This is a genomic window from Corynebacterium sp. HMSC063G05 (assembly GCF_001810555.1).
Classification (GTDB): Bacteria; Actinomycetota; Actinomycetes; order Mycobacteriales; family Mycobacteriaceae; genus Corynebacterium; species Corynebacterium jeikeium_D.
Map to the genome: position 1 here is coordinate 1 of NZ_KV801857.1, position 57203 is coordinate 57203.

57 protein-coding genes (1 of these 57 running past the window's edge) are annotated in these 57203 nt (G+C 58.2%); 25 read left to right on the plus strand and 32 right to left on the minus strand.

Annotation, left to right across the window (positions count from 1 at the left end):
• Positions 1-247: 247 nt before the first annotated feature.
• Both HMPREF2751_RS07215 and HMPREF2751_RS07220 read left to right on the plus strand, forming a co-directional pair.
• Entirely contained in the window at positions 248-1744 is a 1497-nt protein-coding gene (locus tag HMPREF2751_RS07215; RefSeq protein WP_070595765.1) for an MFS transporter, read from the plus strand.
• Positions 1731-2276 carry a TetR/AcrR family transcriptional regulator gene (locus HMPREF2751_RS07220; RefSeq protein WP_070439472.1) on the plus strand — a complete coding sequence of 182 codons (546 nt, stop codon included), beginning with the start codon at positions 1731-1733 and terminating at the stop codon, positions 2274-2276. Before HMPREF2751_RS07215 ends, HMPREF2751_RS07220 begins: the two co-directional genes overlap by 14 nt.
• 6 nt (positions 2277-2282) lie before the next feature.
• Here HMPREF2751_RS07220 and HMPREF2751_RS07225 read toward each other — a convergent pair whose 3' ends face one another.
• On the minus strand, positions 2283-3485 hold the full coding sequence (locus tag HMPREF2751_RS07225) for an alpha/beta hydrolase (protein WP_070439467.1): 1203 nt from the start codon (positions 3483-3485) through the stop codon (positions 2283-2285).
• Positions 3486-3873: 388 nt separating this feature from the next.
• Here HMPREF2751_RS07225 and HMPREF2751_RS07230 point away from each other — a divergent pair, with 388 nt between their 5' ends.
• Together HMPREF2751_RS07230 and HMPREF2751_RS07235 are read left to right on the plus strand one after the other, a co-directional pair.
• Complete coding sequence (locus tag HMPREF2751_RS07230) at positions 3874-5463, plus strand: Re/Si-specific NAD(P)(+) transhydrogenase subunit alpha (RefSeq protein WP_070595766.1); 1590 nt, start codon at positions 3874-3876, stop codon at positions 5461-5463.
• A 6-nt stretch (positions 5464-5469) separates the two neighbouring features.
• Positions 5470-6945, plus strand: a complete 1476-nt coding sequence (locus tag HMPREF2751_RS07235; protein ID WP_070595767.1) for an NAD(P)(+) transhydrogenase (Re/Si-specific) subunit beta — start codon at positions 5470-5472, stop codon at positions 6943-6945.
• A gap of 49 nt (positions 6946-6994) precedes the next feature.
• Here HMPREF2751_RS07235 and HMPREF2751_RS07240 read toward each other — a convergent pair whose 3' ends face one another.
• From HMPREF2751_RS07240 to HMPREF2751_RS07260, 5 genes are all read right to left on the minus strand, one after another.
• Positions 6995-7462, minus strand: coding sequence for a GNAT family N-acetyltransferase (locus tag HMPREF2751_RS07240; protein ID WP_070595768.1), 468 nt, complete (start codon positions 7460-7462; stop codon positions 6995-6997).
• An 87-nt stretch (positions 7463-7549) separates the two neighbouring features.
• The gene (locus HMPREF2751_RS07245) at positions 7550-8434 is read right to left on the minus strand and encodes a 5-oxoprolinase subunit C family protein (protein ID WP_070595769.1); all 885 of its coding nucleotides are present in this window, start codon (positions 8432-8434) and stop codon (positions 7550-7552) included.
• Between the two features lie 17 nt (positions 8435-8451).
• Complete coding sequence (locus HMPREF2751_RS07250) at positions 8452-9087, minus strand: 5-oxoprolinase subunit B family protein (protein ID WP_246823187.1); 636 nt, start codon at positions 9085-9087, stop codon at positions 8452-8454.
• Between the two features lie 89 nt (positions 9088-9176).
• The gene (locus tag HMPREF2751_RS07255) at positions 9177-9950 is read right to left on the minus strand and encodes a LamB/YcsF family protein (RefSeq protein ID WP_070595771.1); all 774 of its coding nucleotides are present in this window, start codon (positions 9948-9950) and stop codon (positions 9177-9179) included.
• A gap of 94 nt (positions 9951-10044) precedes the next feature.
• Positions 10045-11256 carry an NRAMP family divalent metal transporter gene (locus tag HMPREF2751_RS07260; RefSeq protein WP_070595772.1) on the minus strand — a complete coding sequence of 404 codons (1212 nt, stop codon included), beginning with the start codon at positions 11254-11256 and terminating at the stop codon, positions 10045-10047.
• Between the two features lie 148 nt (positions 11257-11404).
• Here HMPREF2751_RS07260 and HMPREF2751_RS07265 point away from each other — a divergent pair, with 148 nt between their 5' ends.
• Positions 11405-12091, plus strand: coding sequence for a GntR family transcriptional regulator (locus HMPREF2751_RS07265; RefSeq protein WP_070595773.1), 687 nt, complete (start codon positions 11405-11407; stop codon positions 12089-12091).
• Positions 12092-12121: 30 nt separating this feature from the next.
• Positions 12122-13087 (plus strand): quinone oxidoreductase family protein, encoded by a 966-nt coding sequence (locus HMPREF2751_RS07270; protein ID WP_246823188.1) that lies wholly within the window; start codon positions 12122-12124, stop codon positions 13085-13087.
• A gap of 13 nt (positions 13088-13100) precedes the next feature.
• On the opposite strand, the gene HMPREF2751_RS07275 is transcribed toward HMPREF2751_RS07270, so the two are convergent.
• The 7 genes from HMPREF2751_RS07275 to HMPREF2751_RS07305 form a co-directional block, all read right to left on the minus strand.
• Complete coding sequence (locus tag HMPREF2751_RS07275; RefSeq protein ID WP_070595775.1) at positions 13101-13622, minus strand: hypothetical protein; 522 nt, start codon at positions 13620-13622, stop codon at positions 13101-13103.
• A complete protein-coding gene (locus tag HMPREF2751_RS07280) occupies positions 13619-13936 on the minus strand; it encodes a hypothetical protein (RefSeq protein ID WP_141747452.1) in 318 nt (105 codons plus the stop codon). The genes HMPREF2751_RS07275 and HMPREF2751_RS07280 overlap by 4 nt, the downstream gene beginning before the upstream one ends.
• A 92-nt stretch (positions 13937-14028) precedes the next feature.
• The gene (locus HMPREF2751_RS07285; protein WP_038628213.1) at positions 14029-14721 is read right to left on the minus strand and encodes a metal-dependent transcriptional regulator; all 693 of its coding nucleotides are present in this window, start codon (positions 14719-14721) and stop codon (positions 14029-14031) included.
• Between the two features lie 3 nt (positions 14722-14724).
• Positions 14725-15543 carry a metal ABC transporter permease gene (locus HMPREF2751_RS07290; RefSeq protein ID WP_049189328.1) on the minus strand — a complete coding sequence of 273 codons (819 nt, stop codon included), beginning with the start codon at positions 15541-15543 and terminating at the stop codon, positions 14725-14727.
• Positions 15536-16366, minus strand: a complete 831-nt coding sequence (locus tag HMPREF2751_RS07295) for a metal ABC transporter permease (RefSeq protein WP_049189327.1) — start codon at positions 16364-16366, stop codon at positions 15536-15538. The genes HMPREF2751_RS07290 and HMPREF2751_RS07295 overlap by 8 nt, the downstream gene beginning before the upstream one ends.
• Positions 16356-17024 (minus strand): metal ABC transporter ATP-binding protein, encoded by a 669-nt coding sequence (locus HMPREF2751_RS07300; RefSeq protein WP_222865490.1) that lies wholly within the window; start codon positions 17022-17024, stop codon positions 16356-16358. Before HMPREF2751_RS07300 ends, HMPREF2751_RS07295 begins: the two co-directional genes overlap by 11 nt.
• 23 nt (positions 17025-17047) lie before the next feature.
• Entirely contained in the window at positions 17048-18178 is a 1131-nt protein-coding gene (locus HMPREF2751_RS07305) for a metal ABC transporter substrate-binding protein (RefSeq protein WP_070439438.1), read from the minus strand.
• Positions 18179-18453: 275 nt separating this feature from the next.
• Between HMPREF2751_RS07305 and arsC the strand changes: the two genes are divergently transcribed.
• The 8 genes from arsC to HMPREF2751_RS07345 all read left to right on the plus strand — a co-directional run bounded on the left by arsC (position 18454) and on the right by HMPREF2751_RS07345 (position 27601).
• Positions 18454-18798, plus strand: coding sequence for an arsenate reductase (glutaredoxin) (gene arsC, locus HMPREF2751_RS07310; RefSeq protein WP_070439434.1), 345 nt, complete (start codon positions 18454-18456; stop codon positions 18796-18798).
• A 197-nt stretch (positions 18799-18995) separates the two neighbouring features.
• Positions 18996-20393, plus strand: a complete 1398-nt coding sequence (locus HMPREF2751_RS07315; RefSeq protein ID WP_070439431.1) for an MFS transporter — start codon at positions 18996-18998, stop codon at positions 20391-20393.
• Positions 20394-20535: 142 nt separating this feature from the next.
• Positions 20536-20703, plus strand: coding sequence for an antitoxin (locus HMPREF2751_RS07320; RefSeq protein WP_016422348.1), 168 nt, complete (start codon positions 20536-20538; stop codon positions 20701-20703).
• A 250-nt stretch (positions 20704-20953) separates the two neighbouring features.
• Positions 20954-21943, plus strand: coding sequence for a FecCD family ABC transporter permease (locus tag HMPREF2751_RS07325; protein WP_231367182.1), 990 nt, complete (start codon positions 20954-20956; stop codon positions 21941-21943).
• Positions 21940-22800 carry an ABC transporter ATP-binding protein gene (locus HMPREF2751_RS07330; protein WP_016422346.1) on the plus strand — a complete coding sequence of 287 codons (861 nt, stop codon included), beginning with the start codon at positions 21940-21942 and terminating at the stop codon, positions 22798-22800. The genes HMPREF2751_RS07325 and HMPREF2751_RS07330 overlap by 4 nt, the downstream gene beginning before the upstream one ends.
• Positions 22801-22911: 111 nt before the next feature.
• Positions 22912-23937: an ABC transporter substrate-binding protein gene (locus HMPREF2751_RS07335; RefSeq protein WP_070439421.1), complete on the plus strand. Its 1026-nt coding sequence runs from the start codon at positions 22912-22914 to the stop codon at positions 23935-23937.
• A 117-nt stretch (positions 23938-24054) separates the two neighbouring features.
• Positions 24055-25773, plus strand: a complete 1719-nt coding sequence (locus HMPREF2751_RS07340; protein WP_246818337.1) for an ATP-binding cassette domain-containing protein — start codon at positions 24055-24057, stop codon at positions 25771-25773.
• A 1-nt stretch (position 25774) separates the two neighbouring features.
• Positions 25775-27601, plus strand: coding sequence for an amino acid ABC transporter ATP-binding/permease protein (locus HMPREF2751_RS07345; protein WP_070429479.1), 1827 nt, complete (start codon positions 25775-25777; stop codon positions 27599-27601).
• A 46-nt stretch (positions 27602-27647) separates the two neighbouring features.
• On the opposite strand, the gene HMPREF2751_RS07350 is transcribed toward HMPREF2751_RS07345, so the two are convergent.
• Entirely contained in the window at positions 27648-28943 is a 1296-nt protein-coding gene (locus tag HMPREF2751_RS07350; RefSeq protein ID WP_049193610.1) for an alpha/beta fold hydrolase, read from the minus strand.
• A gap of 15 nt (positions 28944-28958) precedes the next feature.
• Positions 28959-30053: a trimeric intracellular cation channel family protein gene (locus HMPREF2751_RS07355; RefSeq protein WP_016422340.1), complete on the minus strand. Its 1095-nt coding sequence runs from the start codon at positions 30051-30053 to the stop codon at positions 28959-28961.
• Positions 30054-30110: 57 nt separating this feature from the next.
• Between HMPREF2751_RS07355 and HMPREF2751_RS07360 the strand changes: the two genes are divergently transcribed.
• Both HMPREF2751_RS07360 and HMPREF2751_RS07365 read left to right on the plus strand, forming a co-directional pair.
• A complete protein-coding gene (locus tag HMPREF2751_RS07360; RefSeq protein ID WP_049172644.1) occupies positions 30111-30707 on the plus strand; it encodes an HD domain-containing protein in 597 nt (198 codons plus the stop codon).
• A 59-nt stretch (positions 30708-30766) separates the two neighbouring features.
• A complete protein-coding gene (locus tag HMPREF2751_RS07365; protein WP_168164779.1) occupies positions 30767-31801 on the plus strand; it encodes an NADP-dependent oxidoreductase in 1035 nt (344 codons plus the stop codon).
• On the opposite strand, the gene HMPREF2751_RS07370 is transcribed toward HMPREF2751_RS07365, so the two are convergent.
• A complete protein-coding gene (locus HMPREF2751_RS07370; protein WP_070595777.1) occupies positions 31798-33117 on the minus strand; it encodes an MFS transporter in 1320 nt (439 codons plus the stop codon). The two genes, HMPREF2751_RS07365 and HMPREF2751_RS07370, sit on opposite strands and share 4 nt — an antisense overlap.
• 142 nt (positions 33118-33259) lie before the next feature.
• Between HMPREF2751_RS07370 and HMPREF2751_RS07375 the strand changes: the two genes are divergently transcribed.
• The 5 genes from HMPREF2751_RS07375 to nagB all read left to right on the plus strand — a co-directional run bounded on the left by HMPREF2751_RS07375 (position 33260) and on the right by nagB (position 37623).
• Positions 33260-34999, plus strand: coding sequence for an ABC-ATPase domain-containing protein (locus HMPREF2751_RS07375; protein WP_070595778.1), 1740 nt, complete (start codon positions 33260-33262; stop codon positions 34997-34999).
• A 115-nt stretch (positions 35000-35114) separates the two neighbouring features.
• Positions 35115-35903, plus strand: coding sequence for a MerR family transcriptional regulator (locus HMPREF2751_RS07380; protein WP_070595779.1), 789 nt, complete (start codon positions 35115-35117; stop codon positions 35901-35903).
• Positions 35904-35968: 65 nt separating this feature from the next.
• Complete coding sequence (locus HMPREF2751_RS07385) at positions 35969-36283, plus strand: cupin domain-containing protein (protein WP_049193606.1); 315 nt, start codon at positions 35969-35971, stop codon at positions 36281-36283.
• Between the two features lie 81 nt (positions 36284-36364).
• Positions 36365-36676 (plus strand): hypothetical protein, encoded by a 312-nt coding sequence (locus HMPREF2751_RS07390; RefSeq protein WP_070595780.1) that lies wholly within the window; start codon positions 36365-36367, stop codon positions 36674-36676.
• Positions 36677-36837: 161 nt separating this feature from the next.
• Positions 36838-37623, plus strand: coding sequence for a glucosamine-6-phosphate deaminase (nagB, locus tag HMPREF2751_RS07395; RefSeq protein ID WP_070595781.1), 786 nt, complete (start codon positions 36838-36840; stop codon positions 37621-37623).
• Between the two features lie 43 nt (positions 37624-37666).
• On the opposite strand, the gene HMPREF2751_RS07400 is transcribed toward nagB, so the two are convergent.
• The gene (locus tag HMPREF2751_RS07400; RefSeq protein ID WP_070595782.1) at positions 37667-38311 is read right to left on the minus strand and encodes a cation efflux transmembrane domain-containing protein; all 645 of its coding nucleotides are present in this window, start codon (positions 38309-38311) and stop codon (positions 37667-37669) included.
• An 8-nt stretch (positions 38312-38319) separates the two neighbouring features.
• On the opposite strand from HMPREF2751_RS07400, the gene HMPREF2751_RS07405 reads away from it, so the two are divergent.
• On the plus strand, positions 38320-39405 hold the full coding sequence (locus HMPREF2751_RS07405; protein ID WP_070595783.1) for a lipoate--protein ligase family protein: 1086 nt from the start codon (positions 38320-38322) through the stop codon (positions 39403-39405).
• Positions 39406-39684: 279 nt separating this feature from the next.
• Here HMPREF2751_RS07405 and HMPREF2751_RS07410 read toward each other — a convergent pair whose 3' ends face one another.
• The 5 genes from HMPREF2751_RS07410 to lepA all read right to left on the minus strand — a co-directional run bounded on the left by HMPREF2751_RS07410 (position 39685) and on the right by lepA (position 45909).
• A complete protein-coding gene (locus tag HMPREF2751_RS07410; RefSeq protein WP_049172631.1) occupies positions 39685-40257 on the minus strand; it encodes a histidine phosphatase family protein in 573 nt (190 codons plus the stop codon).
• Between the two features lie 77 nt (positions 40258-40334).
• Positions 40335-41918, minus strand: coding sequence for a cation:proton antiporter family protein (locus HMPREF2751_RS07415; RefSeq protein WP_070595784.1), 1584 nt, complete (start codon positions 41916-41918; stop codon positions 40335-40337).
• Positions 41919-42009: 91 nt separating this feature from the next.
• A complete protein-coding gene (locus HMPREF2751_RS07420) occupies positions 42010-43026 on the minus strand; it encodes an ankyrin repeat domain-containing protein (protein WP_070595785.1) in 1017 nt (338 codons plus the stop codon).
• Positions 43027-43330: 304 nt separating this feature from the next.
• The gene (locus HMPREF2751_RS10760) at positions 43331-44038 is read right to left on the minus strand and encodes a hypothetical protein (RefSeq protein ID WP_141747454.1); all 708 of its coding nucleotides are present in this window, start codon (positions 44036-44038) and stop codon (positions 43331-43333) included.
• 23 nt (positions 44039-44061) lie between these two features.
• Positions 44062-45909: a translation elongation factor 4 gene (gene lepA / locus HMPREF2751_RS07425; protein WP_070595786.1), complete on the minus strand. Its 1848-nt coding sequence runs from the start codon at positions 45907-45909 to the stop codon at positions 44062-44064.
• A gap of 162 nt (positions 45910-46071) precedes the next feature.
• On the opposite strand from lepA, the gene HMPREF2751_RS07430 reads away from it, so the two are divergent.
• From HMPREF2751_RS07430 to HMPREF2751_RS07440, 3 genes are all read left to right on the plus strand, one after another.
• A complete protein-coding gene (locus HMPREF2751_RS07430) occupies positions 46072-46686 on the plus strand; it encodes a type II toxin-antitoxin system PemK/MazF family toxin (protein WP_069359618.1) in 615 nt (204 codons plus the stop codon).
• A gap of 272 nt (positions 46687-46958) precedes the next feature.
• Entirely contained in the window at positions 46959-47225 is a 267-nt protein-coding gene (rpsT, locus tag HMPREF2751_RS07435) for a 30S ribosomal protein S20 (protein WP_016422323.1), read from the plus strand.
• Positions 47226-47803: 578 nt separating this feature from the next.
• The gene (locus HMPREF2751_RS07440; RefSeq protein ID WP_049190829.1) at positions 47804-48238 is read left to right on the plus strand and encodes an OsmC family protein; all 435 of its coding nucleotides are present in this window, start codon (positions 47804-47806) and stop codon (positions 48236-48238) included.
• Positions 48239-48275: 37 nt separating this feature from the next.
• On the opposite strand, the gene holA is transcribed toward HMPREF2751_RS07440, so the two are convergent.
• The 10 genes from holA to HMPREF2751_RS07485 all read right to left on the minus strand — a co-directional run.
• Positions 48276-49334 carry a DNA polymerase III subunit delta gene (holA, locus tag HMPREF2751_RS07445; RefSeq protein WP_083304425.1) on the minus strand — a complete coding sequence of 353 codons (1059 nt, stop codon included), beginning with the start codon at positions 49332-49334 and terminating at the stop codon, positions 48276-48278.
• Positions 49331-51307: a ComEC/Rec2 family competence protein gene (locus HMPREF2751_RS07450; RefSeq protein WP_070595787.1), complete on the minus strand. Its 1977-nt coding sequence runs from the start codon at positions 51305-51307 to the stop codon at positions 49331-49333. The genes holA and HMPREF2751_RS07450 overlap by 4 nt, the downstream gene beginning before the upstream one ends.
• Positions 51291-52061, minus strand: a complete 771-nt coding sequence (locus HMPREF2751_RS07455; protein ID WP_246823190.1) for a ComEA family DNA-binding protein — start codon at positions 52059-52061, stop codon at positions 51291-51293. Before HMPREF2751_RS07455 ends, HMPREF2751_RS07450 begins: the two co-directional genes overlap by 17 nt.
• 126 nt (positions 52062-52187) lie before the next feature.
• Complete coding sequence (locus HMPREF2751_RS07460) at positions 52188-53531, minus strand: DegV family protein (RefSeq protein ID WP_070595789.1); 1344 nt, start codon at positions 53529-53531, stop codon at positions 52188-52190.
• The gene (locus HMPREF2751_RS07465; RefSeq protein ID WP_070595790.1) at positions 53521-54228 is read right to left on the minus strand and encodes a histidine phosphatase family protein; all 708 of its coding nucleotides are present in this window, start codon (positions 54226-54228) and stop codon (positions 53521-53523) included. Before HMPREF2751_RS07465 ends, HMPREF2751_RS07460 begins: the two co-directional genes overlap by 11 nt.
• Positions 54229-54230: 2 nt before the next feature.
• Positions 54231-54689 (minus strand): ribosome silencing factor, encoded by a 459-nt coding sequence (rsfS, locus tag HMPREF2751_RS07470; protein WP_005511538.1) that lies wholly within the window; start codon positions 54687-54689, stop codon positions 54231-54233.
• Between the two features lie 87 nt (positions 54690-54776).
• Positions 54777-55532, minus strand: a complete 756-nt coding sequence (gene nadD / locus HMPREF2751_RS07475) for a nicotinate-nucleotide adenylyltransferase (protein ID WP_070595791.1) — start codon at positions 55530-55532, stop codon at positions 54777-54779.
• Positions 55533-55553: 21 nt separating this feature from the next.
• Complete coding sequence (locus HMPREF2751_RS07480; protein WP_246823191.1) at positions 55554-56897, minus strand: glutamate-5-semialdehyde dehydrogenase; 1344 nt, start codon at positions 56895-56897, stop codon at positions 55554-55556.
• A 14-nt stretch (positions 56898-56911) separates the two neighbouring features.
• Complete coding sequence (locus HMPREF2751_RS10810; protein WP_016422316.1) at positions 56912-57064, minus strand: hypothetical protein; 153 nt, start codon at positions 57062-57064, stop codon at positions 56912-56914.
• Positions 57065-57203: the 3' end of a class E sortase gene (locus tag HMPREF2751_RS07485; RefSeq protein ID WP_070595793.1), read on the minus strand. The gene runs 575 nt beyond the window's last position; the window shows 139 of its 714 coding nt (coding positions 576-714); the start codon falls outside the window, past its right edge; it ends in the stop codon at positions 57065-57067. It lies immediately after the preceding gene.

Consider the following 57203-nt stretch of genomic DNA (forward strand, 5'->3'; position numbering starts at 1 on the left):
CCGGATTATGGAAATGTTCACGCAGATAAGCCATACCGGGCCCGGTGACCGCGCCCCGTGAGGGGGACACCATCACGGTAACGGATCGAACGGCGGTCGTGAATTCGCACCTCAACAACGCCTGCAACTTAGACACTTTTTCACCGGCTCCTTGGGCGGGATTGGCTTACTTTTCTTGAAGTTTTAGGCCTACATCGGCACTCTCCAGAAGTTGTAACTAAACCGAACGTTCGTTACAGTTACTGGAATGACAAGTACCGACCACGCCGCTTCCACGAGGGCTAATCCGTCCACTCCAGTCACCCACAGGTGGGTCTTCCTCGCTATCATCAGCGCCGGCCTACTACTCATCGGCATAGATAACTCGGTGCTCTACACTGCCCTGCCAGTTCTGCGCGAGCAGCTCCACACAACCGAGCTGGAGGGCCTGTGGATCATCAACGCCTACCCACTGGTGATCTCCGCACTCCTCCTCGGCACAGGCACTCTGGGCGACCGCATCGGTCACCGCAAGATGTTTCTTGTGGGCCTGACGATTTTTGGCTTATCTTCCCTGGCCGCGGCCTTTGCGCCGCACGCCTGGGCGCTGGTCATCGCCCGCGGCTGTCTAGGACTGGGCGCCGCGACCATGATGCCGGCGACCCTCGCACTGCTACGTGAGACCTTCCGCCACCCTCGTGAACTTGCCACAGCTATTGGCATTTGGTCTGCCACGGCAACACTGGGTGCCGCCGCTGGCCCCGTCGTTGGCGGTTTCCTATTGGAGCACTTCTGGTGGGGCTCAATCTTCCTTATCAACATCCCTGTAGTAATTTTCGCAATCATTGGCACGCTGATTTTTGCTCCGCCGAATCAGCCCAACCCAGCCAAGCGCTGGGATTTCCTCACCAGCCTCTACGCGATGCTGTCCATGCTGGGCCTGGTTTCGCTCATTAAGGAACTCGCTGGTCATCGCTCCTCCACCGTCATCGTCGCAGCTATCGCCTGCGGGCTAGTGGGCGCGGTACTGTTTCAGCGTCGTCAGGCACGTCTCACTGAACCCCTCATCGACTTCTCCGTCTTCCGTTCGCGGATGTTTTCCGGTGGCGTGCTGGCAGCCGCGCTTGCCATGTTTGTCCTGGCAGGCGCCGAATTGATGACGACGCAGCGCTTCCAGATTTCCGTCGGATACACACCACTCGACGCGGGCTTGCTAGTTGCCACCGCGGCACTGGCGTCCTTGCCAGTTGGTGTCATCGGCGGCATGGTGCTGCATCGAGTGGGTTTCCGCACACTCATCACCGGCGGATTCCTCCTCAACGCCATCGGCCTGGCAGGCATGTACTACGGTGTTTCCTCGGGCAATTTCCCGCTCATGATCGCAGGATTGATACTGCTCGGCGCGGGCGCAGGTTCTGTGATGTCGGTGTCGTCGACCGCGATTATCGGCTCAGCCCCGAGGTCAAAGGCCGGTATGGCGGCGGCGATGGAATCCGTGTCCTACGAATTTGGCACACTGATCACCGTCGCAATCACAGGCTGCCTCCTACCCATGTTCTACGCCTTGTTCACGCCTGTCGACGCCAGCATCTCACTCACCGATGCACTTCACACGCCAGCGCTTAACGACGGCGCCCGCGCCGGCCTCGACAGTTCCTACCTGGCCATTTTGATTATCCTGGCTGTCGTTGCTGTCATTGCAGCGATTGCGACTGCGGTGGCATTCCGCGGCAACCCGAAGGAGACTGAATATGCGCACGAGTAAGCGCACTGCCATTCTCGACACAATCGTTGAGATTATCGAGACAAATGGCTTTTCCGAGGTCACCTACGAAAATGTCGCAACTCAATGCGGAATGAGTAAATCAGGGTTGATTTACCACTTCCCCTCCCGCGAAGACATGATTCGCAGCGTCCATGAGCACATGGCGCAGTTATGGGAAGAGGAGCTTATCGAAGCCGCGGGTGGGCCCGCAGAGGAGGTATCCCCCGCCAACCGCCTACGCGCAAACCTCCAGGTCTCGCTGGATACAGCAACGAGGGCCGAGCTACTCATGTCCATCGACTCTGCCGCCGACCCGGAGCTGCGCGAGATCTGGACGCGCCTTTTGCGCCGGTGGAATCCGCCGGTAGAACAGATTGCCACCGATGAGGAAGCCTGCATGGCCTACGTTGTCCAAATGATTTCCGATGGACTCTGGGCCAACGACTACCTCAACGGCAATCAGCTCACGAAAGCACAGCGTAAGGCAATCGCCGAGGCCGCGGCAAAGCTGATTCCAGAGTCGATGGAGTAGCCAGCTCTAAACGCCCTTGCGCTGAACGTCCTTGAGCTCGGAGTCAGTAGCCAGGCCGTAGTTAGCACCCTCATAGACGGCCTTTGCTCGACTCGTTCCGCCGAGCACATACTCACTAAAAGACAGCACCAGCGAGCCAAGCACATTCTTGGACGGATCATCCAGGTAGGTACCGTGGTAGGAACCGGTGACTACCGCTTCCCAGGCGGGCCCTTCAGCGTCGCGGTAGCCACGTCGATCCGCATCAAAAGGAACGATGTCCTCGTGCTCCGCAATGGCCACCAGGCTTGGAATCTCCGGCGGTGTGGAGATTAGTCCAGCGTCGGAAGGCCCTGGGGTGATGGCGACCAGACCACGGGTGACCATATCGATACCCGCAGCCTGGAAGGCTTTATCCATCCTGTTGTTCAGGAAGATTGCGGAGCCACCACCCGCAGAGTGCCCGACCAACATCGTGCGGGAGAAATCGATCTTGCCTGCAAGTGGTGTGGACTCATCCCCATTGGCCGCTGCGGCAACTGAAGCTGCCAGCACCATCTGTGGCGCGAACCAGTTGGTGAAGTTGTAGCCAAGAGCCACGACGTATCCGTGGCTTGCATAGAGTCGCGCTTGCGCGTCGTACATACCCGGCTCAGTACCAATGCCAGGGCTGAGAACCATCAGTGGCGCAGACTCCATCGAGTCAATATCCGCCGGGTAGATAAGCTGCGCGCCAACTGGGGAGGCGTTGGCCGATTCAGGCAGTACGTCATAGCAGCCGGTGGTGCCGTGGAGACCGTGGAGGTCCCGCAGTACGCGGTTATAGATGGTGTAGACGACACCATCACATGGCATTGCTTCGCGGGTTGCGGCAACTGGATGGGAGCCCATCGCTCCGAACTCCTTGCGCAGCTGCCCCGCCTCTGGGGCGAACGGCTCGGTGATATGGCCACTTTCGCCACCGGAAATGACACGGTTCACGCCACCCATGACATCCACCAGACCACCGCCAATTTTGTCCACGGTTTCCGAGTTCTGGTAGTCAATAGTGCTTTCGCGTGCAGTGATATCCGGCAGCTGACCAATGCGCGGTGCCGCCTGCGCTGGCACCTGTCCGCCGAGAACTACACCAGCTGCGAGCGAGAGAGCAGCCACCTTCGAGAACGTACGCCCCTGCCCTCGGCGGGATGCCGACACGGCCTTTCCGGCGGCACTTAGTGAACCAATCATCGTTTTTCCTTAACTCTTGCCAAAAGCCTTGGAATACGAATCTACCTAATGCGTAAAGACGTACGTAAAGACAGAATCATCCTCCCCCATACTTCACCCCTCAAACAATCATTCAGGGCGCTACAAATGTTCACTCTCGCCCAAAATTAACACCACCACCCCCATTTCCTACCCCCTTTCCACGAGTGCACAAATTCAGAAAACCCACCTCACCACCGTTACCCACATATTTTTATTACCTTTTTCCACAAACGCCTCCGCTGCCTCCCCACCAGCGCATACCTTATTGACACCAAGGACAAAGTGGCCACGCCCACACTCACTGTTAACCGACAACCGAGTGCGCATGGCCCTTAATAAAACCCCCGAACAGAAAAGAACTCCCACAATGAGAATCGGCATCCCTTTAGAACCCGATCCCCAGCAAACAATTGTGGCTGCGACCCCGGAGACCGTCGGCAAACTCGTCAAGCTTGGCTACGAGGTCGCCGTGCAGGCTGACGCCGGCCTGGCTGCTAAGTTCACCGACGCGGACTACGAATCCGCCGGTGCCACCATTGTCGACGAGTCTGTCTGGCACAGCGATATCGTCGTAACGCTCGACACTCCGCCGGAGCAGTTCCGTGCACTGCTTAACGACGGTGCCATGCTGATTAGCCGACTTGCGCCAGGCCGAAACGAAGAACTGGTCGAAGAGCTCGCGCAACGCAACATCACTGCCCTTGCTATGGATGCAGTTCCCCGCATTTCCAGGGCACAGTCGATGGACGTGCTGTCGTCGATGGCAAACATCGGCGGCTACCGCGCAGTAGTCGAAGCGGCTTCTGCATATGGTCGCCTCTTCACTGGTCAGGTGACTGCTGCAGGCAAGATGCCACCAGCTACCGTTTACGTCATCGGCGCTGGTGTCGGCGGACTTGCGGCGATCGGTACGGCCAACTCGATGGGCGCGATTGTCAAGGCAACAGACCTGCGCCCTGAAGCCGGTGAGCAGGTCGAATCGATGGGTGCAGAGTTCATCCCGATTCCGGCCGCCGCCGAGAAGTCCGAGGATGGCTACGCCAAGGAAATGACCAATGATCAGGCTGCCGCTGCCGCGAAGCTCTACTCCGAGCAGTCCGCGCAGGCTGACATTGTCATTACCACCGCGAATATCCCTGGCCGTCGCTCTCCACTGCTGCTGACTGCTGCCGATGTTGCAGCTATGAAACCAGGCAGCGTCATCGTCGACATGGCTGCCGCCGGTGGCGGCAACTGCGAGATGACCGTTCCAGGCAAGACCATTGTCACTGACAACGGTGTGACCATCATCGGTTACACCGACCTTGCAGGGCGTCTGCCTGCGCAGGCATCGTCGCTGTACGGTCAGAACATTTTCAACCTGTTCAAGCTGATTACGCCAGAAAAGGATGGCTCTCCAGTTCTCAATCTCGAGGACGAGATTATCCGTGGCATCACGGTGACAAAGGCTCGCCCACAGAATGGCGGCGGCGCTACCGGAGCTGAGATTCTCTGGCCACCACCGCCCATCAAGGTCGCTGTCACCCCTGCTGCCCCACTGCAGGAGCAGCAGGCTCAGCAGGCTGCGTTTGAAGAAAACGCTCCGGAGAAGGTTTCCTTCATGGGATCGGGCATGGGCTCGAAGATTGCTCTGGGCCTGACGGCACTGCTGGCAATTGTGGTTATGCTCAGCGCACCGCACAGCGTGAGCGCCAACTTCATGGTTCTCACCTTGGCTATCGTGCTTGGCTTCTACGTGATCTCTGCGGTCACGCCGCGCCTGCACACACCGCTGATGTCTGAGACCAACGCGATTTCCGGCATTGTTCTGGTGGGTGCGATTCTCCAGGTGGGAAGCTCCAACCTGTTAGTTTCCGGTCTCGCGTTCGCGGCCATCGTAGTCAGCTCCATCAATATCTTCGGCGGTTTCGCCGTCACCGACCGCATGCTTGGCATGTTTGTGAAAGAGGAGGCATAAAGTCTAATGGCTAGCATTGATACTGCTTCGCTTCTGGACTGGACCTACCGTCTGTCCAACGTCGGCTACATTGTCGCCGCCGTCCTGTTCCTCGCTGCACTCTCGGGCCTGTCCAAGCCGGAGACCGCTCGCCGCGGAAACGCCTTCGGTATTGCCGGCATGGCCGTCGCCGTTGTCATCGCCATCTTCCAGGCACTCGTCACCGCTGACACCAAGCCGGATTCTCACTTCTCCCCGCTGATTACCCTGATTCTCATCGCTGTCGCTATCGGCATCGGTGGTGTCATCGGTATCAGTCGCGCACGCAGCGTTGCCATGACTGGTATGCCGCAGCTGATTGCACTGTTCAACGGTCTGGTTGGACTCGGCGCTATCTTCATCGGCTTCAACTCCTACATCTTCGCCGAAGATGTCGCCCCCGATGCCCTGAAGTTCCACTTCGGCGAGGTTTACATTGGCGTCTTCATCGGCGCTGTGACTTTCACTGGCTCCATCGTCGCAGGCCTGAAGCTGTCTGAGAAGATCAAGGGCTCGCCGCTACTGCTGCCGGGCCGCAACGCTCTGAACATTGCCATTCTGGTGGTCACTCTGGTTCTCCTGGCTGTCTTCATCGCAACCGGCACCGAGGGCGGCGCCATCGCATGGGCATGCATGGTTGCAGTCACTGCTTTGGGCCTGTTCTTGGGCTGGCACCTGGTCATCGCCATCGGTGGCGGCGATATGCCGGTTGTCGTGTCCATCATGAACTCGTACTCCGGCTGGGCTGCCGCTTTCACCGGTCTCATGCTTGGCAACCCGCTGCTCATCATCACTGGTGCGCTGGTTGGTTCCTCCGGCGCCTACCTGTCGTACATCATGTGTGAGGCCATGAACCGCTCCTTTGCCAACGTTATTCTGGGTGGCTTTGGCTCCGAGGCTTCGTCGGGAAGCGCCGTGGAAGGCTCCCACACCGAGGTCAGCCACGAGGACACCTCCGAGATTCTGCGTGATGCAGACAAGATCCTCATCGCTCCGGGTTACGGTATGGCTGTGGCACAGGCTCAGTACGCTGTTGCTGACCTAGTCCGTAACCTGCGTGAGGCCGGCAAGGAAGTGGTCTTCGGTATCCACCCAGTCGCTGGCCGCCTGCCGGGTCACATGAACGTGCTGCTGGCTGAGGCCAAGGTTCCCTACGACATCGTGCTGGAGCTGGACGAGGTCAACGATGACTTCGCTGATGTGGATGTCACCCTGGTCATCGGTGCAAATGACACCGTCAACCCGATGGCAGAGCAGCCGGGCTCCCCGATTGCGGGTATGCCGGTGCTGAAGGTGTGGGAATCTGAGCGCGTGATTGTTCTCAAGCGTTCGATGGGTTCGGGTTACTCGGGCGTGCAGAACCCGTTGTTCTTCAACGAAAACACCGACATGCTTATCGGCGATGCGAAGGCCAGCGTCGACTCTCTGAACCGCATCCTGGCGAGTTCGAAGGTCAACGCTTAAAACTTCAGGCAAGCAACGCCGTACAAATCGGAGCCTAGGCGATTAATTCCTAGGCTTCGCCACAGGCTGCATCACGAACCATCGTGATGTGCTCAATGCCGGCTTCCATGAAGGTCTCCCCGATCTCATGGAAGCCGGCTTTTGCGTACACAGCCTTCGCCTGCGTCTGGGCATGCAGAATCAGCCCCTTATCCGGGTGGTCAGCGATGACCTGCTGCAGCAGTTTCGAGGACAACCCCCTACCCCGGCTCGCAGCATCGACGACAACTCGGCCGATGGTGCGCGGGTAGCTCGACGAGTACTCATCGAGCGTGTCAATCACACGCAAGTACGCAATAATCTTGCGGGAGTCATTGTCGTCGCGGATGAAATAGTGCTCTGCGGTATCTTCCAGGTCGCGCCAATCCATTTCCGGCTCGGCACAGGCCTGCTCGAGGTAGAACACATCGGTACGCAACGCCGAGATGGCATAAACATCCGTCGCGCTGAGTTGAGAAAAGGAGGCGTGTTCAATCATGGTGGCTGATTTTACTGCGAAGAACGGTGTGACGCTGATAGCTGGCAAACGTAGTGGCGCACCATCGCGCAGAATGAAGCCGCAGACCTATACCGCCCGCACCCGGCGGAATTGTACCTTCGCGCCGGGCACCAATTGCCCGGCCCTCGACAATGACGGCTCCGTCAACACACCAATGACCGGATATCCACCCGTCGCCGGATGATCAGGACCGAAAATAATCGGCTGCCCCGATGCGGGCACTTGTATCGCACCGGGGACCATTCCCTCGCTTGCCAACTCATGGGTGACCTGGCGCTCAAGAGTAGTCCCACTCAGTCGAAGTCCGACGCGGTTGGCCTCTTGCGTCACGGTCCATGTCTCGTGAAAGAAATCACTGACGCTTTCCCGCGTAAACCAGTCCGCCCGAGGGCCAGGAACAACATCTAAGCGCGCAGCCTCGCTCGACCAATGAGGCGCGGGATAAATTGCGATTGACGACCCCGTCGAATACTCCGGGTCGCCGACCTGCAAGACCTGACCGGCCTGCAAAGGCGCTGGGCCGAGCTTGCCGAGCGTATCGTATGACCTCGAGCCCAGCACTTCCGCGACATCGATGCCCCCTCGAATCGCGACGTACCCGCGAAGACCTGCATCGAAGGTACCAAGCCGCACAATTGCCTTCGCCCCGACCACAATTCGACTATTCATCGAGGTCTTGATGACCTTGCCATCCTGCTCGACAGTCACCTCACCGTGGGCTCCTGCAAAGGAGATGATTGCTCCCTCCGCTACTTGGAACTCCAACCCACCGACGACGCATTCGAGCACCGCCAGGCTTTCTTCGTTGACAACCATCCTGTTAGCAGCTGCCGCGGACTCGCGGTCGAACGCACCGGAGGTACTCACGCCCAGGCTGCCTTGCCCTGCACGGCCCATATCCTGAATCGTCGTCAAAATACCGGGTCGAATAATCTGGATAGAATTCTTCATCTCTTCCGCACCCTTTTCTACGCCGCACTCACCGTAGAAGTCGCTTCAAACTGCACCTCAACCCCGGGCTCAAGCAGCGCCGGAGTAGGCCGATTTAAGTCCCACATCTCCACATCTGTATGCCCCAAGAGCTGCCAGCCACCGGGCGAATCGATGGGATACACACCTGCGAATTGGCCTGCAAGTCCGACAGAGCCCTTGGGAACTCGAGTGCGCGGCGTCGTAAGGCGGGGAATATCAAGCGGCTCTGGCCACCCCTGGCCGCTCCCCCGCACCATGTAATAAAAGCCAGGCGCGAATCCACCGAACGCGGCCGTCCAAGGGCGCTCGCAGTGCCAATCAATCAACGCTTGGGGGCTCATCCCAAGGCTTTGTGCCAAGGACTCAAGGTCCGCGCCGTCATAGTGAACGGGAATCGTCATTGTTTTTCGCTTGTCGACGGTCTGCTTCTGCGTATTGTTGCCCCGCAGCGCGGTTTCTACTGCGCCGAGGTAACGGCGAGCCGGTCCGCGAAAGCGAAGGAGGAGCGTTTGGGCTGCAGGTACCCTGTCAACGAGTCCCTCAATCTCAGCCGCAGCAGAGTGTGCACGAAGTACCTTCGCCAACGGATTGGCCGATGATGAATAGTCGATAAGCAGCGCATTTGTTCCCATAGGGCGAATCTCGGCCATGGCGGTGCTGATCCTTTCTTTCTTGCGGGGTTGAAAAACTGCGGTTGATAAGACCGGTGTGCGAGTCCGCGCTATACGTGGGCAGCGACGGTGACTCCGGCGTCGACGAGCCCTTGGCGAATCATACGGGAGAGTTCGACCGCACCAGGGGTGTCTCCGTGCAAACAAATAGAGTCAGCCTGCACGGTCAACGGTGAACCGTCGTAGGCGACGATTGGTTCCCCGCTAGCCATTGCAATGACGCGTTTGACGACGGCATCGGGTTCTACAATGACCGACCCCTCGAGTACTCGGGACACCAGAGTTCCATCGGAGTTGTAAGCGCGATCTGCAAAAGCTTCCCTAATCACAGGGAGGTCCGCGTCGAGGCTGAGCCGTTCGATGACCGACCCCGGCTGCGCCATAATGGCAAGCTCATCTCCGCAGGTGGAGCGAGCGAGCAGGAGCGCCTCCACCACTGCAGCGGCCTGATTTTCATCCACTGCGATGCGGTTGTAGAGGGCACCGTGGGGCTTGACGTAGGAAACTTCGGTACCCACCGCCCGTGCACATGCCGAAAGTGCACCAATCTGGTAGACGGTTTCGGCTCGCAATTCTCGATGTGCGTAATCCATGCGACGTCGTCCGAATCCGGCGAGATCGCGGTAGGCGACGTGCGCGCCGATGCGAATTCCGCGCGCAGCAGCTGCCTCACAGGTCTCCATCATGACGCTAGCGTCACCCGCGTGATACCCGCAGGCAATATTGGCACTGGTCACAATGTTCAGCAGAGCGATATCATCACCCATCTTCCACGAGCCGAACGCTTCCCCAAGGTCAGAGTTGAGATCGATAGTGGCGCCCATAAACGTCACCGCTCCTTCCAAGTAATAATGCTGGTCTTTGTACCGTTGTTATGTTGGTTCTCATCTGAGCTGTGCGAGAAACCGGGGGGGGGGATTAGCCGAGCATTTCAAACACACCGCCGAATGAGCGCCACGCCAAGAACCAGGCGACTGCGACACCCAAGATTCCGATAGCCGCCAACCACTTCGGGTACTTGTAACCATTCATGAGATCCGCACGGAACAGCGCGATGTAAATCAGCACAGTAACGCCAATTGGAAGAACCAAACCATTGAAGGCTCCGGCGAAAACCAACAGCGTCGCTGGAGCCGTACCGATGAGACCGAAGAGCAGCGTGGAGATTGCAATTAGGACAATGGTGATCGTGTTTTGAGTCTTGGCTCCAGCACCCGAGGAACGAGTCAGAAATGTTGCTGAGGTGTAGCTGGCACCCACAATCGACGAGATTCCCGCAGCCCACAGGACAACGCCAAAGAAGCGCATACCCCAATCTCCTGCCGCAGCTTGGAATGCCTCTGCAGCGGGGTTTCCATCCGTATTGAGGACCACGCCACCAGCGACCACTCCCAAAACAGCTAGGAAAAGCAGAAAGCGCATGATGGCCGTGACGATGATGCTCGTCACAGATGAGCGAGTGGTCTGCGCGAGATTCTCTACACCGCCGGCACCAGCGTCAAGCATGCGGTGAGCGCCAGCGTATGTAATATAACCGCCAACAGTGCCTCCGACCAGCGTGATGATTGCCAGCAAGTCAATCGTGTCGGGCATGACCGTGTTTTTCAGCGCTTCCCCTACTGGCGGATTAGAGCTGAACGCCACAATTCCAGTGACCAGAATCATCACTACACCGAGCACAACGAGCGCCTTGTCCAGCGCCATACCCGCCCGCCGGGAGAGAAAGAAGCCAATGGCGAGGATTGCAGTAACAATGCCACCGATCTTTGCGTCCACCCCCAACATCGCGTTCGCACCAAGTCCAGCTCCGCCGACGTTGCCAATATTGAAGACCACACCACCGATGACAATGAGAATTGACATAAGCCAGCCCAACCCCGGAATCACGGCGTTGCCGAGCTCCTGCGCTCGGCGTCCAGAGACAGCGATCACTCGCCACACGTTGAGCTGAATCGCAATATCAAGTAGCACCGAGATCAAAATGGCAAAGGCGAAAGCCGCGCCAAGCTTGGCCGTAAAGGTTGCGGTCTGGGTGAGGAAGCCCGGCCCGATAGCGCTGGTCGCCATCAGGAATATAGCGCCGAGGAGTGCCGTTCGACGCGCCTTGTGGGCAGATGTTGCAGCGTCCATAGCGTAAGGCCTTTCCCTATAAGTCAGACGATTCCTACGTTGAAGGATTCCTACGTTGAAGATCGCCTGCACCGAGATTGTTGAACAATGTCTCGTATGTTAATTGGTGATGGCCGCCACACAAAAGTGATTTAGTAGTCTGTATTACATGACTACCCCCGGAAGCATCCTCGACGATCAGACCCACACGTCCTCTGGGGAAAAACAACATGACGTTTCAGTAGCGGATGTCACCGCAACTGTCCTGCGCCGAGAGATTCTCGCCGGAAAGCACTACAGCGGCGAGCAGCTCCGTGAAACCCAACTTGCTGCTCGACTGCAGGTCAGTCGCAACACCATCCGACAGGCGTACCGGAAGCTGGAATCTGAGGGGCTTCTTACTCATATCCCTCATCACGGCGTGTTTATCGCTTCCTTCGACAAACAACGCATCCGCGAACTGTATGCCTTTCGCCATGTCGTCGAATGCGGAACACTGCGATCGCTAAGCAAGAGCCAAGCAAAGCTCCTCGGCGAGGAGATTCTTTCTATTTGTGGTTCGCAGTCATCATTGAACCTTCCCGAACGGAATAATGCCTTTCACCTCGCCATCGTCAGAGCTTCCGGGTCTCCCGACCTGTTAGCAACCGCCGAATCCATTCAGGCCCAACTCCGTCTTTGCTTTCTCTCCTACCCCCAAAGCATCGAGCTCCATGCCCGATACGCCGATCGCCACATCAGTATCGCCAAGGTTCTCATCGAGGACACCCCACACCACGCCGCCGACCTCCTCAGCGCCTACCTCAACGAGTCGTTCGGTGCCGTCACCGCTGCCCTCCCGCTTGCCGACCGTTGATAATTAGCTACTAGGACTACAGTGATGGACATGGCAGCAAATTCAGGCAACGCATACGCAATGACCATTACGGAGTTCGGCCCCGCTGACATTTTCACCAGGACACCTATCGAGCCTGCGGAGCCCGGTCCCGGCGAAATCCTGGTCAAGACCACAGCCATCGGCGCGAATCCGCTGGACTACAAGATGCGCGATGGCTCTTCCGGTCTGTGCGCAAAGTTCGCCCCTCCCGCAGTGCTCGGACGCGAAGCTGCTGGCGAAGTCGTTGCCGTCGGCGAAGGTGTGGACAGCTTCGCCCCCGGCGACCGTGTCTTCGGTATGCGCAGCTTCGACGACTTCCGCGGCACCTACGCAACGCACAACGTCTTCCCCGCCGACGGTGTGGTCCGAACGCCCGATTCGCTTGACGACGTTACCGCTGCGGGCCTTGCCCTAGTGGGAATCACGGCGACCGTGGCTGTCGAGCAGCTTGCAAAGGTGAAAGGCGGTGACACTGTACTCATTCATGGTGCCGGTGGTGGCGTGGGCCAGCTGATGACGCAGCTGGCGGTTGCCCGTGGCGCAACTGTGTTGGCCAGTGCGTCGTCACGCCATCATGAAAAACTAGTGGGCTTTGGCGCCCAGCATATTGATTACACAGCGGAAGATGTATTCGAGGCTGTGCGCCGGCGGTTCCCCGAGGGCGTAGATGTTGTGCTCGATGGCGTGTACTTCGACACTTTCCTACCCTCGCTGGATGTGTTGGCATCGGATGGTCGGATTGTGGCGCTGCCTTCACTGGCCGACCTGACACCGGCGAAGGAACGTGGCATTGAGGCACACATTCCGACTATTTCGAATGACACGACTATTTACGCCGACCTGGCCGACCGCGTGGTTGCCGGTGAGATTTCACTTCCTATCGGACTGACTAAGAATCTCACCGAAGTCGCCGAGGTCCACCGAGTATTGGAAGACGGGCACGCTGACGGCAAAATTGTGATGACCGTCGAGTAATTCAAGTGCGTTACTACAGCTCGCGACGAGCGTTCTGATACGTCTTCGTCAGCGAGCACCACAACTCGTCGGCATCAGAGATGGCTTCCACCAGCTCCCGGTTGGTCATAGTTTCTCGCTGCTCGCGCAGGCGGTTGCTCAGCTCCCGGGCACGCGAGAGCTCGCCGCGCAGCTCAATGAGCTCCGGCGTAGCCTCTCCGGAGGCAAATACATCCTTGTAAATGGTGCCGACGCCCATTGTGGTGTTCACGTTGTCCCAGGCAGCGAGAATTGCAGTCAGCTGGTACTCCGTGTCCATGGCAATCTGCTGCAGCTCAGCGTGATTGCGCTCGGCGAGCTCCTGCGCCTCAGCGCTGCGCCTCACACCAGCCCAAGCCTGGTATGCAATGAGGATCGCAAGCACCAAACCCGCCACTGGCAATGCATATTGCAGAATCCACAGCGTGACACCGAAGAGCTGAATAATCAGGCCGAAGAAGAAAAATACGACAATGACCGTCACGCACCCGTTGTCGGAGCCTGAACGTTTACTCACCGCGGCGTCACCTCCGCCGCAGCATTCAAAATCGCATCGGCCCCCAGGTGGCTGGCGTAGCCAAGTCCGATGGCTGCTGCCAGAAGGAGTATTGCCAGCAGCGTATAGACGATTGCCTCTTTGACGGTGCTAGTGACCGCAATGCGCTGCTCTTCGTAGTCAACCAGGGCACGCATGTCTTTGGTCGAGGCATTCAAGCGACGTTCGAGGTCAACCATGTGTTCCTGCTGCTCAGCAGGCGAGATAGCGATGGCATTGAGTGGCACATCGACGCTCTCGACACTGGCATATGCCTGTCGACGAGCACTTTTCACGCTGTCGAACGAAACTGACGGTGCGGGTGGCACTTTAGTTGGCCCAGTGAGATTCCGCGACACCTTATAGTAAGAGCGCGCTGCGGCCCTCGTCAGTTCGTTGTTGGAGTCGCCTTGATTGCCCATAGTGCCGAGTCTGCCACATGAATTTTCTTTGGCTCGGTATCGTCCACCTCATCGAGGATGGCAAAGACATGCATACCTGCATATGGTGCGGCTTCGGCTCGGAGCACGGTCCCCGGGCCTACCCCTGATGTAGCCAAATAGCGCAGCAATTCAGGATCGGAGTCGTTAATACGATCGACTACCACCATCGCGCCAGCTTCGATATCCGTCAGGTCAGTGCGCACTGCGCTGGCGATGGTACCGCTGGCGCTGGGAATTGGATCGCCATGCGGATCGCGCTCAGGGAATCCCAGCATTGCATCAATGCGACTAATGAAATCATCCGAGACCGCATGCTCAAGCTTTTCAGCTTCCTCGTGAACCTCATCCCAGGTGTATCCCAGAGTCGAGACCAAGAAGCTTTCAATAAGCCGGTGGCGACGCACCATAATCAGCGCAATGTCTCGCCCACGGTCCGACAGGCTAATACCCCGGTACGGCTCGTGGTTGACAAGGCCACGTGCAGCTAGCTTCTTCACAGCCTCGCTGGCGGTGGGCTTCTTTTCGCCCATCCGCTCAGCGACGTCGCCAAGTGCCACTTTTTCACCGGTGCGCTCGTGCAAATCCCAAATGACCTTGAGGTAGTCCTGGGTCTTCGCTGGTAAATCCTCCACGTGCATTCTTTAGACTTTAGCGTTATTGCGTGTTGCCGCAATCTTGAGGGGGACATAGAAACAACCGGCGCACACGCCAATGCAGCCACCAACTGACAGATTCGCCGCCACCGCAATGAATAGCCCCACCAGGCCAATCGCGATACCCATCAATGGCGCCAACACGAATAGCAAACGGGTATCGTTCACTACCCCAACGAGCGCAGCTGCCGGGGCAGCTAGCAGCGCGATGGATAGAATCGTGCCGACAGCCGGAATCAGCGCCACCAGAGTCAGAACGATTAGCCCGCTGATGACCAGCTGTGCTTTTCTCCGCGAATGCGCGACCCCGAAAGACTCCGGGTCGAACGTGAAGTAAATCAGCTGACGCCACCGAGCAAGCAGCACCAACGCCACCAGCAGCAAGAGGCCACCCGACAGCGCAATATCAATCTTGTTCACGTTGAGTACGCTGCCGACCAGGAAACTCTCGACCTTCACCGGCAACGGGGCGAACCACTTGTTCAGGAAGTAGCCCAGCGCGAACCCGAATGTCAGCACAATTCCCGCCGCCGAGGACGTCGTCCCCACCTTCGACAGACCGAACAGGGCCCCAATCGGAATGCACATCAGAAATGCCCCGATAAAGAGGAACACCGAAATCCACGAGTGGCTCAGGCCGAGCGCTGCCGCGATAACAACGCCCACAACCGCGCCGGGAAAAGTCGCATGTGTAATCGCTTCTGCGAAGAACACTTGTTTTCCCAGCACCGCGAGCACCCCAACTACTCCAGCCAGGGCTCCTACCAGTATCAGTTCGATAATTGGCAAAATCAGGATGCTAGACACGGTCTCCTCCCAGCACGACGCGCAGCCCCAGTGCCATGAAATACAGTCCCACCGAGGTCAGCGCGACGACTGCCTGAGGCGACACCGGCCCCAAAGGCACCAGTGCCAAACCAACGATTCCGCTGAGGCAGCCCACTGCAATCGCAATCGGCACCATCACATGAACTCGGCGAGTCAGCAGTCTCGCCGCCGCTCCCGGCACGACCAGATATCCGACTACCAGCAGCACGCCCACAGCGCTTGCCGACGACACCACGACCGCAGCAATCGCCGCGTTAATGGTGAGGTCGATGCCCCACACATTGACGCCTGCGGCTTTGGCACCGAAGCGATCAAAGGCAACAAACACCTGCCGGCGCCAGGTCACTGCGATAAGAACCAAGGCGATGGCACAGACAATCAGGGCGCTGGTGAGACGGGAGTCAGTGACTTCCAGCAGTCGCCCGAACATGAGCGCTTCCAGCTGTCCTGACTGGTCACCTTTCTTCAGCGAGAGAATCACACCGATGGAAAAGAAGCTGGTCAGTACAACTGCAACTCCAGCTTCCGACATGTGCGAGCGCGATACTAAGGTCAGTGCTACTGCCACTACCACCGCACATGCTGCAGCCACCGGGATAATCATGTCGATGCCACCGAATACGGCACCGGCCACAATTCCGGGAAAAATCGAATGCACCATGGCCTCGGCATTGAACTCGAGGCCACGCAGGTTCACGATGACACCGACCAGGCCAGAGACCGCCCCGAGGGCAATCAGCAGCACTAGTGGCCTGAACATGAAAGGCGCTACCCCAAGCTCATTCGCAAGCTCAGTCCACATAGGCTGGCACCAACTTCGAGGTCGCACCAAAAGCTGGCTGCTCTGCCACGATTAATGTGTTTTCGCAGGTGTCCTCGGCAAGCACGAGATCATGGGTGGCCGCGATAATTGCCGTGCCATTTTCCTTCAGTTCGTTGAGGAGATTCAGCAGCATCGCCCGATTTTCAGTGTCGAGGCCGTTGAACGGCTCGTCGAGAAGCACGAGTTGCGGACGTGCGACGATGGCGCGCGCCAACAGGACGCGTTGCTGCTGACCACCGGAGAGGTTGCCGAAACGTTCACTGGTGCGGTCGGCAAGCCCGACTTTGGCTAGCGCTGCGTGGATGCGTTCTTTGCGGTGTCCAAGCGGTTGGAAGGGGCGCAGTTCGTGCAGCACCCCCATGGCGACGACATCGAACGCCGTGACAGGAAAAGTGCGATCGAGGTCTGCCGACTGCGGGACGTAGGACACAATCTTCGCGTTGTTGTGCATCTCACCAGAGAGAAGACGAGTCCCACCCAGGATTCCGCGCAGCACGGTCGTTTTTCCAGAGCCATTGGCGCCGATGAGTGCAAGCCCGGTACCCGGCGCGACATTGGCGGTGATGTGATTGACGATGGGTACCGCCGTGTAGCCGAATGAGGCATCGCGGAGCGTGACTATGGGCTCGGCAGACATGGGGTTGGCTAAGTGGTTACCGCTCACTTGATGCCCTCTGGCAGCGGCGCGACAGTTCCGTCCCATGCCGTCACAACCTGAGTGACGTTGTGGATGATGGAACCGATGTAGGTCTCGCCATCACTGCCAGCCGGACCAAGGGAGTCGCCGTAGAGTGCGTCCTCACCAACGATGGCCTTGACACCTGCGGCCTTGGCGATCGCCTCAATTGATTTCGAGTTGTTCGAGTTCTCCGCAAACAGCGCGGTTGCACCCGCGTCCTTCACGGTCTTTGCCGCCTCGGCGATATGCGCGGCCGTGGCATCCTGCTGCTCGTTGAAATCAGACAGCGCTGCGCCGATGAAGTTGATATTGAACTCGTGGGAGAAGTATCCAAAGGCATCGTGGCTGGTAAACAGCACAGGGTCCGACACGGTGGCGATGGACTTATTTGCCCACTCATCCAGCTGATTCAGCTTGTCCTGGTAGGCCGCAACGTGGTCGGCGATGGTGGACTTCAGCTCATTGTCGCCACGTTCCTCAGCGACCTGTTCCAGGGCGTAGCCGATATTGGCAACCTGGATCTTGGCGTTCTTCGGCGAGGTCCATACATGCGGATCGAAGCGGAATTCCGCCTCCTCACCGGGTTCTTCCGGCGGGAATGGCCATGGGGCGACATCAATCTTTTCCACCCCTCGGTCAATGGTGTAGTTACCATTCTTCGCCTTCTCTGGTGGCAGCGGCTTTGTTTTGTCCGTGTCCTTGGCTGCCTTCATGGCATCTACGTCACCTGCAGTGAGAACGCCACTGGTTACTGCCATCGTTCCGGAAAAGCCCGAGGACTCAATCGCCTGGTCCAGGAAGTGCTCCAAATCGACTCCGTTGACGAACAAGAGATCGGCGTTACCAGTCTTGGTCAGCTGCTCATGGGTCATTTCCAGCTCATGTGCTGTTGCATTCGGCGCCAACAGGCAGGTCAAATCAACTTCATCGATGTCCAGCTGCTTCACGTAATCACAAATCTGCGTCGTGGAAGCCACGACGTTGATTGGGTTCTCGCCGCTGGCTCCCTCACTGCCATCGCCACACGCTGCAAGGCCAGCGCCCGCTAGCAAGATCGAAAGGCCCGCACACATGGACTTAGCTGATCGCGAAAGTTTTCCGGAAATTGTCATGTTGGTGTCCGCTCTTGATTGTTTGTTATTGCTTTACGACGGCTACGCTGACCGGCCGCTTCAGTAAATCTGGTCACCTTAGGGGCGGTTGGAGCGCACTTCGCCGTTCATCTATCACGTGTGAGAGTAAACCTAACGACAACTTTTTTCAACCTATTGAACTTAAGTGTTGTTGGCTTTACAGCCTTTCAGGATAAATAATGAACAAGGTCTCACCCCTTACAGTTACACCGCTCCATCAACCGCCACACCACAACATCAGCCATGATGGAGGCATGGAAGCGAAGATTTATCACAACCCCCGCTGCTCAAAGTCCCGCCAGACCCTCGCCGTACTGCGCGAAGCCGGAATCGAGCCGGAGATCATCAAGTACCTAGACACTCCTCCAACCAAGACCGAGCTGCGCTCGCTAATCGAGGCGGCCGGCCTGAACGTCATCGATGCCGTGCGCACCAAGGAAGCAGAGTTCAAGGAACTGAGACTCTCCAAGGACTCCAGCGACGAGGAACTTCTGGACGCAATGGTCGCGCACCCACGCCTGATTGAGCGCCCATTTGTCGTCACCAATAAGGGGGTAAGGATGGCACGCCCCACCGAAGCCATTAATGACATTCTCTAGGCAGTGACAAGCGTTAATCGCTTTTACACCACCCCCCTTCAAAAGCCTCCAAGGCCGGGAAGTTAACAACCCGTTAATAGAGGATAAAGCCGCTGTAAACTCACTGCTGAAACGATAAAGCTATCCGCCTGCCGCCCTAGCCACCCGCACAGGTTGCACCAGAGGCAACGGCGGCCTTCAGCGAAAGGACTCTCATTATGAGCAGTCAGAGACTCGGCTGGCTCAGCGCCCCCGGTCCAGCAGCTCCCCTTCCCGAGGAAAAGATTGCCCCGACCTACCGGACCTGGCGGTTCAACGTATTCATGGGCATCTTCATCGGCTACGCGGGCTTCTACCTCATCAGAAATAACATCCCCCTGGTGTCCGCCGTACTGGAAAAGCACGACCTACTTGGCGCAGCCGGAATTGGCATCGTAGCCAATGCGGTTCTGTTTTCCTACGGCCTATCCAAATTCTTCATGGCCATGCTCTCCGACAGGGCCAATGCCAGGTACTTCCTCCCACTTGGCCTAGCACTGTCCGCGGTCGTAAACCTCTTTGTTGCATTCGTCCCAGCAATCAGTGCCTCTGTTGCAATTTTCGCGACAGTCATGTTCATCAATGGCTGGTTCCAAGGCATGGGCTGGCCTCCTTCTGGACGAGTTGTCGTCCACTGGTTCTCGACATCCGAGCGCGGCACTTTGATGTCGATCTGGAACACTGCCCACAATGTCGGCGCCGCCGTCGGCGGTGCTCTGGCAGCCTGGGGCTTGCATTCGTTCGCCACTTCCGACGCCGACTGGACTCCCGCATTCTGGCTACCGGCAATTGTCGCGCTCGTGATTGCCGCCATCGCATTCCTGCTGATTCGAGATAACCCGCAATCCATGGGCCTGCCTCCGGTAGAGGAATACCGGAACGACCCGGACAAGGTCGAAGGAACTAATGACGAGGCACAAGAACCCTGGTTCACAATCGTCAAGAACCACGTTCTTACCAATCCGGTTATCGTCATGCTGGCGCTGGCCAATGTGTTCGTCTACGCACTCCGTTACGGAGTTCTTAACTGGATTCCGATTTACTTGACAAACGAATTGCACAAGACCAACGTCACGGGCGGAATCATCGGATTCATGCTCTACGAAGGCGCAGCAATTGTTGGCACCCTGCTGTGTGGATGGGTCTCCGACAAGGTCTTCAAGGGTTGGCGCTCAGGCGCCGGCATGCTCTTCCTGATTGGCACCGGCATCACCATTTTCGCATATTGGCAGCTACCCGCCACGGCACCATTGTGGATGTTCTACGTGCTCATCTCCCTGATCGGCGCACTCATTTACGGTCCAATCATGCTCATCGGACTGCAGGCCATCGACCTCTCGCCTAAGTATGTTGCGGGAACCGCAGCTGGTTTCACTGGATTGTTTGGATACCTTCTCGGCGCAACACTCGCCTCGACTGGTGTCGGCCTCTTGATCGACTTCGCAGGCTGGAATGTTACATTCGTAACCCTCATTGGCGTTGTCGCTATAGCGTTTGTCCTCATGATGTTCGTCGGCAAGTACGAGCGCGATGTCATGCACAAGGCAGATGAAGCCCGCACCAAAACAGCTCAATAACTGTCGGTCACGGTGTTGCTAGTCGAATATCAACTTCACTCCGTGGGGCCAATACGGTCGCAAGGCCGCCAATTCATCGGTACACTCTATGTCACAAACGAAAAAACGCGAGTAGACATTACGAATGGAAGGAGACTTCACCATGGGACTTATGGACAAGGCCAAGGAAGCACTGAGCAACGAAGAGAACACCGACAAGGTTCTGGACAAGGCTGAGCAGCTGGGCAAGGACAAGCTCGGCGAGGACAAGGCCGACCAGATCAAGAAGGTTCGCGACATGGCAGACGAGCGCCTGGGCGACAAGAAGTAAGCTACAGAGCTTCTTCACCCCGCATTAGCACCCTGTTTTCACAAGGGAGCTGGTGCGGGGTTTTGCTGTTCTTAGGGGACCCCACAGCCCCACCGACACGCCTTTATTGACAATTATTTTCAAATTGTCCATCATTAACCAAGTGAAAACTATTGTCGATAGAGCTTCTCTTCCGCGCACTCGAAAACAAAAACTTCGAGCCCGGCTCTTCGGCTTTCTACTTTTCCTGGCCGTCCCCGCCACAATCCTCTTGGCGATCTCCATAGGCCCCGCGGGAACAGGTTTCAGCAACGGCATCGTCGCGCTGCTCACCCCGCTCATCAAGACGCTTTCCGACGACCTCCCGGCTCTCAACCACCTTCTGCCAGAGATATCCCCTGCCACGCAATCACTTGTCTGGAGCATCCGGCTGCCCCGTGTCCTCCTTGCTGGACTGGTCGGTGCCTCGCTCGCTGTCGCAGGTGCAACCATGCAGGCAGTTTTTCGCAATCCGCTGGCCGAACCCGGTGTTACCGGTGTCTCCTCCGGTGCAGCAGTGGTAGCCGTCATTCTCATCGTCACTGGCGTGGCCGCGAAAGCACCGTGGGTTCTTTCGGCTGGCGCATTCATAGGCGCGTTGCTGGCTGTCATATTTGTCCAAATCGTCGCCGGTCTCAATGGCGGCAGTGGAGCAACCCTGTTGCTCGTCGGTATTGCACTCAACGCGTTCCTCGGCGCAGTCATCTCCGCCACCATCGCGAACGCGCCACACAGCGATGACGCTCAACAGGCCATGTTCTGGCTCAACGGCGATTTAACTGCTTCGAATTGGCAGGACATTGCACTGGCAGTCGGCCCCATTACCGTCGGCACGGTTATCTTGATGATGCTCATTCCCGAACTCAACCTGTTCCTCCTCGGCGAAGAACAGGCCGCTGCCACTGGTATGCGCACAGTGTGGATCCGGCAACTGCTGCTCGCCCTGGCTGCGTTAGTCACGGCAGCGGGCGTCGCTGTCACTGGCGTTATTTCCTTTGTCGGATTGGTCGTCCCGCACCTGATTCGCCTTGCCATCGGCCCCGATCACCGCAGCCTGCTGCCCATTTCTATGTGCCTCGGCGCAGTGTTTCTCATTCTCGCCGACCTCGTCGCCCGCAGTCTCTTTTCCCCAGTTGCTCTGCAAACTGGCACAGTCACCGCGTTCCTTGGCGCACCGGCGCTACTCGCGTTGATTCTTCGGCAAGGTGGCCGCCAGTCATGAGTCAGCAGACACAAAACCTCAGCGACCACGTCACTAAGCCAGACGCCGATAGCACCGCGCTGCTGCGGGCTACCGACCTCAGTGTCGGTTACCGCAATCGGACCGTCGTAAGTGGCGTGAACCTCGCTATTCGACCTGGCGAGGTCCACGGCATCATCGGTTCCAATGGCACCGGAAAATCCTCCTTGCTCCGTGCTATGGCGGGCATTGTGACACCGAGTTCGGGGCAGGTTGAGCTCCTCGGTGCGCCGCTGACGAAGCTTCGTGCCCACGAACGCGCCACCCGGTTGGCGTACCTGCCGCAGCACACACCGGCCGATGCCGCTATTGACGTTCGAACTGTCGTGGCACTCGGCAGGTACGCGCACCACCGTCGGCGTGACCGTTTCCGCAGTTCACTGAACTCCACGGACCACGACATCGTCGCCTATGCCCTCGACCGCGTTGGTGTCACCGCACTCGCCGACCGTCCCATCACGGCTCTGTCCGGCGGGCAGCGGCAATTGGTGTTCATCGCAAAGCTATTGGCACAACAGGCCAAGGTCATGCTTTTCGACGAACCCACTGCGGCCTTGGACATCGGGTTTCAGCTGGAAATCCTCGAGCTCCTCGGCGAGCTTGCCGACGAGGGCCACGGTATCGGAGTCGTCCTTCATGACCTCAACCTCGCGGCCCGCAGCTGCCACCGGCTCAGTGTGATTCACAACGGCGGATTGGAAGTCACTGGTTCCGCCGAAGAAGTGCTGACGCCTCCCCGAATAGATGCGATTTATCGCATCTCCAGCGCTGTCGATACCGATCCACATACCGGTTCGGTGCGAGTGACGGCGTTGGCTCGGGCTCGCCCGGCTGACTGATTGCAGTTGGCTGTTTCAGACTGTCTGACTCACACTGTCTGATTCCAGCTAGCACCAACGCAACCGAAAACTCCCCAACAATCAAAACTCAACACTCAAGGAAGTACTTTCGTGTTTTCACCAACTTCTCCTATCTCTGCCTTGAAGCGAAACTCTAAAAAGGCCGTCACTCTGCCGTTGATTGCAGCACTCCCCCTCGCTGCGGTGGTCGCTTGTTCTTCCTCGGAGGAGACGGCGCAGCAGTCGTCGTCAAGCGAAACTTCGACAAACCAGCAGGCGCAGTGGCCGCGTACTGTGACCGTCGGTGACCACGACGTTACGGTGCAGAGTCAGCCGAAGCGCATCGTTGCACTGTCGACCGAGGTTGCGGATCTGGCGTTGGAACTGGTTGGGCCAGAGCGTGTCGTAGCCGTGACGAAGAATGCGCTCGATGAGAGCTCGGGTAATCAGGTTGAGCTGGCGCGTCAGGTGCCTAACGCGATTGCCAACTCCACGAAGCCGGATCCGGAGCAGATTCTGTCCTATGAGCCGGACATGGTGTTGATGACCAGCCGCCATGATCAGGAGCAGTCGGCAAGTGAGCTGCTGGGTGCCAGCGATGTTCCGACCGCGGCGTTTGCCAGCAGTGATTTCGCCTCGCCGAAGGCGCTGGCAGAGTCGGTGACCAAACTCGGCAAGTTGCTCGGAGCCGAAGATAAGGCGGCTGAAATGGTTGCCAAGATTGAATCGGAAACCGAAGAGATTCTCTCGGAAATTGATTCCACAACTAAGCCAAAGACGCTGGTCCTGTTTGCCCGCGGTGGTCAGAAGATGATTATGGGCATGCAGTCGGCGACGACGAATCTCGTTGAGCTGGCCGGTGGCGAGCCGATCTCGCCAAAGGGCAAGCGTCCGGGTGCCGTTCCCGCTGATCCGGAGACAATTGTGCAGCTGAATCCGGATGTCATTCTGATTCAGGATTTCCACGGCCAGGGCAAGGCTCCATTCCAGGAGTTGCTGGATAACCCGGCGCTTGCCGACGTCGCTGCGGTCAAGAATGATCGAGTGCAACTAATTGATGCGAAGACGACCTCTGGCACCGCCGGAATGCACATGCCCGATGGACTGCGTGAGATCGCTGACGCACTGGCTAAATAGAAAATAGGTTTTCACGTCGCTATGTGGATTCATGAAGCACTGACTTCCCCACCCCGCGGAATGCACTGGGTTTTGTTATCCAGCTGGGGGCGCAGCTTTTTCTTCGCTCTCAGCGCCGTGTCTCTTGGATACACGCTCGATGCTCTCAGCAGTTTGTACGGCGGTGTCGCAGACACCAGTGGCGGCAACTGGTTTGGGCAGTGGGGACTTCATGAATCCCTGTCCGCTGCAATTGTGGCGGTCATTTTGGGAAGCCTCTGTGCTTATGTCACCGAGGCATTGCCACCACGGCTTGCTGGCGAGCAGGAAAAGCTGTGGCGCTCACATGTGGTTGGCAGTGTGCTGAAGCCGGAGTTTTCCGCTCCTGAACAAGCCCCGAAGCACGCGCATGGAAGAGGGCACGGTGGCGGGAAATCCGGTCACTCACACCGAAGCGCGTCCAACACTGGCGAAGGCCTACTCTTCGATGCCGCGACCACAAGCGTCGAACAGACCGCGAACTACCGAGCGACATTTCTCGCTCCCACGTTGGCCTCGTTTAGTGCTCCACTGATCATTTTGGCGGTCTGGGCTTTGTGGGTGGATACGAAAACCGCCTTGTGGCTGGCACTATTTTTCATTTCCACGCCGCTGATCATTATTGGTGCGGGAAAGATTCTGCGGAAATCCAATGCGACGTATCGCCGAAAGCAAGCGAAGGCCACGCATGCCTACTTGGAGATGCTCGAAGGGCTGGGAACATTCAAAGTTCTTGGAGCAATTGATCGAGTCATGGCACGTTTTGCCAGCCAAACTCGCACTGCGATGTCTGAGCTCACCGCCCTACTCGCCCGCAATCAGCTGATGATTATTGTCAACGACGCGGTTTTTGGTATTGCAATGTCGACGACCGCAATCGGTCTTGTCTTGCTGCGTTTGCAGGCAGATGCAATCAGCGTGGGCACGGCCCTCGCAGGTGTTTTCCTATCCGTTCTGCTCTACGAGCCCGTCAATCGCGTCGGCCGCACTTTCTACATCGGACTCGGCGGGCGCACGCATCGAAACGGAATAGTGGAGGTATTCGGTGAGCCTGCCGCTAAAGCGTTCACAACCGGAACAGCGCATTCCGCCAAAGCCTCCGCACCGCACGCACCGGAGATTTCCCTCCGCGATGTGAGCGTTGACATCGGCGAAAAGCGCATTCTCTCCGATATCAACCTGACAATTCCAGCCGGCAGCAGAGTCGGCATCGTTGGCCCCAGCGGTTCCGGAAAGAGCACACTCCTGCGTGTACTCGCAGGCCTACAGCCGCATTCCGGGGAAGTCTGCCTTGACGGCGACGCGCTTTCGACCCCGGAGTTGCTCGCCAACTCGCTGCTCATCTCCCAGCAGCCAGCCATTTTCGGCACCACCGTCGCGGACAATCTTCGCATCGCATGCCCGGACGCAACGGCCGTCGATATGCGAAAAGCACTTCGCGACGTGCACTTACTCGCTGAAATCGAGCAGCGCCCTGGTGGTCTCGATTCGGAGGTCGGCGATCAGGGCAATTGGCTCTCAGGCGGGCAACGACGCCGCCTGGCCATTGCGCGTGGTCTGCTCGGCGCCGCTCCGATTGTGCTTCTCGACGAGCCGACAGCGGACATCGATCGTCGGACGGAAGGTCTCATCAAGGAGTCCTTGACCCGCCTTGCTGAAGGACGAACGAGCATCATGGTCGCTCACCGCATGGAAGCGCTATCGGACGTTGATCTGGTCATTGTCGTCGCCGAAGGCCGGATCGTGGCTGCGGGCAAACCCGACCAACTGAGCACAAGCAATGAGTATTACGCACGAGCGCTGACCGAGGAGAGCTGACATGAACAACATCATCTGGTTGCTGCGCTTTTCCGCACAGGCTCGCGGAGCGCTCAGTGCATCTATCCTCGCACGCGTGGCTGGGCACATTCTGGGTGCATTGATGCTGGCTGTGCCCGCCTGGGCAATTGCCACAATTGCGCTGTCGAAGTGGGACGCAACCGACTCGTCGCAAAGCTTGAGCATGCAGTGGACGTGGGCGGTCATTGGCGTGGTTGCAGGGCTGGCGCTGTTGAAAGCGATTCTGCGGTATGTCGAGCAGTACCTCGGGCATCTGGCTGCGTTTCGGCTGCTCGGCGAGCTGCGGCTGTGGATCGTCGAGCGTCTTATCCCGCAGGCGCCCGCGGTAACCGATGGGCTGGGTACTGCCAGGATTCACACAATTGCGATTCGTGATGTTGACCGAGTGGAAGTCTTCTTCGCGCACACAATTGCGCCCGCGGTGACGGCCGTACTGATTCCGCTGATGGCGGTCGTGACAGCGGCATCGACTGCCGGAGCCCTGCCTGCGATTGCTCTGACGCTGACCTTCGCGGTTGGCTTTGTGATTGCGCTCGCAGGCTCTAAGAAGGCGACGACGGAGGCTTCCGCAACGAACTCCACACGCACGGACATTGCGCAGTACATTGCCGATACGCTGCGCCTTCGGGAGGAAATCCTCATCTACGGCGCAGCCGAGCAGCGGCTGCGGGGATTGCGTGAGCTCGATGAACAGCTTGCTCAGAAAATGCGTGCAGGCGGCAAGCGGGCTGGACTGCGCTCTGGCGCGACCGGACTTCGGATTTGGGGTGGCAGCATTGCCGTCTTTTGTGCTGGTATCCCGGCGCTTTCAGCCGACTACCGTATGCTCCCTGCTGTTTTGGTGACGACGTCCCTGGTGGCGGGAACTGCTTCATCAATGGATTCGATCGAGCGCCTGGCATCTTCTCTGCCAGCGGGACTCAATGCAGTCACTCGGATCAGGGAGCTGGCCGCGCAGCCGCCGACTGTGGAAGAGCCGAAGCAGCCGGAGTCGCTGGACCTGCACCACGCGCAGACCGCGAGGGCCAACTCCGGCGACTCAGTCCCTGCCCTCGAACTGAGCGATGTCAGCTACCGCTACCCTGGCGCCGATAACCCTGCACTGACCAAGATCAATCTGCGCATTGCCTCAGGCCAGTTCATCGGTGTGGTCGGCCCCACCGGTTCGGGCAAGTCCACACTCTCCCGGCTAATCCAGCGGCATGTCGATCCGGATGTCGGCGAGGTCATCATCAATGGCCACAATGCCCGTGACCTCGGCTCAACCAATGTCTGCCGAACGGTTGTTGTCGCAGATCAGAATCCCTTTCTCATGGAGGCCACCATCGCTGAGAATCTATGTCTCGGCGCGCCTGATGGCTGCGAGGTTCCCGAATCACTGATGCACTGGGCGCTCGAACTCGCCGCCATCAACCCTGCTGAGATGCCGCTGGACAGGCCCATTGGCCGCCGCGCGCAGCGGCTCAGCGGTGGTCAGCGTCAACGTCTGGCGCTGGCTCGTACCTACTTACGCGCGGTACTAGCCGACGGCACTAAGCCCAATGACCTCGCTGCACACCTCGCCGGAAAGATTGTTATTTTCGACGAAGCCACCAGCCACCAGGATCCACTGACGCAGGCTCGTATCGTAGACAATGCCCGCGCATGTGGAGCGACCTGCATCTTTATTGCGCACCGACTTCAGACACTGGCCGAGGCCGATGACATCCTGGTCATCGAAAACGGCCAGCTCATCGAACGCGGCACGTATGACAACCTCCTCAACGCAGACGGCGCATTTGCTCGACTTGCGCGCGCCGAGGTCTAGGCTCGGTCTAGCTCTCCGCGCTAAGACTCAGCGCTCGAATACTCATCTAGTGATCCTCGACGAGCTCGCGGAGCCGGGCAAAGATTGCCGCACCATCGTGGCGAATGCCGTCATGCTGGAATGCATTGGTCACATGTGGCCGCAGGTCCCGGTAGCAGTTGGCTGTCTCCATGGAGTACTCGAACGGCACGAAAATATCGTCGAGGTAAACCGCGGCTGCCGAGGTCGGGGCGTCGGCAAGCAAGCGTGCGGAATCATACGGCGAGCTTTCCCAGGTGTGCTGCGCAAATGCTTCCGCCTTTTCCTTGAAAGGAACGAGCGCGGGGTCCTCGTCGAATTGCCAGGGGAAAACGTGCTCACCGGTGAGATAAAACGGCTCGTCTCCTGCAGGATTGGCTTTTTCTTCAAAACCTGGGATTTCCTCGCGAATACGGTGAGCTGCCCAATTAGTTGTGGGCTGGTTCCCGACGCCACCATAAATGGATTCATGAATCGCGGCGTATAGCGGACCGTCGGCGAAACTCACGCGGGTCCCTACATCGGCCAGAAAATCGGTGCGCAATTGCTTTTCGCCATTGCGAATGTGGAATGGCTCTTCCAACAAGTACGCCAGATTGTGGAATCCATCTCCGCGGCCTAATTCAATTCCGATGGTGCGGAATCGGCGAGAACTCAGTCGCTCACCGGTGGGGAGAGTTTCTGCAGATTGCTCGAGGTGCGCGCAGATTTCTCGAATTCGGTTTTCGGCCCACGGATACTCGCGATAAAAACGCTCGTGACGGGTGCGCAGCTTCGCATACGTCGTGCGATAAAGGTCGTCAGCACCACGGTCCAGAACAGGTAAACCGCCTGTGAGATAAGCGTGCTCCACGGATTCCGGATAGCGGCTGAGATACGAAGTAATACAAAACCCGCCAAAGGACTGGCCATACAGTGACCATTTGGCAATGCCCAAATGCTTTCGCAATGCTTCCGCGTCTTCGACGATGTATTCCTGACGCAATTGGGCAAGCCGCTCGGCCGGAACATCTGCAATATTGGCCGCATCAATTCGATGCGAGCGCCCAGTGCCGCGCTGATCCAGCAGGATGACGCGGAATTCCTTCAGCGCCTCACCGATTACTCCGCTGGCACCTACCGGACGCGGTGCCGGAAATCCCGGGCCGCCCTGCAAATAGACAATTGCCGGCGCATCCTCATTTCCTGGCGCATAGATTTCCCTGGCGAAAAGCTCAAATGTCGCGGCATTCGCAGCTTCGGTAAAAGGATCCCAGGGCACCTCAACGGTGTGTTCCTTAATAATGTACCCAAAATGCCTGCTTGCAGTACTCGTCGATGCCATGTCTCTGCCGCTCCTCTAATCCCGCTGCTCGTATTTCTTCATCAGCTTTGCGACGAGTAAATCGGTCGCCTCATCGTCCGCAAGAATTTGATCCAACATCTCCCGGTATTCCCGCTGCCGCAGTGCCGTATCTTCTCCGTAGTCATCATAGGAATCACCGGATAGGTCCACACCGAAATCGGATTCGTCGCTGTCATCCTGCACTGTCTCCTGCTGCGCCGTCGGCATGTGCAGATCCGCTGGGAAGTCCGCATTGAACTCCTCCAGGAATTCCTCCGCGTTGGCCTCGGCGTCGGAACGCGACACTCCCCTATCAACCTCAGCCTGAATGCGACGCTGCAGCGCTTTTTCCATCTGTCGGTGACGCCAGCTGCGGAGGCGTGCGGGCTCGAAACGTCGACCAACCTCGCGGCTCTTGCCCTCTGCTCGACGTGCGAGGACCGCAATCTGCGCCGCGGTGTCGTTCAGTGGCGCCCACTCCGAGTGTGCCGACACTCGCCAATTACCCCAGTACCCCAGCAGCGAAAGCAGGATGCTGACGATAGGACCAATGACCATGGACACGGCCATAAACCCCAAATGGTGGCCTCCGATGACAATGACCGCGCAAGCCACGGCCGGGATGACCGTGGGCTGGTTGCCGCCGAAAACAGCGGGTACTCGCCCGGTCACAATGTCGCGGATCATGGAACCACCAGTGGCGGTGAAAACGCCCATCATGATGCACGGCAGAATGGGCAGACCATACGTGACGCCTTTGACCGTTCCCGTAGCTGCCCAGAGTCCCGAGACCACAGCGTCACCGTGGACCTGAACGTATTCCCAGGTCTTTCCTTTGAAATAGAAAAATCGCGCAATGAGCGCACCAGTAAACGCCAGGATTAGATACTCCGGCTGACTCATTGCAGCGACGGTGCCCTGGTTAATCAGAACATCGCGAATCATGCCGCCGCCCAGTGCGGAGAACAGCGCAATAAAGAAGAACCCGATGATGTCGTAGCCTCGTTGCCGGGCGATGGTGCCACCGATGATGCCCATGAGCAGGACACCACTGACATCGGACCACCGGTACATCGACTCGATGAGCGGATCTACTTCTGCGACGTTCATGATGTTCAAGCTTAGACGCTGCTATTTTTCAAGCATCAACGAAAGGTCGGGATACCCATGGAAAACGCTGACACCTTTGCTTCGGCACGCCCTAGCGACAGGCTCATGCGCGGCATCGCTATCGCCTCTCGCGCGCACGATGGGCACTACCGAAAGGGCTCTGGCGTTCCCTATATCAGCCATCCGATGTCGGTGATGTTGATTGCGGCGAGCGTGACTAACGACGAAGACGTGCTGTTGGCAGCCCTCTTCCACGACATTTTGGAAGACGTGCCGGAAAACTACTCACGTGCCGAGATGGAAGATGAGTTCGGGCCTCGGGTGGTTGAGATCGTCGAGGGCGTCACCAAAGACTCTTCCCTGCCCTCGTGGCAGGAGCGTGCCGATGCCTACCTGGAGCAGCTTTCTCATGGCAGCGAGGAATCTGTCATCGTGGCCGCTGCGGATAAGTTCCACAATCTCAGCCAGACTCTGGAGGATTTAGACCGCGATGGCCACGCTCTGTGGGAACGCTTTCGTTCAACTCCGAGCCAGCAACTGTGGTGGTACACAAGCGTCCGCAACGTGATTGCCGAACGACTGCCCGACTTGCCTTTGCTAGCGGACCTGGGCGTTCTTATTGAGCGCCTCGATTCCTGGGTACAAGAGGCGTAACCTGCGAGTCAACAATTAAACCGACAATAAATCCGGGAACGCGCAACAGGAGAATAATAGTGACTTCCACCGATGCATCGTCCACGACTAATCTGCCCACCACCACTCAGCAGTGGGTTTTAGCTTCTCGCCCGACCGGCCTGCCAACTGACGAGAGTTTCCGCCTTGAGACTGTCGATTTGCCAGAGCTTAACGACGGAGACATTTTGGTAGCCAACTCGGTCGCTACCGTCGATCCATACATGCGCGGCCGTATGAATGATGTCAAGTCGTACGTCCCACCATTCCAGCTCGACCAGCCAATGACTGGCGGTGCTGTGGGCACTGTCCTCGCGTCCAAGTCGGATAAGTTCAAGGGTGGCGACGCTGTCCGCCACTCTTACGGCTGGCAGACCAATGCTGTTATTGCCGATTCCGAGGCAACACCGGTTGACCTCAACGTTGCTCCAGCTGCTGCATACCTGGGCATTCTTGGTCTTACTGGACTTACTGCTTACGTTGGGCTGAGTGCCATCGGAGAGATGAAGGAAGGCGACGTCGTCTTTATCTCTGGCGCTGCTGGCGCAGTTGGCTCGGCTGCTGGTCAGTTCGCCAAGCAGTTGGGAGCATCCCGCGTCATTGGCTCCGCTGGCTCGGACGAGAAGGTTGAGCGCCTGCTCGAACTCGGCTTTGATGCCGCTTTTAACTACAACGACGGCCCGGTTGCAGAGCAGCTAGCAAAGGCGGCACCAGAGGGCATTGACTTCTACTTCGACAACGTTGGTGGAGACCACCTGGAGGCAGCCATCGGCGCGATGCGCACCTTTGGCCGTGTCGCTATGTGTGGCGCAATCTCCCAGTACAACAACACCGGAGCTCCGACCGGACCACGCAACCTAGCTCTGGCCATTGGCAAGTGCATTACGCTGCGCGGCTTCGTATTGGGCAAGTACCTGCACCTGGCGGGAGAATTCCAAGAGAAGATGGCTCCGCTGGTCGTCAGCGGTAAGGTCGCTTACGATGTCACCACTCGCCACGGTATCGAGAACATGCCAGCTGCATTCCTCGAGCTGTTTAGCGGAGGCAACACCGGCAAGATGGTCGTAGAGTTCTAAAGACCTGCCTTGCGCGGAACCGAGACTTCCTTCAGCTTGCTGGACATCGCGACACCAACCAATCCCATCAGCGCCAGGAAGATCAAAGCTGCCGCGGGACCGAAGCTAGCGATAACACCTGACAACGCACCGACGATGAGCAGGACAACGCCCATGATGGTGTTGGCCGCTCCGACGTACTCGGTGCGCTTGTCTCCTTCTGCCATGTCAACGACATAGGTCGACCGAGCCACGCGAACACCGGCGTGGACGACCGACATTGCGAAGAAGCCGAGTGGGAATATCCAGGCATTGGTGCTGGTGGAAAGCCAGTGTGAACTGGCGACCAGCAGGAAAAGCACAATCGAACCGACCAGCGAAGAGTAGGTCAGGACCTTCTTCGAGGATTTATCAGACCAGATTCCGGCGACTTTTCCGCCAATGAGCGACGCGAACCCGGCGGCGAGCATGAAGATGCCGACGTTTGCGCTCACTCCCCCGCCACTACCGTCAGAGGCTTCCAGGTCAGCACCCACCTGTGCACTTAGCGTGACGATGAACGACGTGGATAGTGCTGTGACCAGCAACAAGCTACGGACAATCACGAAGTCACGGAAGTTCTTATCCTCCGCAAATAGCCGCCAGGTGTCCTGCCACCAGGTTTTATTCGGCTCGTCCTTGTCATCTTCATTGGTGGGCTCGACAATTCCGCGGAAGATCAAAACCGCTGCCACCCACGACAGCGCCGCAACAAAGATGAGCCCCGCCACGATTGGTTTGGTGACGTTGTCGCGGATGATCCACAACACCGCACCAACGATAATTGCGGCGACACCGCCCAACATCGCAGCTCGGCCGCTGATCTGACCGCGCTGCCCCTTCGGAATCGTGCGTCCCTGAACATCCTTGGAGGCCATCGAGCACAGGGCTCGTGCCGTCGCAAAGCCTGCAAGCGCGACGATGATAGCGATGCCAAGCGCGGTGCCTTCCAGGAACAACGCCGCCAGACCAATCAGCACCGCCGCGATGGCTTGCCCCAAAGCACCAGCGATCCAGACGGTTGTGCGGCGCGGGCGAGACTTTACCCAGGGTGTCAGCGCTGCCTGCGGAAGCATCGAACCAGACTCGCGCACCGGCACAAGCATGGCGATGAAGAAGCCCGGCGCGCCAGCCGAATGCAGCAACCATGGCAACAACGTCTTTGCCGCAACGATCTGGTCGCCGATATTCTGCAGACCATTCGCCCAGACGTAGCGCTTGGCATTCGCGCGGGCGTGTTTCTGCACCGACTCTGGGTTGTCCCCTACAGGTTTGTCAGCTTCCGAGCTATCCGTCATACCTTTCACGCTACCTGTCCGCAGCAACGGCGCTGACGCACGCGACTGTCTGCTCAGGCCAGTCGAAGCACGAAACGCGCTTGCCCCTTCTGCCATTACACTCGCGGGAAGAACATCTAACATCTTCAACGAAAGTAGAAATATGCCCGCTGACCTTTATCGACGTCTCTCCAACCTCGATGGCAAGAGCTACGGTGCATACAAATCTCTTCGTGGCTCCCACGAGCTGCCAGACCTGGACGCGACGCTATTTATCGACAAGGTCCAATCCGACCCCTACGCCCCGGCATCGCGGGCACGTGTCCACATTCCGCTGTCAGTGCTGGACTACCGCGGTGCGTCGCGGTCACAGCCCGGCAGGTTCAGCACGGCGGAGCTCGATTTGCTCAACCGCCGCCTCGTGCGCGCTTTGAAGAAGTATGGTCGCGGACTATTCATTGATTCTCCAGGTCAGCAGGTCTTGCGCCGAGCAGCTATCACGGAGCTCCGTGGGGATGCGCACGGCGTCGATAAGCATGGCGATGTCCTACAAATCTGCCTGGAAATACAGCTGCCCGCCCGCGGTCGGCGCATTCTCGGGCGTGAGGCGGCGCGCTTGATCTGTGAGGATCTGTTGGACGCGCTTGACGACGCCATCGTGAACGCACCCATCGATGTGCTCGAAGCAGCTGCGGAATTGGAGCATGACCAGCTCTTTTTGCGCCGTGCAGTGGCGGACGCGGACCTGATTGGGTTTGTGGCAGACGGTGCGGTGTTGCCTCGTCAGGCGGGCAATAGCCAGCTGCCGAAGCCCGGCGCGACTGCGTTTACCTCGCCGGAATCGCTGCAGCACCGTTTTCAGCTGCCGTCGGGCAAAACCGTGCATGGCATGGGTATTCCGCGGGGCGTGACGTTGATTGTCGGTGGCGGTTATCACGGCAAGTCCACGTTGTTGTCCTCCCTGGTCACGGGTGTTTATAACCATGTCGCTGGCGATGGCCGCGAGTTTGTAGTCGCCGACGAGACTGCGGTTGCGCTGCGTGCCGAGGACGGCCGAGCCATCACTGGTGTGGATATCTCGCCGTTTATCAACGGCCTTCCCTCCGGTGATGACACGACTCGATTTTCCACCGCGAATGCATCGGGGTCGACGTCCCAAGCTGCGGGCCTGATGGAGGCGCTAGGTTCCGGTGCGCGCGTGCTGCTCATCGACGAGGACACTTCCGCAACCAACTTCATGATTCGCGATGAGCGCATGCGCCGCCTCATCCCCGATGACCGCGAGCCGATTACTCCACTGGTCGCACGGGTCCGCGAGCTCTGGGAAAACCACGGAATCTCCACGGTCATCGTCGCTGGTGGGTCCGGCGCATTCATCGATGTCGCGGACACCGTGATTGCTATGGATGCGTACACGCCTTACGACGTCACCGAGCGCGCCCGTGAACTTCGCGAATCGGCTACTCCGGCTGAGCCTTCGCCTGCTTTTGCGCAGATCGGTGAGCGTTTTCTGCAGGCTGACTTCCCTACCGGTGTTGGCCGTGGTGGGCATGGCGGCCGCGGCGGCGGTCGCGGTGGGCGCGGTGGCGGTGCGAAACCACCTAAGCCACCGCGTGCTCGTGGTCTAGAGCTGATTCAGGTGGGCAAGGACAATCTTGATTTGCGCGCTGTCAGCCAATTGATGGACTCCTCCCAAACAGAAGCAATTGCCCGGATTCTGGGCGCCGTCGTAAAGCAGCTCGATGGGCGTACTGACCTCACCGACCTAATCCAGCGCGAGTACGACAACTTTTGTCATTCACTCTTCGATGTGACAGCTGAGTTCACCAACTCTGGTCATCTGGCCGAGCCTCGCGTCCAGGAGGTCGCAGCGGCAATCAATCGGCTTCGGCTCTTGCGGTAGAGCCTCGAAGATTGGCGGACCCCGGCCCCGCTCCCTCCCCTGCGGCTGCCCCAGCTAACTTCCTCGACGGATTTCGGCGTCAGGTCTTGACCTTGACGCGGCGTCAAACAGAAAGATGATTCCCGTGAGCAACAACGACAACGAGTACACCATCGGCGAGGCAGCCGAGCTCCTGGGCGTTACCACGCGCACGCTGAGGCATTGGGATGCCATCGGACTACTCAGCCCGCAGTATCGCACGTGGTCCGACTACCGCCTCTACACCGACGAGGACATCGACACCGCGCTGGAGATTCTGGTCTACCGCGCCGCTGGTGTGCCGTTGAAGACTATCGAGGAGTTCATCCACGGCGATTCCTCCCCGAGAAGTCGAAAAGATCGTTTGCTCGCACAGCGAACTGTTCTCACCGAAAAGATCGCTGACCTGCACCACATGGTGCAGTCTTTGGACAAACTGATTGAGGAAGGACACACGATGGAAGCAAAGACGAAGGCAGAGCTTTTGGGCCGTGACTGGCAGAAACTCGAAGCCGAAGCTGAGGAGCGCTGGGGCGACACTACTGAGTGGGAGCAGTCTCAGCAGGCTCAGGAAAAGATGAAGGACAGCGACTGGGCCGAGCTTGAAGCAGAGGCTAAGGATTTTGCCGATGCGCTTGCCGACGCCGCCGAGCGCCACGTCGAGCCCGGTTCCGCTGAGGCGGCCGAGCTAGTTGACCGTCACTTGGCCTCTATTACTCGCTTCTACGAGGCTGGTCGAGAAAAGCAGATTCTGTTGGCTCGCATGTACGTCGCTGATTCCCGGTTTGATCGGTACTACCGCGGCAATGCTGGCTACCTGCTGGAGCTGATTGAAGCTCAGGCCCGTAAGGAAGGCATTGACCCGGCAACTGCCGAGTGGCGGTAAATACAGGGAAGCAGCCGTTCAGCCCGGCCTTCCGATCCGGGACTGAATCGGCATAGAATTGCCTCATGAAATTCATCGAAGCCGCAGACTTCACCGCTGATCGCCCGTGGGGCGCACTGGATGTGGTCACTATGACTGGAGCCACAAGCGTTCGGCTCCACTGGAGCGATCAGCCATACAAGTGGCACATCAATGATGGCGAAGAGGTCTTTGTGGTTGTCGACGGAGCCGTCGATATGCACTACCGCGATGCGGGAGAGGAATGCGTACGCACATTAACGCCTGGCACTATCTGTTTCGCAGAAGCCGGCGACGAACATGTCGCGCACCCGCAGGGCGAGGCGCGCATGCTTGTCATTGAAAAAGAAGGCTCAGTCTAGCCCACAGCAACAGCAGCTGACAGTGCACACTTCGGCATCTCCATAACTCCGTCATATCCCCGACTCGGGAAGGAATTAACCATGAAATTCTCTCGCTCTATCGCCGCTGTCGCCATCGGTGCCGCTACTGTGCTGGGCGCTGTTGCTGCCTCTCCAGCTGTCGCACAGGCTATTGGTTGCCCCTTTGCACCAGTGCACAAGTATGAAGAACACCGTTTCTCCGGTTCTTCGACTTCAGCAGATGCTTTCAAGGTTTGGTTTAACGGTGGCGTCTACATTGAACCAATCGTCGAAACGCTGGATTTGGTTGAGCTTCAGGTTAACGACACCCAGGTCGCTCAGGCTGGCGACATCATCTACAAGGATGAAGACGGCAACTTCTGGGTGAAGTAGCCTACGCAGGAAAAACAGGGCTCAATTACAGGTCTAACCCCATGGCAGATTAACCTCATCTGAATAGGGCTATAGCGCTTAGCGTTGTGGAGTCACTGGTACTCTGTCTCGCACCTTTTGCAATTTCTGCCACGAGCCCTCGTTTTCAGGAGTGTTCCACCATGGAAATCATCATCGTCGATTCTGAGGCCGAAGTCGCGAGCATCGCTTCGGACTACCTCGCTCACTACGCCAACAAAGGTGGAAACCTCGGTGTAGCGACAGGATCGACTCCGCTTGCGACGTATCGGGAACTGATCCGTCGCCATCGGGCTGGTGAAGTCACCTTCGAAGACTGCAGTTTCTTCGCACTAGACGAGTACGTGGGGCTGCCCATCGAGCATGAGCAGAGCTACTACCACGTGATTCACAATGAGTTTTCCGATCACGTGGATGTCGACCCGGCGAGGGTCCACATTCCCGATGGCCTCGCGGACGATATCGGCGCGGCCTGCGAGGATTACGAGCGAAAGATCATCGAGGCCGGCGGCATCGACATTCAGTTGCTGGGCATCGGCACCAATGGCCATGTCGGTTTTAACGAGCCCGCCAGCTCTTTTGGTTCCCTAACGCGCATTAAGACGCTGCACCCGCAGACCGTGCTCGATAACGCCCGGTTCTTCGACTCTGCAGAAGACGTGCCGTACCACGTGGTCACCCAAGGGCTTGGCACCATTTCACGTGCGGGGCACCTCCTGCTGCTGGCCACCGGCACCGCAAAGGCGCACGCTATTGCCGCCTCCATCGAGGGCCCACTGAGCGCTTCCATGCCGGCTTCCGTGTTGCAGCTGCACCCGCGAGCCACGGTTGTGATTGACCAAGCTGCAGCCAGTGAGCTGAAGAACAAGGAATACTACGAGTTCACCTACGCTCATAAGCCGCAGTGGCAGAAGGATATGTGGAAGTAGGCCCCGGCCCTCCCCGGCCCCTTCCTCCCACGACTAGTCAGCGCTAGTCGTCATCATCCATCTCTAGCTCGGGGTCTTCGGCACGCGCCTGCTCGTAAACTTCCTTCGCGGCCGTGAGATTAATGACGCCGATGACAAGTCCCACGACGATGTCCGGCCATGCGCTGAACCAGAAAACGGTGACTACTCCGGCGGCGAGGATGAGCAGGTTCGCCAGGACGTCGTTACGCGCCGCCAACCACGCGCCACGCATGAGCGCACTGTCGGCCTTGCGCAGGTTCATCAGCAAAATCGCGCAGACCAGGTTGATGACCATCGCAATAATCGCCGTCACCGACAGAGTTAGCGGCTCTGGTGGCTCACCGCTAATCATCTTCCAAATGGCAGTGCCGAACGCCGCGATCGCCGGAATCAGAATCAGCCCGGCAAGGCCGAAGCTCGCTTTACGACGGCTCGCCAGCGACCAACCCAATGCGGTGAGAACCAGCAGGTTGATGAGGAAATCTTCAAGAAAGCCCGCAGCGTCAGCAAACAGGGCTGCGGAGCCAATAACTGAGGCAACAACTAGTTCAATGAAGAAGCCGAGAAGATTCAGGCCTGCAACCCACGCGACAATTCTGCGGGCGCGGTGATCCAAAGTCGATGAGGTAAACACGGGGGATATCGTAACGCCCGCCGCGAGTACCATCGAAACCTATGACCTCCGCACAGAAATTCCACTCAGAGATGAAGGTTCCCGGCGGCAAATTGGTTGTCGCCGACTGCGAGACCACAGGCGACACTATTTCGTCGATAAGCATTTCGGGCGACTTTTTCCTCGAACCCGATGAGGCCTACGACATCATTAATGACGCTCTCCTCGGTGCGCCTGCCGAGGACAACACGGAACGCCTTCAGGCTCGCCTCGATGCGGCGCTAAAGGATTTTGAGGATCAATCCGACCGCGAGGTGCGACTGCATGGCTTTGATACCCACGTTATTGCGCAGGTCGTTCGCCGCGCACTGACGCAGGCTGTCGACTTCACCGATTTGGAGTGGGAGGTTTTGCAGCCGGGTGTCCTGCCAACGGTGCTGAATGTTGCCCTCGACGAAGTCCTCCTTGACCAGGTCAATTCTGGTCAACGTGGTCCAACTCTGCGGTTCTGGGATTGGGAAGACCGTGCCACCGTCATCGGCTCCTACCAGTCCTACGTCAACGAACTCGAACCCGAGGGCGTAGAGAAGCACGACGTACAGGTGGTGCGTCGTCTTTCCGGCGGCGGTGCGATGTTCATGGAGGGCGGCAACTGCGTCACCTACTCGCTCTATGTGCCAGAGAAGCTGGTCGCTGGCCTTAGCTACGTCGAATCCTATGAATTCCTCGACCGCTGGGTTATCGCTGCGCTCGCGCAGCTCGGCGTCAATGCGTGGTATGTCCCCATCAATGACATCACCTCCGATGGCGGCAAGATTGGTGGTGCCGCGCAGAAGCGCCGTGGTTCGACGGTGCTCCACCATGTCACCATGAGCTACGACATCGACGCTGACAAGATGATGGAAGTCCTGCGCATTGGCAAGGCCAAGATTGCCGACAAGGGCTTGCGCAGCGCAAAGAAGCGCGTCGATCCGCTCCGCCGCCAGACGGGTGCCAGCCGCGCCGAAGTCATTGACGCGATGAAGCAGACATTCATCAACCGCTACGGCGCCGCCGAGGTATCGCTTTCCGACGAGGACTTCGCTGCGGCGCAGCATCTTATTGACACCAAATACGGCACGGAGGGCTGGACTCACCGAGTCCCCTAAACGTCGCACTGCTTACTTGTATACGACAGCTGGTCGGGAAAAGGAGTTAACTAAAGGAGACAAGTAAACAAAGGAGAGTCGACGTGAGCGGCGAGCGTGCAATTGGGTCCTATCCTGCGAATATGCACCAAAACCTGGTGAAGGGTTCGGCGCGCGCCGTAACAACACCGCCGTGGTGGTCTCCCCGATATCGAAGGCACCGGAATTGTGATTCACGGGCGCCCACTACAGAGCTTGAACGGTGTCGGCGAATTCACCGAGACACTGGCCACAACGCCGCTACAGCCCCCGCGAGAGGTTCCAGCGCAGAACCGCAGGCCGGTCATGGTAGCGACCAAGCACTGACAGGGACGCAGTATTCAATGGGAAGGACTGGCCAAGTTCAATGGGCAGTTCCAACCAGGCCGTAGTGAGCGCACGCAGCGAGTGACCGTGGGCGAATAGAATCGCCTTGTCTTCACCCGATTCACGAACCCTTTTGACTACACGTTCAACGCGCTTGCGGACTTCTTCCGCGGTTTCGCCATTGGGCACACCGTGAGTCCAAATCTGCCAGTCGGGAACAGTCTTCTGCACTTCCTTCGAGGTAATCCCCTCGTAGTCGCCGTAGAACCATTCCGCGAGATCCTCTTCGACTTCGAAGTCGTGGAATCCTGCCAATCGAGCGGTCTCTTGGGCACGCTGGCGGGGTGATGCCAGCACTAGCCCAAAGTCCTTCGGATCCAGCCAGCCGTTCAGGGCCTCGGCTTCTTCCCGACCGTTGTCAGTCAGAGGAAGATCAGTTACCGATGTGTGCTGTCCAGTGCGCGACCACTCAGTTTCGCCGTGCCGCACGAGATATAAATCAGTCATAGTTCCAGCTTAGGCTTATCTGAAAGTGCGGTTAGCCGCGGCAGCCCTGCTAGCCCATCACGGGGTCACGGATCCGGCTACGAACGCTGCTTAAGTGTTTCCACTGCGCGGTCGGCAAGCTCCTCGCCAGCACCGTCATAAAGGTAGACGGCCATGTCGGCACCAACGTTGAGAAGCTGATCCTTAAACCTCTGCACCTTAGTGGTGGTAGCAACCACGGCTTCGGTGTCCTGCTTACGGATGTTCTGAATCATCGCGTAGGTCTCAGCGTGCTCAGACAGCGCCAACACGTACAGCGCTGGTTTCTTCTCCAACTCGATGTGGTGCCACAGCTCTGGGTCTGTCACATCACCCGAGATAACCTGGTAGCCCTGCTCACGCAGCTCTTCGATGCGATCCTCATCGAAGTCAACGCCGAAGACGTTCATGCCGTACTCATTAACCAACCTGCCGTAGACACCGACGCCGACGCGCCCCATACCCATGATGAGGGCATCAGCGTTATCAATAATGACCGTTGCCTCTTCTGGGACCAGGCGGTCCTCTGGGGTTTCTGGGACGAACTTCTGCAGGAAGCTGACCAGCTTGTCCTCATGCGGGACCATCAGCGAGCTGGCAATGAAGCTACCCGCCACGGCGACCGCCATGATCGAGGTCCACTCATCGGGCAGAATGTCCTGTTGCGTCGCCGCTGCCATGACAATGAGACCGAACTCCGAGTAGTTACTCAGCGTCAGGCCCGCCAACGCGCTAGTGCGCAGGGACAGTCCGGTGCGCTTGAGGATCCCGATGAAGATAGTGACCTTGAACACCAGGAACAGGACCATAATCGCGGCGATAACGTAGCCGCCAGCACTTGGCAGACCACCGAGGCCAATTTGGATAAAGAACGCGACCAGCAGCAGCTCGCGGATACTAATCAGAGCTTCCGACAGACGGTCAGAAATTGGGTGCGAGGACAGCAGAATACCGGCAACCAAGGAGCCCAGCGAGCCGGACAGCCCTGCCAGCTCGAAAGCCGAGTACGCGGCCACTGCGATGCCGATACCGGTGAGAACCAGCAGCTCAGTGCGGAACATGCGGTTGGGAAGACGCGCCGCCAGCGGACGGATGAAGAACAACAGTGGTAGAGCCAGCGCCCACAGCTCCGGGGTCTTACCCGACGATGCCACCAGCACACCAACCGCAATGATGTCCTGCAGAATGAGCACACCAATCGCGATGCGTCCGATGGCCGAAGCACCGCGGTTCTGCTCCTCCAAGTGGCTCATCACGAACACCGTCGACGAGAAGGAAGTCGCAATGCCGATGTAAATCAACGCAGTCACCGACAGCCCGGTGAGCTCACGCAGCGGCAAGAAACTGGCGATACCGAATAGCGCGGCAAAAACTACCGTGTTTAAAAATGCGTGGCCCAACCCCGAAAAGACCACTCGCGGCGCCACGATATCCTTCGGATTTAGCTTCAGACCAATCGTGAACAGCAAGGTGGTAACACCGAGCTCGGCCAGCGAATCAATGAACGGGATTTCCTCGAGCCCCATTGCATGAACGGCAAAACCGGCCCCAAGGAAACCAATCAGCGGCGGCAGCCGAAGCAACGACGCACCGAGCCCGCCGATAATCGAAAACAGTATTGCTGTTAGGTATACGGATTCCACCCATCAAAGATAACGGCTGACACAACTGATAAATGCAGAGGTTGGCCATTAACCGTTCTTTGCCACCCGACTGGGGCTAGCGTCTTGGGAGCTAGCGTCGGTACGGAACCTCGCCCAATGCAATCGGCTGCGGGTGCTCCGCCACCCACGCGACCGCCCCTGCCGTCAGCGCATCAACGTCCTGCTCACCAGCTTTACGCTGCTTTACGACGGCCATTGCATCCTCGGCAGCCCCAACCGTCTCCAGCCAAAAGTCGGTCATCGCGACAAAGTCTTCGTCCCAGTTGACGTAGCCCATCTCCAGGGCCTCGTACCCGAGCCGGCCAACGATTCGAATAACCTCGCCCTGCACAGTCGCGGCTGCGCCACCACCCGGCACCAGGTAGTTCCAGAGGTATCGGAACTGGCCGTTGGTCGACTTGCCTGCGGGGACAATGATGTCGCTGTGGCCATCGTGAGGCGTAATCACGTCCGGACGTTCCGCACCGATGCCCTCGTAGAGGCGATCCATGACCGGCTGGTACTTGTCGCGCTGCTTGTCTGACATGCGGTTGTAGCGGCGACCGAATTTGGTGAACTCTTCGCGGACTTCGTCGTCGATTTCCGACCCAGCGTCCAGGAGCACCTCGATACTCTCTAGGACTCGACTTAGGGCATCGGTATCGGCGGTAGCGACGGCCTCTTTGAACGCTGTCCGGCCGTGACCGAGCCGGTTCTCGCGGTGAAGGTCAGCGCCATTTTCCAGCAGAAGCGCAATGGCCTTGGGCTGATGGCTCTTCGCAGCCATGAAAAGCGGCGGATGGGTGCCCGCTTCGATGTCTGCACCGCAGTCGAGCAGGAGCTTCATCTTGTCGATGTCGCCCCGGCTTGCGTGCTCTGCCAGGGCGGTTTTACCGAAGCGGTTCTCGGTGTTGACGTCGATCCCCTGGTCGATTAGCCAGCGCATGAGCTCTGGTGGGGTGCCACGGAGCGCCAGTGCAGTGTCCTTGCTGTAGCCAAAGACTGCGTCGAGAGCGCAAGTGTCATAGACGGCCTTCAGTGCATCCATGTCACCGGCTTCGAGCAGCTCTTCGAAGTTCTCGACCAGTTTCTTCCGCTTCCGTGGCATGTGACGGCCCTTTCTACGCGCCTATGGGGCTTGGGCAAATGGGATGACGAGTCAATGGAGTCGTGCGTGATTGGTTGACACCTCACGAAGCAACAGCATCGTTAGGTTATGCACGCAGACTAGCGGAAGTCAGAGAGTTTGGCGCGGGAAATTGACAAATGGACCGTCGCAATATCCCTAGAAGCAATAATTAGAAGTCAGAAAACTAAACTTGGGAAAAACAAAAACAATGATTTAAATTTCAGAGCTACCACAGAATACAATAATAACACAAAATAGAAATACCCTTTTCAGCCGTGGAACCCTACTGAGAATTCTTCCTCTTCATATACTGAACCAATTCAATAGGGGCCCAAACTGGAAACAACACTACTTTTAGAAAACGCTTCCCTAATTTTGGGATTATCCTTTTATCCTCGAATGAGTAAGAATAAGCTTTCCTTTGACAGTTCCCTATTGCATCACTGGAATCACAAGAATCCACAATTTCGCGTTTAACGTGATATTTCTTATAAACAAGTGAATTGTGTAATTGCGTCGCCGACCAAACATGAGAGTTTCTCATTAATCGCTGCGATATCTCCGAAACACGGATCCTATCACCTTCATGGACAATGGCGTATTTCCGACCTAAAGAATCAATCGAGCGCATCTCCAGATTTTCAATAAACGAAATATCATCCCAATTCATATGAATAGCTTCATCCATCAAGCAATAAATACCGATATCAGACGTTGAATGTGCAACTCTTGCCGCGGCAGATTCATATTCACGCAACGCCCGTAGTACTTCTAATTTCTTTCGATTAGCTTCTAACATAGAACCGCTGAACAAATTTAGAGTACGGACTTCACTAGAACATTGAGCTGCTGCGATTCCAGCGTCATAAAGACTAACGGATAAAGACTCTCTAAAGTTACTTTCGTTCGCACGCAAGCGATCCCAGGAAGCAATCAAGAACGTGGCTAATGAAGAAATTAATGCGACGGCAGCCGCTTGCCAGAAATCCATGGCGGTGTGGGGGCTTCAGACGGCTACTTACCGCCCTCGTCGGTGGACAGCGCAGCCACGAATGCCTCCTGTGGCACCGAGACCGAACCGATGTTCTTCATGCGCTTCTTACCGGCCTTCTGCTTCTCCAGCAGCTTGCGCTTACGGGAAATGTCACCGCCGTAACACTTAGCAAGGACGTCCTTGCGCAGTGCACGGATGTTTTCGCGGGCGATAATCTTCGAACCGATTGCAGCCTGAACCGGGACCTCGAACTGCTGGCGAGGAATCAGCTCGCGCAGCTTCTTGGTCATCTTGTTGCCGTACCACTGGGCGTTGTCGCGGTGGACGATAGCGGAGAAAGCATCGACTGCTTCGCCCTGCAGGAGGATATCCACCTTGACCAGATCCGCAAGCTGCTCGCCGGCATCTTCGTAGTTCAGCGAGGCATACCCCCTGGTACGGGACTTCAGCATGTCGAAGAAGTCGAAGATAATCTCGCCCAGTGGCATCTTGTAGCGCAGCTCCACGCGGTCTTCCGACAGGTAGTCCATACCGCCCATCTCACCGCGCTTCTGCTGACACAGCTCCATGGTGGGGCCAACGAATTCACTCGGCACAACGATGGTGCACTTGACCATCGGCTCGTAAATTTCGCGGAGCTTGCCCTCCGGCCAGTCACTCGGATTGTGAACAGTGACCTCGGTGCCGTCCTCAATGACAACGCGGTAGACAACGTTCGGAGCCGTCGAAATCAAATCCAGGTCGAACTCGCGCTCGAGGCGGGCACGGGTAATCTCCATGTGCAGCAAGCCCAAGAAGCCACCGCGGAAACCAAACCCGAGGGCAACCGAAGTCTCCGGTTCGAATGTCAACGAAGCGTCGTTAAGCTGGAGCTTTTCCAACGCATCACGCAGGTCAGGATAGTCCTGCTGAGAGATTGGGAACAGACCTGAGTAGACCATCGGCTTTGGCTCTGCGTAGCCCTCCAGCGGCTCCTCCGCCGGCGTTGCGTTCAGCGTGACGGTATCACCGACCTTGGACTGACGGACGTCCTTCACACCAGTGATGAGATAACCGACCTCGCCGACGCCAAGTCCCTTACACTTCTTCGGTTGCGGCGAAACAATGCCGATTTCCAACAGCTCGTGCTTGGTGCCGGTGGACATCATTTGAATGACTTCACGCGGCTTGAGCTGCCCATCAACAACACGGATGTACGTGACCACACCACGGTAGGTGTCGTAGACCGAGTCAAAAATCAGCGCACGAGCAGGCGCCTCCGGATCGCCGACCGGTGCCGGGACGAGCTCACAGACTCGGTCGAGCATCTCCGCAACGCCCTCACCGGTCTTGCCCGAAACACGCATGACATCTTCCGGCTCGCAACCGATAATGTGCGCGATTTCCTCCGCGTACTTATCCGGATCCGCGGCCGGCAGGTCAATTTTGTTCAGAACTGGGATGATCTCCAGGTCATTTTCCATGGCCAAGTACAGATTGGCCAGCGTCTGCGCTTCGATGCCCTGAGCGGCGTCGACAAGCAGAATCGCGCCTTCACACGCCTCTAGCGCACGCGAGACCTCGTAGGTGAAGTCAACGTGACCAGGCGTATCAATCAGGTGCAGGACAATCTCTTCCCCCGCGTGCTGACCTGTGCTCGGAACCCACGGCAGGCGCACGTTCTGGGCCTTAATAGTGATGCCGCGTTCGCGCTCAATATCCATATTGTCGAGGTACTGATCGCGCATGTCGCGCGCCTCCACAACACCCGAGAGCTGCAGAATTCGGTCCGCCAGGGTGGACTTACCGTGGTCAATGTGCGCAATAATGCAGAAATTTCGAATCCGTGAGGGGTCCGTAAAAGTCTGCTCCGCAAAATTCTTGGTCACGTTGGGTCTACTCCGAAAAATAAAGACGTTATGGGCATTGGGGCGCGGCGTTGGCCGACCCATATGCGCCGGCCTCGAAAACCGACCAGCCGGGCTTAAATACAATCACGCACAATCTTACCTATCGATTCCCTCCGCACTAAACCTCTAGACTTAGATTCCATGAGCTCCACTTCGTCCACCGATAAAAATGAACGCGAAAGCTGGCCACGCCGCCTGCGCAATCGCATCAGCGCGCGTCTTTTCGCCGGTACCGAGTGGTTCCGCGGCCCCGACACCCTCGATGAGGCACTGTTTAAGCTCAACACGCAACTTGGGCTCGCTCAGGACACCTCGCTTTCCGACGAGTCCAAGGAGGCTCTACTTCGACTGCGAGATTCGGTGACCATCGCGCGCCCAACCGCGGAGTTGGCCCGCACAATCGTCTACAGCCCCGACATGGATGGTCAGGCCGACCCCGGCGAAGTGGTATGGATTCCGCTGCAGCTCGAAGGTGAAAATGCTGCCCTGCGCGAGCGCGCTGTGGTCGTGGTTGGGCGCCATGACCAGTACCTATTGGGCATGCTGATTTCCACCCGCAGCGAGCACAGTGAGCACCCGGAGTGGCTGTTTATCGGCAGCGGGTTCTGGAATGAAGACCCCAAGCCATCGTGGGTTCGCATGGACCGTATCTTGCTCATCCCAGAATCGGGTATTCGCCGCGCAGGTGCGATGATGCCCCGTAGGCGCTTTGAGCTCATCGCCGCCCGACTTCGCGGAGATTACGGCTGGAATTAGGCAGTAGCTGGAGTTAGGCAGCGGCTGGTATTAGGCAGCGCTGTTTGCTAGAATTCTGCAAGTTGTTTACCGTTGCGTTCCTTTGCGGCGAGCGCGGGCAGGACCTTGGGTTCGCGTTTTCATCGTCGTATAAGCGCAGTGGGCGGTTTTAACTCGCTGGTTAATTAGTTTGACCAGCAGAGGTTCGACCCGAAATTTGCACTGTGATCAGGACTTTTCTTGGTGGCGGGCGGTAACAATTCCAACTACTACGGATACAAGAGGTATTCACGATGGCAAACATCAAGTCCCAGATCAAGCGCAACAAGACCAACGAGAAGGCTCGCCTGCGTAACCAGGCTATCCGCTCCGCAGTCCGCACTGAGATCCGCAAGTTCCAGGCTGCTGTTGAGGCTGGCGACAAGGCTGCTGCTGAGGCTCAGCTGCGCGTTGCTTCCCGCAAGCTGGACAAGGCTGTCACCAAGGGCGTCTTCCACCGCAACACTGCGGCTAACAAGAAGTCCGGTATGGCTAAGGCTTTCAACAAGCTGGAGGGCTAATTCCCTTTTGGCGCTGTGCCGTTCTTGTGGCGCTTGTGCCGTGAAATTAACCGCTTCCTGCTATTTTCCGATTTCATTTCGGATGTGGCGGGAGGCGGTTTTTATTATTTAACCCCAACGCGAGTTAGTGACTGCGTTTATGGCTGGCGGCGGTGGGGCGATGCGAGTTACTGACTACGTTTATGACAAAAATGGCCTGAAAAATGGCTTGAAAGTGTCATAAACTCACACAGTTTCACATTTGCAGCCCTTTGAGCAGGGCCTGGGCCCCGCCTCCCACACTGTTGGTTGTTGATTTCCATCGCTTCGGTTCCAGCACACCGACATGCAGCCACCAACACACGGCCAGCGAATGCGGTTGCGACTCCGGTGGATTGACCGGAAAACGGGTTTGAATCAGGCCCAGACACGTATTCGCAGAACCGAGCCCCTATTCAAGCGCGATTTACATAACGTGACCTGCTGGAATGTCTTGAATCTGACAGACTTCTTGTCTATTAACCCTAAAATTGCTGCGCATTATCTGAGTATCCACGAGAATCGACTACGCCAGCACAATTTCTACAGGAAGGAACGTCATGCCGAAGACAACTTTCACAACGGTCGCGCATGCCCCAACCAACCTCGAAACCACGGTGACCTCTCGAGACATGAGCTTCACTTTGGACGAGCCTACTGACCTCGGGGGAACCAACGCGGGCATGAACCCGGTCGAGGCGCTGCTCGGAGCCCTCGGCGCCTGCAAGTGCATCGTTGTCCGCTCATTCGCCGCTGCCCACGGCATCAAGCTCAACGATGTCAAGGTTGAGTGCTCCGGTGTGCTCGATCCAGACGGTTTCATGGGGAAAAACCCGGAAGCAAAGATCGGTTTCTCCGAGATTCACACCCGCTTCCACATTGATGCAGACAACACGAGGGAGGAACTGGTCGCATTCCTCGGCTTTGTTGAATCCCACTGCCCGGTTCAGGACACGCTGTCTAACCCTGCGGCCTCGTCCTTCGAACTCGCATAGCGGAAAATCGCTGGTTTTCGCCACGGCCTCTCAAGGCTTAACGCCTATGGGACGAATGGGCCAGCTCCGCGATACGAAGCACCGACTGTTCCAGCGATAGTTCCGGCGTCGATGAGGCTCCCTTGGTGTCCGCATCCAGCTGTGCCGCAACAACCACAGCGCGAGCGACCGCCGGAGTTGACCAGGCCGAAGCCAACCGCTGAGTTTTCTCCAACTTCCACGGCGGCATGCCATAGCGGTGGGCATCCCTGCGAGCATTAACGCCACGTGCGCCGTGGAGCCGAGCTACATCACCGACCATTCCCGTGATTGCAGCCGACAGCAGTGCCGGTGCCATTCCCAGCTGCAAAGCACGGCGCATCTTCGCCAACGCTTCCCCACCCCGACCGCGCAGTGCGAGCTCGGCAATCTCAAAGCCCGAGACCTCCGCCGAAGCACCGTAGTAGGTGCGCACTGCTTCCGAGGTGACCTTGCCCGCGGTGTCTGCACAGAGCTGGGAAATAGCGGTGGCTAGTTCGCGGAGGTCTGAACCGACCGCATCCAGGACGGTATCGATGACGTCGCGACGCACCTTAACCCCGTGTGAGGCGAATTCTTCGCCAACAAAACCGGGCAAGTCGTTTCGCTTAAGCGGTTGAGCTTCGAAAAAGCGGACCCCCAACTTACGCAGGCCAGCGACCATCTTTTTCTGACGCCCCTCACCGCTGTGAAGGAGAATCAACGTGATGCCCGGCGCGGGATCCTTAACCGAATCCATCAACAGCTTGGCAGGCTCTTTGCCGGCGTCTTGGCAGTCGGTAACAACCACGATCCGGTCATCCCCAAACAATGAGGGGCTGAAGAGCTCCACCGCGTCAACAGTGGTCATGTCCCCTGCACGGATGGTGGTCACAGGCACCGAGCGTCCGCCCGGATCGGACTCCGTTGCTGCCTGCGCGCGGACGGCAGCGACAATGGCGAGGCGGGCGCGGTCTTTCAGCAGTTCCTCTTTGCCCACAATCAAATTCACGGGTGCGACGGCGCTCAATCCCGACCTCTTTTCCGCGTTGATTCCTGCGACTATTGTTTCTAGCCTACGGGACAGCCCGGATTTCACCTTCCTCGCCAGACTTCGCCATTCGAATAGAGAGCTTGCGGCCCATCTCGCTGTGGGCACACCACAGGAATGTGCTCGGGTGTCATTACGGTTTCTCGCACGCGCGGACCACACTCGCGGGCGATAAACCACTGGGGTGAGCGGTGCGATTGGAGCGGTTGGCCGCTCACGGCTTCAGCGATATACGACGGGGATTCCACCACCACGGTTTCTGTCGTGGTGTTATCTGCGGCAGTATCCAGTACCTGGGTATGCCACGTCATTTGCTCGGTGAGTCCGAGCGCAATTCGGCACTGCCGGCTGAGCGGGGTCGGTGCAGGGTAACCAACCGATGCAACATGGTTGGCGGGTTCTCCGGCAGTACCCGCGTGAATGAGAACGATCTGGTTCTTCTCAGCGCAGGCTGCAAGCTTCCACCCCTGTGGGGCACGCGCAATGTCGAGGCCGAACACCCAAATAACGGCATAACTACCGGCTGCCAAGACAGCAGCGAAGGCCCCAGCGCGGAGCGCAAGACGGGGCCACGCCCAGAGCGCCGTCAAGCATGCGAACGTGAGCGTGCAGGAGATGACCAACGTGACCGTCCCAGTGGCGGGCGCGACGATTCCCGCAGCGAGGCGTGCGACCTGATGAATCCACCATGCGCACGGCGCGGCGCACCAGAGCAGCGCACTGACCAGCCAATTGAGATGCAGTGCGGCGGCAACGGCAGCGAGCGAACCAGCGATAGTAACCGGTGCGACGGCGGGCGCGGCGAGGAGATTGGCGAGCAGTGAGACGTGACTAATTTCGCCGATGAGAAGCGCCAATACGGGCATGGTGACCACGTGTGCGGCAATCGATACGGCGACGGCGCGGACTACTGGGGCGGGCCAGGTACCCATAACGGTGGTGGCGGACAGGCGTCTGGCAAGGGGCTCGGCAAGAAGGACTAACCCGGCGGTGGCTGCGACCGAGAGGGCGAAGCCCACTGATACCGATAGGTCTGGAGCCAGGAGAATCAACCCAATAATGCCAGCCGACAGCGCCGCGATGGCCTGGCCAGCTCGTCCTACAAGAATCGCCAACAGCCCAATGCAGCCGGTGACCACCGCGCGTAGCACTGACGGTTCTGTACCCACAATTGCCACAAAGCCATACAGGGCAAGCGCGGCGACTGCGACGCGCACCCGCGGTCCAGCCCACGAAAACACGGCTACAACAGCCCCGACAACAAGCGCAACGTTCGCTCCAGAGACCGCTGATAGATGTGAAAGCCCAGAAGCAGTCATCACATCGCCATCGGTGAGGCTAAAGCCGCGCTCATCGCCGATGGCCATGGCGGGAATCAGGCGGTCGGGACCAACGGGGAGATTCTGCGCCGAGTCAAAGAGCTGCTGCCTCACGTCAGCTGCCAGCCCCTGTGGTGGCGCGATGACCTCAACATCACCGCGCAGATTCAGCTGGATACCACTAATGCAGGGCTTGCTGGCCACACGTATACCGGCTGTGGATTCAATTACGGTGTCTCTCGTGATAGCCAACAGTGACTCGTCGCCGAAAGCCGTCACCTGCCCCGGAAGACCTTCGATGCGGGCCTTCGCACTGGCCCCAAACTCGGTTGCTTTCGGCTCGGTGACGAGGCGCAATTGCACTTTCGCCATCCCGCCAATGTCGTCATAGAGCTCGTGGGCTCGGGCTTGCGCTATGCGGATTCGCGTGGCCACCGCAACACTGGCCACCGCCACAGCTGGCACCACGATAGTGGCGATTGCTCGCCAGCCGGAGGTCACCGCACCTCTTCCCCATCGCCACGACCAACGCTGCCACGCCCACGGCAACACCACCGCAGTCACGATCGCGCACGGTGCCACAACTATCGCCCATTCTGGGCGCATGATCACTGTCACCGCAGTCGCCCACGCCAGCACCGCTGCTGGCACTAGCCGAACATCGAGCCCAGCACGAGCGCGCAGGTCAGACGGTGGCGGCATCGCGCAGAGCCTCTACCTTCGCCGGGCCGATTCCCGGAACCTCCTCAAGTGCGTCGATGCTCGCAAAAGGCCCGTTCTTTTCGCGAAAGTCAATGATTTTGGTCGCTGTTGCGGGTCCAATTCCGGGCAATTCCTCCAGCTGCGTAGCAGTGGCGGTGTTGATGTTGATTTTGCCGTCAGAGCCGCTCGGATCGGCCATGCCCGCAGCACCGGCGCCAGAACCGCCAGAAACATCGGAACCACCCTCCGCCGTTCCTGCTGGCAGCGCCTCTGTCCCGACCACAATCTGTTGACCATCTACCAATGGCGCCGCCAGGTTCACGCTGGCGGGATTAGCCTCCGGCAAAAGCCCACCCGCACGCTCAATTGCCTCCACCACCCGCGCACCCACTGGCACCTCCACCACGCCAGGATTCACAACCAACCCCACCACCGACACAATCAACGGCCCCGCCTGTGCCTGAGCGTTAGTCTCCTGCCCCGGACCGCCCGGCATCTCCGCTGAGGTCTCGGGCGTCTCCGGTGTCGTCCCCGCGTCAGCCGCGTCCTGCACCGCAGGCATCTCCACCTGCGGCGTCGACGGCCACACCACCGCAGCGATTGCTCCAACAGCCAACACCGCAATCACAAGGCACGCAGCCATCGCCACCCGCGGCGTCACCACCGCCCGGCGCGTGGAAAAGTCCACCGCCATGCGCTTGTCTTGATCAATCGGTTCCAGATAGTCCGCCAGCCGATTCCGCAAATTCGTCACGATGCGCACACTAGCGCCCCGCACCACGCCCCACCTTGACGAAAGCACTCATCAAGGCGTCATCTGTGGATAAAAAATGACCTGCGGAGGTTATCCACAGGCCACATCATCTTCGCAGTTCAGCAACTACTTCTTCTTCACGTCGCCGTCATCATCACGCTTGTCGCTTGACGACGACTCCCGCGATTTCTCCCCTTCGGTGCCAAATACAGCTCCCTCAGGATCGGACTTATCGCGCAACGCCAAATCAGAGATAGCTTTCGCCAGACGCTCAGCCTTGTCCAGGGCTGCTTGGCGATTCTCACTCCACGTTGGCAATTTCGAAACAGCCGTGGTGAAAAGAGGAATTCCCTGTTCATTAGTCACGACTGTGCGATGGATTCGTTTATTGCGGTTGCGACTGGCAGCCGGATTCTCAACTACTTTCACCTCAGCCTGGTCGGTGATTGGCTCACCTGGGCCCGTGGTGCCAGCGTTTTCAGCCGAACCGTCCGTGTCAGCAGAGTCACCGGAATTGTCTATGTTCCCGGAATCGTCGTCTACCGCGTCTGCAGCCACAGCATCAACAGCAGGCGCGTCACTCTCCTCCACACTGTGGAGCAGCGCTGTCACGCCCATCTCTGTTTCAAAATCCATGGCATTCGAATCAATCGAGCCACCGGAGACCATGCCAACTGCATAGGCTCCCTGCCCGACATGAGCGGTAAGAGACTCCGGCAAATCCAGGATTCTAAACCGGGTATCGTCGGGTAGCTCTTCGGCAAGCATGGCCTGGAGCTCGTGAACGTCGTCAAGCGCATCGGAATGATGCAGCAATACCGCAGGCGGACGGTTCGCCGATGACGCGGACCGCACCATCTTCGTGGCGAAATCCACCATGCGCTGCTTGACCTTCGCCTCTGTCCGGCACTTGGCGACCAGCGCTAGTGAGCCATCTTTAATACCGACGATGGGCTTGATAGCGAGAGCCGTGGAGAGCATTGCTTGGCCTGCAGAGATGCGACCGCCACGGCGCAGCGAGTCAAGCTTCGGTACGAACAACCAGAGTCGATAGCGCTGCAGCACATCACGAGCTACATCGGCAACCTCATCACGACTGGCCCCGGCACGCGCGGCCTTAGCTGCCGCGATGGCAGCGGCACCGACTCCAGCTCCGACGGTGTCGGTATCGATGATGGTCACACGGTCCAGCGCACCAGCAGCGGTGACAGCGTTAGACCAGGTAGCGGACATTCCCTTGCCAAGATGCAGGGCGACAACGCCAGCGTCAGAACCATCCTTGTTGGAGCGTTCCAGCGCACGCGCATATGCGGCGCACAACTTCAGTGGACTGACTGCCGACGTGGTGACGGCGTCTTCATTGATGTCATGGCCGATGGGAACCACGGTGATGTCGAGCTTGCGGGCAACCTCCGGCATCAGGCACGCGGTGTCATCGACAACAATGCGAACGCGACCGTCACCGGGCATGGCGGCCTCCTGAAGAATGAGAAACCTGCGACTCCCGCTCACGGACCTTCGCGTTAAAAGCATTCAGGTACCAGGAGGTCTCACCATTGACGCGCGTGCGCTGCTCCATTTCGACCCACGCAGTGTTGCCCAGGCCGTTGAACGTGCTGAAGTAGTCGCGCGGCATCTGCAGCAGGGCTGCGGTAGCGGCAGCAATGGCACCACCGTGGGATACGAGCACAAAGGTATCCGACTCCCAATCGGGGTTAGCCGCTAGCTCAGCAATGACCGCCAGCATTCGGTTGGAAACCTCAAAACGGGTCTCGCCGCCCTTGGGCGCCCAGTTGAGATTATGGCGCCAGTGGTCACGCATACCGGGAAACGCGGAGTCAATCTCGTCGTAGGTGCGCTCTTGCCATTCACCGAGGTTGGTCTCACGCAGGCGCTTATCAAAACTCAACTCTGCACCGGTGGCCTGGGCTAGCGCGCGGGCGGTGTCGGCTGCCCGGGTCAGGTCGGAGGACACGATTTTTGTGATTCGCGGTTCAGCCTCCGCCAGGTATTGCGCCGCAGTACGGGCTTGCTCGCGGCCAACGTCGGAAAGCTGCGTGTCCAGCTGTCCCTGAATGCGGCCGGTAGCGTTATACGATGTCTGCCCGTGCCGCAGCATAATCAGGCGACGTCGAGCGGCAACATGTGCCTCGCGTGAGCCCGCCACAATTAAAACTCGTCCGTGTCCGGGTTTTCGGCAGCCAGCGGAATCTCGTCGATAGAACGAGCATTGCGGGCGGAATCTTCGCCGTCCTCGTTGCTCGGCTGCTCGATGCCCTCGACCTCGATGCGCGGGCAATCGCGCCACAGTCGATCCAGGCCGTAGAAGTCGCGTTCTTCACTGCGGAAGACATGCACGACAATGTCGCCGTAATCCAGCAGCGCCCAACGTCCCTCACGGACACCTTCGCGGCGAACCGGCTTTGCGCCGAGGTCACGCAGATCGTCCTCAATTTCGTCGACGATTGCGGCAACCAGACGCTCATTGTCAGCACTGACCAGGACGAATGCGTCCGTAATCACCACCGGGCCAGAGACATCGAGAACAACGACGTCCTCACCCTTTTTGCTATCGGCGGCCTTCGCCGCGGCGGTCGCCAGCTCAATGGCGCGTGGTTGTGCAGTCACGAAAGACTTCAGCTCCTTGTGATTAAAAGTCGTGAAAAACAGCGTTTGTACTTGTAACTTACCGTCTCAGCGGGATTTTGCTAACTTTCAGTCCGCGGTATCGGACTTCGCATCCACCGGCGCCGCATCCTCGGAGGCCGAGTTCACCGATGCGGGGCCCACAGAACCAACCGTGCCCTCAGCAGACTGGTACAGACCCCGCTTAGCGATGTACTGCACCACGCCATCCGGCACCAAGTACCAAACAGGGCGTCCTGCCTCCGCACGCTTTCGACAATCGGTAGAAGAAATAGCCATCGCGGGAATTTCGATGAGGTGCAACCGTGAAGCGTCGATTCCTTCCAAGTCCTCTGCCCGCAGGTGAACCCCTGGGCGAGTGACACCGACGAACGTTGCTGCGTCGAACATCTCCTCCCAGTCCCGCCACGTCATAATCTTCTGCAGCGCATCGGCACCGGTAATGAAGAACAGATCCGCGTTGGGATAGATGACCTTCAAATCCCGCAGCGTATCGACGGTATAGGTCGCACCCGGCCGATCAATATCAACCCGCGAGACCGAAAACTGCGGGTTCGACGCAGTGGCAATGACCGTCATCAGGTAGCGGTCTTCGCTGTGAGAGACCTTCCGGCCGCGCTTTTGCCACGGTTCACCCGTGGGCACGAAAAGCACAAAGTCAAGGTCGAAACGGTCTGCCACCTCGCTGGCGGCAACCAGGTGACCATTGTGGATGGGATCAAAAGTGCCACCCATTACGCCAATGCGCTGCCGGGGCGTGTCCGCCGACTTCGCTGTCAACGCGGCGTGTACTCGCGACCGCACACTTTTCTTGCGCTTAATCATGACTGGCACTTTACCTGGGCACTACGGACGAGTCTGTCCACGACCAGCCAGAACCCACTTGCTGCTGGTCAGCTCCGGCAGCCCCATGGGCCCACGGGCGTGCAGCTTCTGAGTGGAAATACCAATCTCTGCGCCGAAACCGTACTGCTCACCATCGGTGAACGCAGTCGAGGCATTGACGCTTACGGCGGCCGCATCGACACGGTCGACGAACTCCTGGCACACGCCCCAGTCACGTGCAGAGATAGCTTCTGTATGTCCCGAGGAGTACTCAGTGATGTGATCCGTCGCGGCCACCACACCGTCGACAATGCGTGCGGCAATGTCTAGCGAGAGGTACTCATCCGACCAGTCTTCCGCCGTCGCCGGAATGACCTCACCAGTCCACCCAGAGGCCGCCAGATTATCGACATCGCCGTGGACCGCAACGCCAGCGTCGGCAAGCGCGTCCAAAATGCGGACCTGATCCTGCGCGGACAGCGCCGAGTCAATGAGAACCGTTTCAGTGGCGTTACAGACGCTCGGACGGCGGGTCTTGCCGTTAATCATCAGCGCAATCGCCTCGTCGATATCGGCGGAAGCATCGATGTAGATGTGGCAGTTACCGGTACCGGTCTCAATGGTCGGCACCGTTGCCTTCGTCACGACGGCCTCAATCAGACCGGCACCGCCGCGCGGAATCACTACGTCAACCAGGCCGCGGGCAGTTATGAGATCTTGCACGGAATCGTGGGTCTCACACGGCAGCAGCTGAACAAGGTCCTCCGGTGCATCGTGGTTGGCCAGCACCTCACGCAAAACCGCGACCAGCTGCGTGTTGGAGTGGACGGCGGACTTGGAGCCACGCAGCAAGGCCACGTTGCCCGACTTCAGCGCCAGACCAAAGGCATCGACAGTAACGTTCGGGCGAGCCTCGTAGACCATGCCCATCACGCCCAGCGGAACGCTGACCTGGGAAAGCTTAATGCCGTTAGGAAGAGTGCTGCCCCGCAGCACCTCGCCTACCGGATCCGGCAGGGCCGCAACCTGGCGCAACCCACCGGCAATACCCTCAACACGATCGGCGTCAAGACGCAGGCGATCCAGCAGGGAGTCACTAAAACCACGGGCCTTACCGGCCTCGATGTCCTTGGCGTTGGCTACCAGAATCTCTTCAGTACGGGCGACCAGCGCATCTGCTGCGGCCAGCAGGAGCTCGTTCTTGCGTGCCGACGTAAAGCGAGCCAGCTCTCCCGCGACAGCCTTGGCACGCTGTGCCTTATCTAAAACCTCGGCGCGCTCAGCAGCACGCTCCAGGCTAAGAGCCGAATCCTCGGCAATGCCCTGTTGATTGGTGTTAGCAGTTTCGTTCGTTTGAGCAGTCATGCCTACCAGCATAACTAGAGTGAGACATCATTTGAGGGAATTAGCTCAGCAACCCAAGGAAAGATGTAATTCATCAACAGCAGGAACACGATGACGGCAATCACGATGGTGATGATCGCTTTCACCCACCACGGACCCGGCAGGGATCGCCAAAAAGCTGCGTACATCTAGTTGACCTCCTTGGTCTCAACACCGGCGAGAACCGCGTGAATAATGAGCCGATGAGTGTTGTCCCACTGCGGATGGCAGGTAGTCAGCGTAAGTAGAGTCGCGTTACCGACCGGATTGAGGACATCGGCGCGGTCT

Bases quoted from the DNA above. Each gene is read 5' to 3' on its own strand.
- HMPREF2751_RS07215 (WP_070595765.1), top strand. From the start codon at position 248: ATGACAAGTACCGACCACGCCGCTTCCACGAGGGCTAATCCGTCCACT.
- HMPREF2751_RS07220 (WP_070439472.1), top strand. From the start codon at position 1,731: ATGCGCACGAGTAAGCGCACTGCCATTCTCGACACAATCGTTGAGATT.
- HMPREF2751_RS07225 (WP_070439467.1), bottom strand. From the start codon at position 3,485: ATGATTGGTTCACTAAGTGCCGCCGGAAAGGCCGTGTCGGCATCCCGC.
- HMPREF2751_RS07230 (WP_070595766.1), top strand. From the start codon at position 3,874: ATGAGAATCGGCATCCCTTTAGAACCCGATCCCCAGCAAACAATTGTG.
- HMPREF2751_RS07235 (WP_070595767.1), top strand. From the start codon at position 5,470: ATGGCTAGCATTGATACTGCTTCGCTTCTGGACTGGACCTACCGTCTG.
- HMPREF2751_RS07240 (WP_070595768.1), bottom strand. From the start codon at position 7,462: ATGATTGAACACGCCTCCTTTTCTCAACTCAGCGCGACGGATGTTTAT.
- HMPREF2751_RS07245 (WP_070595769.1), bottom strand. From the start codon at position 8,434: ATGAAGAATTCTATCCAGATTATTCGACCCGGTATTTTGACGACGATT.
- HMPREF2751_RS07250 (WP_246823187.1), bottom strand. From the start codon at position 9,087: ATGGGAACAAATGCGCTGCTTATCGACTATTCATCATCGGCCAATCCG.
- HMPREF2751_RS07255 (WP_070595771.1), bottom strand. From the start codon at position 9,950: ATGGGCGCCACTATCGATCTCAACTCTGACCTTGGGGAAGCGTTCGGC.
- HMPREF2751_RS07260 (WP_070595772.1), bottom strand. From the start codon at position 11,256: ATGGACGCTGCAACATCTGCCCACAAGGCGCGTCGAACGGCACTCCTC.
- HMPREF2751_RS07265 (WP_070595773.1), top strand. From the start codon at position 11,405: ATGACTACCCCCGGAAGCATCCTCGACGATCAGACCCACACGTCCTCT.
- HMPREF2751_RS07270 (WP_246823188.1), top strand. From the start codon at position 12,122: ATGGCAGCAAATTCAGGCAACGCATACGCAATGACCATTACGGAGTTC.
- HMPREF2751_RS07285 (WP_038628213.1), bottom strand. From the start codon at position 14,721: ATGCACGTGGAGGATTTACCAGCGAAGACCCAGGACTACCTCAAGGTC.
- HMPREF2751_RS07295 (WP_049189327.1), bottom strand. From the start codon at position 16,366: ATGTGGACTGAGCTTGCGAATGAGCTTGGGGTAGCGCCTTTCATGTTC.
- HMPREF2751_RS07300 (WP_222865490.1), bottom strand. From the start codon at position 17,024: ATGTCTGCCGAGCCCATAGTCACGCTCCGCGATGCCTCATTCGGCTAC.
- HMPREF2751_RS07305 (WP_070439438.1), bottom strand. From the start codon at position 18,178: ATGACAATTTCCGGAAAACTTTCGCGATCAGCTAAGTCCATGTGTGCG.
- arsC (WP_070439434.1), top strand. From the start codon at position 18,454: ATGGAAGCGAAGATTTATCACAACCCCCGCTGCTCAAAGTCCCGCCAG.
- HMPREF2751_RS07315 (WP_070439431.1), top strand. From the start codon at position 18,996: ATGAGCAGTCAGAGACTCGGCTGGCTCAGCGCCCCCGGTCCAGCAGCT.
- HMPREF2751_RS07320 (WP_016422348.1), top strand. From the start codon at position 20,536: ATGGGACTTATGGACAAGGCCAAGGAAGCACTGAGCAACGAAGAGAAC.
- HMPREF2751_RS07330 (WP_016422346.1), top strand. From the start codon at position 21,940: ATGAGTCAGCAGACACAAAACCTCAGCGACCACGTCACTAAGCCAGAC.
- HMPREF2751_RS07345 (WP_070429479.1), top strand. From the start codon at position 25,775: ATGAACAACATCATCTGGTTGCTGCGCTTTTCCGCACAGGCTCGCGGA.
- HMPREF2751_RS07350 (WP_049193610.1), bottom strand. From the start codon at position 28,943: ATGGCATCGACGAGTACTGCAAGCAGGCATTTTGGGTACATTATTAAG.
- HMPREF2751_RS07355 (WP_016422340.1), bottom strand. From the start codon at position 30,053: ATGAACGTCGCAGAAGTAGATCCGCTCATCGAGTCGATGTACCGGTGG.
- HMPREF2751_RS07360 (WP_049172644.1), top strand. From the start codon at position 30,111: ATGGAAAACGCTGACACCTTTGCTTCGGCACGCCCTAGCGACAGGCTC.
- HMPREF2751_RS07370 (WP_070595777.1), bottom strand. From the start codon at position 33,117: ATGACGGATAGCTCGGAAGCTGACAAACCTGTAGGGGACAACCCAGAG.
- HMPREF2751_RS07375 (WP_070595778.1), top strand. From the start codon at position 33,260: ATGCCCGCTGACCTTTATCGACGTCTCTCCAACCTCGATGGCAAGAGC.
- HMPREF2751_RS07380 (WP_070595779.1), top strand. From the start codon at position 35,115: ATGATTCCCGTGAGCAACAACGACAACGAGTACACCATCGGCGAGGCA.
- HMPREF2751_RS07385 (WP_049193606.1), top strand. From the start codon at position 35,969: ATGAAATTCATCGAAGCCGCAGACTTCACCGCTGATCGCCCGTGGGGC.
- HMPREF2751_RS07390 (WP_070595780.1), top strand. From the start codon at position 36,365: ATGAAATTCTCTCGCTCTATCGCCGCTGTCGCCATCGGTGCCGCTACT.
- nagB (WP_070595781.1), top strand. From the start codon at position 36,838: ATGGAAATCATCATCGTCGATTCTGAGGCCGAAGTCGCGAGCATCGCT.
- HMPREF2751_RS07400 (WP_070595782.1), bottom strand. From the start codon at position 38,311: ATGGTACTCGCGGCGGGCGTTACGATATCCCCCGTGTTTACCTCATCG.
- HMPREF2751_RS07405 (WP_070595783.1), top strand. From the start codon at position 38,320: ATGACCTCCGCACAGAAATTCCACTCAGAGATGAAGGTTCCCGGCGGC.
- HMPREF2751_RS07410 (WP_049172631.1), bottom strand. From the start codon at position 40,257: ATGACTGATTTATATCTCGTGCGGCACGGCGAAACTGAGTGGTCGCGC.
- HMPREF2751_RS07420 (WP_070595785.1), bottom strand. From the start codon at position 43,026: ATGCCACGGAAGCGGAAGAAACTGGTCGAGAACTTCGAAGAGCTGCTC.
- HMPREF2751_RS10760 (WP_141747454.1), bottom strand. From the start codon at position 44,038: ATGGATTTCTGGCAAGCGGCTGCCGTCGCATTAATTTCTTCATTAGCC.
- HMPREF2751_RS07430 (WP_069359618.1), top strand. From the start codon at position 46,072: ATGAGCTCCACTTCGTCCACCGATAAAAATGAACGCGAAAGCTGGCCA.
- rpsT (WP_016422323.1), top strand. From the start codon at position 46,959: ATGGCAAACATCAAGTCCCAGATCAAGCGCAACAAGACCAACGAGAAG.
- HMPREF2751_RS07440 (WP_049190829.1), top strand. From the start codon at position 47,804: ATGCCGAAGACAACTTTCACAACGGTCGCGCATGCCCCAACCAACCTC.
- HMPREF2751_RS07450 (WP_070595787.1), bottom strand. From the start codon at position 51,307: ATGCCGCCACCGTCTGACCTGCGCGCTCGTGCTGGGCTCGATGTTCGG.
- HMPREF2751_RS07460 (WP_070595789.1), bottom strand. From the start codon at position 53,531: ATGCCCGGTGACGGTCGCGTTCGCATTGTTGTCGATGACACCGCGTGC.
- nadD (WP_070595791.1), bottom strand. From the start codon at position 55,532: ATGATTAAGCGCAAGAAAAGTGTGCGGTCGCGAGTACACGCCGCGTTG.
- HMPREF2751_RS07480 (WP_246823191.1), bottom strand. From the start codon at position 56,897: ATGACTGCTCAAACGAACGAAACTGCTAACACCAATCAACAGGGCATT.
- HMPREF2751_RS10810 (WP_016422316.1), bottom strand. From the start codon at position 57,064: ATGTACGCAGCTTTTTGGCGATCCCTGCCGGGTCCGTGGTGGGTGAAA.